Origin of the sequence: Mesorhizobium sp. B2-7-1, from assembly GCF_006440735.1 — a bacterium.
Lineage (GTDB): Bacteria > Pseudomonadota > Alphaproteobacteria > Rhizobiales > Rhizobiaceae > Mesorhizobium.
Window position 1 is genome coordinate 1 of the sequence record NZ_VFUA01000044.1, and the last position, 47,230, is coordinate 47,230.

Here is a 47,230-nt window from a genome sequence, read left to right on the forward strand (position 1 = left end):
GTCGACCTTGACCAGGTCCTCGACCGCGGCGCGGCTGACCGCCTTGGCGGTGCCGAAGGCGAGCAGCAGGGCGCGCTGTCGGCACTTGAGCTCGAGCACTATCCCGGCATGGCGGAGGCCGAGATCGGCCGCATTGCCGCGCAAGCCCTCGAGCGCTGGCCGCTGCAGGGGCTCACCGTCATCCATCGCCATGGCAAGATAGCGCCGGGCGAAAACATCGTGCTGGTGGTCGCGGCCTCGTCGCATCGCCAGGCGGCCTTCGAGGCGGCGAATTTCCTGATGGATTACCTGAAGTCGCGCGCGCCCTTCTGGAAGAAGGAGCATCTTGCCGACGGCTCCCAGGGCGGCTGGGTCGAGGCCAAGGAAGCCGACGATCACGCGGCGGACCGCTGGAAGAAGCAGGGCGAATAATGCATGTCGCCCAGAAGTGCGCAGCGGTTCTGGGGCAACGACATGCATCAGAAAAAACTCCCGTTCGGCCATCGAACGACCGCAATCCTTGCCAAGCCTGCCGGTTGGTTTGATTTGCTTGGCGGAGCAGGGTCATGCTGGACAGGATCGCGGAGTTCTTCATCTTCGGGCTGGTGCCGTTGGTTGTCGGCGTGCTTGCCGTGCCGGAAGTGACCAATGCCGGCGAGAAGACGATCGCGGGCGAGGTGATTTATCGCGAGCGCATCGCCCTGCCGCCCGATGCCGTTCTCATGGTCGAACTCGCCGACGTCTCGCTGGCCGATGCGCCAGCAACCGTGATCGCCAAGCGCAGGATAGCCCCCACCGACCAGGTGCCGATCAAATTCGAGATCGGCTTCGACCCCAAGGCGATCCAAAAGGGCCGGACCTACACGCTGCAGGCGCGCATCACGGTCGGCGAGCGGCTGATGTTCATCGCCGATACAGGCCACCAGGTCGATCCGCTGGCCGCCAAACCTCAAACGGTATTGGTAAGAATGGCGCGCTGACGTCGCGTCGGAGCGGGCTCAACACTGCCAGCAGACCGGCTGCGGTCCGTGTCCGGTCGGGCGGCTTGATGCAATGGCCACGCACTGCGAAACATATTGCTGTCGACAGGGAAAATATCGAAACTTGATTGACAAGATATCGATTTCTAATACTCTGAAATCGATATCTGAGCGAGGTTGGCGTGAAAACCACGATTTCCCAGGATATTCGCGATCCGGCTTTTCTCTCGGGCAAGCCGAAGCCTCTGGGGCGGGGCAAACGCGCCATCGTGACCGCCGTCGTGGTTGCGCTCGTGCTGGCCCTGGCGCTGCGCATCGTCGCCAGCGGGGCCATCAACTGGCCGATTACCTTCGGCTTCTTCTTCCATCCGGCGATTCTCGACGGCCTGGTCATGACGCTCGAGCTGACGGCGCTCTCGATGATCGTCGGCGTGCTGCTTGGCGTCGCATTGGCCGTGATGGCGATCTCGCGATATCCGGCGGTGTCCGCCGCGTCGGCGCTTTACGTCTGGATCTTCCGGGGCACGCCGCTGCTCGTGCAGCTGATTTTCTGGTTCAACATCGCGCTGGTGTTCCCGGTGGTCGGCATCGGTGCCTGGCAGGTCTCGATCAACAGCCTGGTGACGCCGTTCGCGGCGGCCTTGCTGGGATTGGGCCTCAACGAGGCCGCCTATATGGCCGAGATCGTGCGCGCCGGCATCAAGTCGGTCGACAGCGGGCAAGGCGAGGCGGCCGTCAGCGTTGGCCTCAACCGGCGCCAGGTCATGAACAGCGTGATCCTGCCGCAGGCGCTCAAGGTCATCATCCCGCCGACGGCCAATCAGACGATCGGCATGCTGAAGAACACCTCGCTGGTCTCGGTCATCGGCGCGCAGGAATTGCTGACCAAGACCGAGGACATCTACGCCCGCAACTTCCAGGTCATCGAGCTCCTGATCGTCGCCTCGCTCTGGTACCTGGTGCTGACCACGGTCGCCTCCGCCTTCCAGTTCTGGCTCGAGCGCCGGTTCGGGGACAGTCGCGCCGTCGAGGTCATTGCCGGTGTCCAGCCATGACCGTCCCCATGCCGATGCGCTCGAAACAGGCAAATGAAGCCGCGACGCAGCCCATGCTCGGCGCGCGCCACATCGGCAAGGCCTTCGGCGCGCATGTCGTGCTGAGGGACGTCTCGCTAGAAGTCGAGCGCGGAGAGGTCGTGTGCATTATCGGCCCGTCAGGCTCGGGCAAGAGCACGTTCCTGCGCTGCATCAACTTCCTCGAAGTGCCCGATGCCGGCGGGGTCTGGGTCGATGGCGAGCGTATCGGCTGCCAGGAGGTGGACGGCGTGCTGTGGGAGGTTCCCTCGGCCGTCCTTGCCCGTCAGCGCGCCGCCATGGGTATGGTTTTCCAGCGCTTCAATCTGTTTGGCCACCTGACGGCGGTGGACAACGTCGCGCTTGCCCTGCGGCTGGTCAAGCGCATGCCGCGGCCAAAGGCGCGCGAACGGGCGATGGCGGTGCTCGCCTCCGTCGGCATGGAGCGCTTCGCCGGCCATCGCCCGGCGCAGCTTTCCGGCGGCCAGCAGCAGCGCGTCGCCATCGCGCGGGCGGTGGCGATGGAACCCAAGGTGCTTTTGTTCGACGAGCCGACCTCGGCGCTCGATCCGGAGCTTGTCCACGAGGTGCTCTCGGTGATGGGCAATCTGGCCGGGCAGGGGATGACGATGGTCGTCGTCACCCACGAGATCGGCTTCGCGCGCGAGGTCAGCAACCGCACCGTCTTCATGGATGGCGGCGCGATCGTCGAGCAGGGGGCGTCGGCGCAGGTGCTGGGCCAGCCGTCGGAACCGCGCACCAGGGCATTTCTGTCGAAGATCAAATGAAGGAGCAGCCCCGCGTCGCGGGCTGAGCAGGCAATGAAAGCCAGGAAGATCGCCGTCGTCGGTGTCGGGGCAATGGGCAGCATGGCGCTTTGGCAATTGGCCAGGCGAGGGCACGAGGTCGTCGGCTTCGACCGCATGGGCGTGCCGCACGACACCAGCGCGCATGGCGCCGAGTCCCGCATCTTCCGGCTCGCCTATCGCGAGGGCAAGGAATACATCCCCCTGCTCAAGCGCTCGCTGGAGCTCTGGCGGGAATTGCAGTCGACCTCCGACCGCAAGTTCCATTTCCCGATCGGCTGCCTCTACATAGGCGAACGCGACGCGGACTGGCTCCTTGGCACCATCGAAGGCGCGCGCGAGCATGATGTCCGCCACGAGGTGCTTGACGAACAGGAGCTTCGCCGGCGCTTTCCCCAGCACAGGCTGGAGGGCGGCGAGTTCGCCCTTCTCGACACCGACGGCGCCCTGCTGCGGCCCGAGCTCGGGGTGAGGGCCGCGGTCAGGGCGGCGCAGGCGGCGGGTGCCACCCTGCACCAGGGCTGCGCCGTCGAGCGCGTCGAGCCGCAGACCGATGGCGTGGCGATCACCGTCGGCGGCAACACCGAGCATTTCGACGCCGCGGTCGTCACCTGCGGCGCCTGGGGAACGCGGGCGATCGAAGGACCGTCGCCGCAATTCATCGCCCGGCGCCTCGTCGGCACCTGGTTCGGCGTCGACGATGTCGCGGCCTATCTCCCGGAGCGCTTCCCGGTCTGTATCCGGCGCACGTCAGAAATCGATTACTCAGGCTTCCCCTCCATGGATGGCTGGACGATCAAGGTTATGCCGCCGGTCAACTTCCTCAGCAACATCGATCCCTCCCGCGTCGACCGGACAGTCTCCTACGACGACACCGCGATCATGCGCCGCGTGGCCCGGACCCTGCTCGAAGGGGTCGATCCGGAGCCGGTGCGCTCCGGCGTCTATCTCGATGGCTTCACCACCGACAATCATCCGATCATCGACCACCATCCCGCAAGCGAGCGGATCGTGATCGCGGCCGGCTTTTCGGGCCATGGCTACAAGATGGCGCCGGCGGTCGGCGTCGCGGTGGCCGATCTCATCGACAGCGGCGGCGACAATTACATCCGCCACCATTTCTCGGCCCACCGGCCGAGCCTCCAGGTGGCATGACAGGCAATTCAAAACCGGCCGCGAGGCCGGGCAACCGACCGCGTCAAGCGGCAAACAGAGGAGAACGGAAATGAGCATTCTTACCACGGCCGGACGGGCGATCGCCCTTGCCTCCGCGCTTCTTGGCGGCACCTATGCGGTGCTCGCCGCGGACCTGAAGATCGGTCCCAACAGCACGCCTCTTTCGGTCGATGCCTCGGCCGATCTCGCGGGCAAGGTTCCAGACGCCTTCAAGGGCGGCGCGCTGAAGATCGCGACGGATCCGAGCTCGCCGCCCTACACCTACTATCAGGCGGATGGTCAGACGCTCGTCGGCGCCGATATCGATCTCGGCAATGCGGTCGCCGCCAAGCTCGGCCTCAAGGCTGAGTGGTCGGCCGTAAAATTCCCCGGCATCATCGCCGCCATCGAGGCCAAGCGCTTCGACACCGCGCTCACCGGCATGGGCGACACGCCAGCCCGCGAGCAGAAGCTGGACTTCGTCGACTATTCCACCGACGGCAACGCCATCGTCGTCCTGAAGGGCAATCCGCTGGCGATCAAGACCATCGCAGACCTGTGCGGCAAGCATGTCGCCGTGCTGCAGGGCTCGGTCATGCAGGGCCTTGTCGAGAAGCAGGACGGCAAATGCGCCGACAAGAAGATCGACATCCAGGTCTTCCAGGATATCAACCAGGCGCTGCTCCAGGTCCGCACCAAGCGCGCCGACGCGACGATGTACCAGTATGGCGTCGCGGCCTATGTGATCCAGACCTCGCCAGACGCCGCCGGTCTCGAGGTGCTCGCCTTCGAGCAATACGGCACCGGCTACAACGCCATGCCTTTCCGCAAATCCGACAGCGCCTTGCGTGATGCCGTGCAGGCGGCGCTGACCGAGATGAAGGCGGACGGCAGCTACGAAAAGATCCTCACCGCATGGGGCATGCAGGCCAACGGCCTCGAAAAGATCACCGTCAATGACGGGCTGCGTTTCAACCAGCCGAGCAATTGAAGGCTCGCCGAATACCGCAAGGAGAAGTAAAATGGCAGTTCGAGTTCTATATTGTGGGGACACCCAGGCCGAAACGCTGATCACGGCGAAGGGCATGGACACGTTCATCCACAATTACTACCGGGATTCGGCGCGCGTGCTGCGGGAGGCGCTGAGCCCACGGCCCGGCATCGAACTCACCCATATGCCCGCCGACAAGATACGCGCCGAGTTTCCGATGACGCCGGAGCAGTTCGCGAAGTGGGACGTCATCATCCTCAGCGACGTCGGCTACAACAACTTCGCGCTGCTGCCGGGCAATCGCGAGCGCCTCGTGCCGATGGGGCCGGACCGCATCGGCAACTTCCGCAAATGGGTCGAGGGCGGCGGCGGCCTGATCATGGCCGGCGGCTACACCACTTTCTCCGGCATCGAAGGCAAGGGCATCTGGGGCGGCACGCCGATCGAGGCGGTGCTGCCCGTCACGATCATGCGCGGCATCGATGACCGCATCGAGGTTCCGGAGGGCGCCACCCTGGATGTGGCGGTGGCGGATCATCCGATCCTGAAAGGTGTCGCGTTCGACAAGGACAGCATCATCCTCGGCTACAATCAGGTGACCGCCAAATCCGACGCCAAGGTGCTGATGAAAGTGCGCGGCGACGTCTTCATGGCCGTGGCCGAAGTCGGCAAAGGACGTTCGATTGCTTACACGACCGACCCTGTATATCACTGGTGCGGCAATCTTCACGAATGGGAAGCTTATGGCCTGATGTGGGAGCGCATGGCCAAGTGGGCGGCACGTGAAATCTAGGATTTGACTTGTCCGCCGCATCGCGTTGCAGCCATGCCGGATTTTGTTCCGGATACTGCAGCAGCAATCGACGCGCCTTTGCTCCCGTGAAGGTTTCATGACTTACGGCCTCGGCCGGCCCTTTGCCGGGCCGGCCGAGGCTCAACACCACCGCCGTCGGGATCAGATTTGACCGCAACCATCTATGATGTAGCCCGTCACGCCGGGGTTTCGGCCGCCACGGTCTCGCGCGTCGTCAACGGCCTCAAGGTGCGCGAGGACCTCGCGGAGCGGGTGAAGGCGTCGGTGGCGCAACTGGGATACCGGCCGAGCCGTACCGCCCAGCGGATGCGCACCTCGGCATCGCATTTGTGGGCGCTGATCGTTCCCGATTTCGAGAACACCTTCTTCACGCGCCTGGCGCGCGGCCTCGAGCAGGTCTGCCGGCCGCGCGACACCTGCGTCTTCATCGGCAGCTCGGATGACGATCCGGAGAAGGAGGGGCACTATCTCGACGTGGCGCTGGCCGAGCGGGTGGGAGGTGTCGTGATCGCGCCGTCGTCGGACGCCACCGATCTGACGAAAGTCGCGGAGGCCGGAATTCCGGTGGTCATCGTGGACCGGGCTCTGCCGGGCAATGCCTACGATACGATATTGACCAACAATCTGTCGGGCGGCGCGCTCGCGGCCGGGCATCTCGAGACATTGGGCTTTCGCAAGGCCGTTTGCATTGCCGGCCCGCTGAACCCCACCAGCGACGCGCGCCTGCAAGGCTTTGTCGAGGCGGCGAAACAGAAGCAGGGTCTGGACATCGTCCGCATCGAGCATGCGAACAATCGCGTCGACGGCGGCTACCTCGCCATGCGGCGCATCCTGGAGGAGCGGACAGCGTTCGATAGCCTGTTCGTCACCAACAATTTGATGGCCGTCGGCTCGATCAAGGCGCTCGAGGACGCCGCCCCCGGACGCAAGGACGACATCGGCATCATCGGCTTCGATCTCAAGGAGATTCCGTTTCTCAGCGGCAGGCACATGGCCTCGATCGATCAGGACCCCCATGAGATAGGCCGCATCGCTGGCGAGCGGATTCTGGAGCAGCGGCAGGATGGATCGAGCCCCGGCTGCTGGATCGAGCTGCCGCCGACTTTGGCGACGTTCGATGCGAATCCGTCTCTGATTGTGCCCCGATATTCTTCCGCCACATAAGCGCTTCCCGTCACAATTGACGCCGCCATCTCGAACCCCTAGGCTCCCTCGAAAATGGGGATGGGGTTCCCCCGAAACCGCCCTTATGGGCTGATGACTCCTGCCAGGCGTGCTCTCGCGCGGCAGGATTTGTTTTTCCCGCTCGCATCAGGCCTGATTTCGTGAAGTGATTCCGGTGCGGAATCGCGTTTGGAAAGGCATTGAAGCGATGACCCTTGCGGCCTGCGCCCTGGTCCTGATCGGCGGTTTCCTCGGCGGCATTTCCCGCTTTTTCCTCTCCGGCGTGGTCGGCCGCGGCGTCGGCGAGACCTTTCCCTGGGGCACGCTGGCGGTCAACGTTTCAGGCGCCTTGGCCATCGGCGCCTTCGCCGGCGCCGCGCGATCGGTCGGCGGCGTCTTCGCCAGCGATCTCGTGCGCGACCTGATCGTCGTCGGCCTGTTCGGCGGTTACACCACCGTGTCGTCCTTTTGCCTGCAGACGCTCAACCTCGCGCTCGACGGCGAGGGCCGGCTCGCCGCCTTCAACGTCGTCGCTTCGTCGGTGCTGTGCGTGCTGTTCGTCGCGCTCGGTTTCTGGGCGATCGTCTGGATTTCTGGTTCAGCCACCGGCATGGCGGGCTGAGCGATGACGGACAGGCGGATGGCGATGCGGCTTTATCTGGCGGTCGGTGGCGGTGCCGCCATCGGCTCGCTGGCCCGCTTCCTGTCGGGCTATGTCATCGTCTCGTTGCTCGGCCTGAACGCGCTTTGGTCGACCGCTTTCGTCAATGTCGTCGGCTCGGGGGCCATCATGGCCTTTGCCACGCTGACCGGGCCGGACGGCCGCCTGATGGTCGGCCCGGCTGGCCGCAATTTCGTCATGGCCGGCTTCTGTGGCGGCCTCACCACGTTTTCGGCGATGAGCCTCGATACCTTCATCCTGCTGTTCGAGGGCGACTGGCCACTGGCCGCGACCTATCTCATCAGTGTGGTCGGGCTGTCGCTTGCCGCCGCGTGGCTGGGCTATCTTATGGCGTCCAGGCTCAACCGCTTGCCGGTCGACAGGTGACAAGGAGGAGAACATGGAACTTCCCGCGCAATGCGCGCTTCTCAGGATCTTCTTCGGCGAGGATGACAGGGCGGCTGATGGCAAGCCGCTGCATGAGGCGATCGTCATCAAGGCGCGCGAAACCGGCATGGCCGGCGCCACGGTGCTGAGAGGTCCGCTCGGCTTCGGCCGCTCCAGCGTGCTGCACACCGCCAAGATCCTGCGCCTGTCGCAGGATCTGCCGATCGTCGTCGAGATCGTCGACGCGCCGGAGAAGATCGATGCGCTGATCCCCGAGATCAAGGCGCTGACGAGTAAGAAGAGCTGCCTGATCACCAGGGAGAAGGTCGAGGTCATCCGCTACGGCGACGGGGACTGAATCCGCCCATCCCCATCAGCCGCCGCGAAGACGGCGGCCGATCGTCGCTTCGTCGAAGACACCGGCGGAGAACAGTCTCATGGCCTCTGCGGCCAGGTCCGATGCCTCGGAGCTTCCCCCGGTGATGCCGCGCTCTGCGCAGATCAGGTCATAGACACGCTTCAACACGACGAGATCGTCCGGATACGCAACGCCACTTTTAGAAACATGAGGTTTGATCATGCTTCCCTCCCTGGTTTCGGCGGAAGCGCGATGGTCGCTTACAGCCGGCGACGCCCTGGGCCGCTTTGTCGCCGGTGTCGGTGAACCTAGGGCGCGCGGCAGGCGCGACCACCCCAAAACGAAACGGCCCGCTTGGGCGGGCCGTTTCGGCGAAATTCAAAGTTCCGGTTCAGCCGACGATCTCGGTGTCCGAGAACCAGTATTTGATCTCCTGCGCGGCGGTTTCGGGCGCGTCCGAGCCATGCACCGAATTCTCGCCGATCGACAGCGCGTGCACCTTGCGGATGGTGCCCTCGGCGGCATTGGCCGGGTTGGTGGCGCCCATCACTTCGCGGTTCTTGGCAATGGCGTTCTCGCCTTCCAGAACCTGCACGATGGTCGGAGCCGACGACATGAACTCCACCAGTTCGCCGAAGAACGGCCGATCCTTGTGGACGGCGTAGAACCCTTCCGCCTCGCGGCGGCTCATCCATACGCGACGCGATGCGACGACGCGCAGGCCGGCATCTTCCAACATCTTAGTGATGGCGCCGGTGAGATTGCGCCGGGTCGCGTCCGGCTTGATCATGGAGAAGGTGCGTTCGATCGCCATAGGGTCGTCCTTGTTCTGGGAATGGAAATTGGAGTGGCGGGCTCTATACAAGCCGCCCGGCGGCTTGCCAAGGGGAGGCGGCTTCTGGTCAAGGCCGGCCCTTTGCGGGATAATTAGACGGCTGCGCGCGCTTCGGGCGCCTGCCCCCGAACACTCGCGGCTGCGGAGTCGAAGGCGATGAGTTGGCCTTATCTCAGGCGCGGCGACATTGTGGGTATCGTCTTCATGGCGCTGATGTGCGCCGTGATTGTCTTCTTTCTGCTGGTCCTGCCGCCGCGGGATCACAATTTCGGCTTCGGCCCGGAATGGCAATGTACGCGCATGGGCGAAGGCGACCCGATCTGCGTCAAGCTGGTCGACAAGGACGCGCTCAAGCAGAATTAAAGCGAGACCTCAATGGTCAGCCCGGCGCATCGCCGGCCTTCAGCCCCTCACGTTGCCGCACCGAGGCGTTGACCGGCAAAAGCAAGCTGCTGGATGCCTTGTCGGGGAAAAGCGACGTGCTCCACCTTGTCTTGCCGATAACAGCCGTGACGCCGAGCGAGCCCCACGGGCGCGCCAGTCCCGCCATCGCCGCCTTGATCCGCGCCGCGACGTCCGTTGGCAGCGTCCTGAATGCCAGCCGCCATTGCCGGGTAGACCCCAGATCTCAGCCTGCATCTCATAGCGCAACGTCCCGGCGTTCACGCCGCCGCGGCCACCTGTCTGCCGATCCCGCCATGCAGGTCGAGGCAGCGCTCGAACCAGCGGGCAATGCCGTCGCTGTCGTCAAGCAACTGGAAAGGCGAGGCGATGCGGCCCCATTGCAGTGCCCCGAACACGATGTAGTCGGCAAAAAGCGGCGCCTCGCCGCCGATGAAGGGCTGGTAGGTGAGCGTCGAACGCAGCGGCTCCAGCGCGGCGCGGAAGGCCGAGAGCCCGGCATCGCGGCTGGCCACGACGTCTTCCAGCCGCTTGCCGTAGCGCTGCTCGCGGTTTTCGCGGAAATAAGCCGCGTTCGGTTCATCCTGCATGGCATGCAGATCGGTCAGCGCCACCGTCGCGATATAGGGATGGATGGTCAGCTGCGACCAGCGCTCGATGAAGCGCGCCATCGCCTTGCCGCCTTCGCCGGAAAACAGCGACGGCCGTTCCGGATAGGCTTCGTCGAGATAGAGCGCTATGGCGAAGGAATCGGCCACCACGCGCCCGCCGTCGCGGATCACCGGCACAGTCTTCGACACGCCTCCTTCGACTTTCGGCACCTCCAGGAAGCGCGTCGGCACCTTGGTGGCGGCGAGCCCCTTATGCGCCAATGCCATTTTGGTCTTCCAGCAATGCGGGCTGAACGGGCGGGCGGTGTCGTGGCCGACGAGGTCGTAAAGCAGAATGGTCATTGGCGGGTCCGTTGCTGCGGGTTACGAAGGATCAGGATTCGGGGTTGAGCCGGGTGGGAATAATGAAGCAGCATTTCATGATGTTTGCGGCCTACAATCAATGGGCCAATGGCCGCCTCTACGATGCCGCCGCCGATCTTGGCGAGGAGGAGATCGGGCGCGACGTCGGCGCTGTCTTCGGCTCGATGCTCGGCACACTCAATCATCTGCTCGCTGTCGACCGCGTCTGGATGAAGCGCTTTACCGGCGAGGGGGACGCGCCTTCGAACACCGCCGCCATACTCTACCACGCCTTGCCGGCCCTGAAGCTGGCACGTGAGGCCGAGGACAGGAGGATCGTCGACTGGGTGGACGGGATGGGCGACAAGGCGATCGCCGGCCGTTTCTCCTACATGACCGTCGACATGCGCACGGTCTCGCAGCGCCTTTCGCCGGCGCTCAGCCACTTCTTCAACCACCAGACCCACCATCGCGGCCAGGCGCATATGGTGCTCACCGTGCTCGGCCGGCCCTCGGTGTCGCTCGACCTGGCGCTATTCCAGCGCTCGGAGGAAGGCCGCGCCTACGCCTGAAGGTGGAACCGCCACATTTGGGAGGCGTTCTCAACCGAGCGTCGCGCTTGGCCAAAGTCGTTAGCCAGCGGTTGCTTCCTACCCAGCCAGAAAGTGCCGAATTAGCGCCTTGCTTTGCTTTGGTAATTTCCTAAAATTGTAAATTTTGAAGTAAAATATCGTATATTTTTGGTTTATTGGTATAGAATTCAAAACTACCACCTGTTATTGTAAATTCCTATTTGAAACTTCAGTTGACATCGGCGCGTAGGTGTTTATGCGCAAAGCACATTACTAATGTTGATATTGGAATGATGCAGCGCAACAAATAGTGAGATCAAAGAGGAGAGTGCAATGTCAGGTATTTCTAGAAATATCGCTGTAGCTCTGTCTTGTGGTACGATTGTCGCTATTTTTGCCATGCCCGCGTACGCCGCTGGCGGTCTCGGTGTCGGCGTAGGCGCATCTGTTGGCGGATCCGGCGGTGTTAGTGCTGGCGTCGGCGCGTCTGTGGGCGGTTCCGGTGGTGTTAACGCCGGTGTCGGCGCGTCTGTTGGCGGATCGGGCGGTGTCAACGCCGGCGCTACCGCCTTGGTCGGCGGTTCGAATGGCGTCAACGCCGGTGTCGGCGCCAATGTCGGCAATGGCATCAGCGCCGGCGTGGGCGCCAATGTCGGCAATGGCGTCAATGTCGGCCTTGGCCTCGGCATTGGCGGCGACACGTCCGATCCGGGCAACCCCAGCAACCTCTCCAAACCCGGCAATCTCACCAAACTGGGCTTGCCTGGCGCCGTCGCCAGCATGTCGGGCAACCAGTTGGCGCGCATGAAGAAGCGCTGCGTCGACGTGCTGTCCAGCGAAGGCACCTATGATGGCGACCTCAGGGCTCTCTGCCTGATGATCGCGCGCCGCTGACGCATGATCAGAGCCGAAGATCCGGCAGGATCGTGCGCCAAGTCACGGTGCCATGCCGGTGCCGCGCAACGGCCAACCGGGAGTGTCGGACCGGCCGTGAGGCTCTGCGGCACTCTCCTACCGCGTCGCCTACCTCCGGCCGGCGGCGCGCTGACGAGAACCTCCGGCCAGTCGGGAAGCCTGCCACATCCGTGGTGGGCTTCCTGTTATACGGTGTTGGGGAACCGGTTGGCTTGACTGCTTGGCGTATCGTCGAAAGGCGAGAATTAACCAATTTCGCGGGAGGGGGCGTATATTAGCAGTTCGTTTGCCTTCCTCGCGGCATGATGGCCTGACGTAACGGGAGCAACGGCATGCGCATCGATTTGTCCCCGACAAGTTGGGGCAGGGTCGTGGTGGTCACAGCCGCCGGCACCGCCTTTTTCATTGCCGCCGCCTTCTTCGTTGATTCCTTCAATTTCCCCTCGCTGTCGCCACAGGCGCTGCTGTGGGCGCAACTCACGGATCTCTTCCTGCCGCTTATCCTTGGCGGCTCGTTCCTGTTCTTCCTGATGTGGAAGATGCGCCAGCTGGCGATCACGCAGAAGGAACTCAGCGTCATTGCCGCGACCGACAGCCTGACGGCGGTCTTCAACCGCGGCGCCTTCTCGATGCTGGTCGAGGCCTATCTCGAGCGGGCGCGCGGCCAGACGGTTGCCGATGCCGGCGCGCTGCTGATCGTCGATGCCGACCACTTCAAGTCGATCAACGACCGGCTGGGTCACGATTGCGGCGACCAGGCGCTCAGGTTGATCGCTGCGACGATCAAGGGGCAACTGCACGGCGCCGATATTGTCGGACGGATCGGCGGCGAGGAATTCGCGGTCTTCCTGCCCGGCGCCGACGCCGCGCGCTCCTTCTTGGTCGCCGAATCCATCAGGCGCCGCATCCGCGAGGCCGAGTTCGCACCCGGCGGGCGGCCTTGGCCGCTTTCCGTGAGCATCGGCGGTACCGCCTTCAGCGGCGCGACCACCTACCATGACATGTTCCAGGTCGCCGACCGCCATCTCTACAAGGCCAAGTCCAATGGCCGCGACCAGGTGAGCTTCGAGATCCCGCGCGGCGCGCCGCCGGGGGACGCCGCAGGCACGGTTCACTAGATCAGGATCACGTTTCAACGGTGCCTGCGGTTGAGCAGCGGCCTGTGCTGGCGGATCAACTGGCGTTCGACATCGAGATAGGGCCTGATCAGGCCGGCCGCCGTCGGGGTCGGCTCCGGCTGATGCACCACCGCCGTCAGCGCGCCGTGTTCGGTGAGCAGGTTCAGCCACTTCAACGCTTCCCATTTCGGCGTTGCGCCGCCGCGACCGGCAAGGCTGCGGTTGATATAGCCGGGATAGGAAAGCAGGCGCTTGCCGGCCGAGGCGCCGCAGGTGCCGATCCTGACCGGCTTGCCTCCGGCGGTGATCCAGACATAGACGGCTTCGCCGAGTTCGCACACTTTTGGGTCGGTTATCGTCACCCGGATCGACGATTTGTCCCGGCTGAGCCGCATTTCGGCTGCCGGCATGAAACGTTCGCGATCGAGAAACATCCGCCCTCCCTTGCCGCGGTCCGCAACTGGCATGAGCAACGCGGATGTTCCGTGCGCTGTTTCACGCAGCGGTCGAAAAAATTTCACCGGATTTCGTGGCAGGCCGGCGCGATGCGGGCCTTGGCCATCAACGGTCCGTTCATCCTTTGGCGGCTAGTGTCGGCAACTGGCCTCTGCCGATCCGCGAGCGACCGTGTTCGATCTTATCGACCTTATCGACTTCAAGGCGATGCTGATCATCGCCCTCATCTTCATTCCGCTGGAGCAGCTCTTGCCGCTGCATGCCGAGCAGTCGGCGACGCGCCGGCACTGGCTGAACGACGTTTTCTATCTGCTCTTCAACGGCATCGTCATCAAGCTGGGCATGTTGCTGGTGATCGGCTCGGCGATGTTCGTGATGCAGCGTTTCGTTCCCGAAGCGCTCACCGCCGCAGTGCAGTCGCAGCCATTATGGCTGCAGGCGATCGAGGCCCTGCTCGTCGCTGACATCGGCTTCTATCTTGCCCATCGCGCTTTCCACGCGGTGCCGTTCCTGTGGCGCTTTCACGCCATCCATCACTCGATCGAGGAGATGGACTGGCTGGCCGCTCATCGCATCCATCCGGTGGACCAGATCCTGACCAAGTCGGCTTCGCTCCTGCCGCTCTTCGTGCTGGGTTTTTCCGGCGAGGCGGTTCTCATCTACGTGCTGATCTTTCAATGGCAGTCGGTGTTCATCCACTCCAACACGCGCATCACGTTCGGGCCGTTGAAATGGCTGGTTGCCTCGCCGCAGTTTCATCACTGGCATCATGCCAATGAACGCCAGGCCTATGACAAGAATTTCGCAGCCCAGCTTCCCATCGTCGACCTGATCGGCGGCACCTTGTTCATGCCGCAACATATGCCGGAAAAATACGGTGTCGACGAGCCGGTGCCGCAGCTCTACCACCAGCAGCTCATCTATCCTTTCGTCGCCGTGGCCGAACCGGCCGCGCCGATCGTTGAGGCCGCGCCCGCCGCCAAGCCGGAATGACGGCACGGAAAAAGCCCGCCATTCGGTGGCGGGCTTTCCGGGACGGTAGTCTTTTAACGAGAAGTTCAGGCGGCGAAGCCGCCATAGCCGCGTGCCACGGGCTTGACCGAGACGATCGGCTGCTCCGAAGGCCAGAGCACGCCCGCCGTCACCGCGAAGGCGATCAGCGCGTCGCGCGCCGCCTCGGCCGGGATTTCTCCACTCCGCGCCGCCTCGCAGGCCTTCACCGCGGCGCCGTAGCTGAGGCGGCGGCGCGACGGCGCAAACTCGGTCAGGAAGTCATGCATGTCGAACAGCGAGGCGATCATGCGCTTGTGGCCGGCGCCGACGCTGAGGGCGACCGGGGTGAAGAATGTCCTGTCGTGCATTCGGACCTCGTCTATTGGCTGTGGAAGCGGCGGGGTCGCCGTCTCCGGAAGGAGAACGCCACACAACGCCGCTTGCGGCGAGCGGTTCCGCGCGTGCCGATTTTTCTCCGATCGGCGCGGGTGCCGGCCCGCCTTGGCTACCGCTCCGGACGCCTTGGAACGGCCTGTCCGGTCGCTCATGCCTCCCAGTCTGTTTGCAACAAGGGCGCGACAGTTGCTGTCATCGCCCGAGAATGGTTGAATGTGTTCCGGGCGGGTTAATTGATGGCTGAGGCTTCTGTTGCGGCTGAAAGGCCGTACATCAATGTCGAAAGACGGATAGCGGTGGCAGCCGTTGCTTATGCGGCTGCGGCAGCACTGTCGTCTTGGGATGCATTCGCTTTTCTGCTCGGCAGATACGCAGTCACCCAATTTCTAGCTCTTCCCGTGATGCTGGTCAGCGGGCTGGGGATAGCTTCGGCCATCGCGCGACCTTCCGCCCCGTTGAGTTATCTGCGGGAACTGCTTCGTGAACGCGCAATAGGTGCGGCGTGGATAGTCGCAATATTCTGCTTTGCCATTGCTGCGTTTTCGACATTTAAGTTTCAGATATCGGCATGGCTACCCTTCTTCGCGGACAGGTTCCTGGCCGATCTTGACGAATTGATACATTTTGGTCAGCCATGGCGGCAACTGCACGCCATCACGCCAGACTGGGTGGCGATTGTCATTGGGTTCGCGTACGGCCCGATCTGGTTCGTGCAATGGTTTGGCTTTCCGCTTTTTGCCGCCTTCCTGACCAACCACAAACTCCGCGTCAGGTACCTTGCAGCCTTCTCCGCCACATTGCTCCTACTCGGCACCGTCCTCAGGGCTGCAGCGGCATCAGCAGGCCCGATCTTCTATAACCGGGCGTTCGCCAGCGATCGCTTTGCTGATCTCATGGAAGCTCTGCCCTCTGTTCCATCGGGACAAGAGACACTCTCAACCGCGAACTATCTCTTTGCGTCCTATGCCAGCGATGAAGCGGTCTTTGGTGTAGGCATCTCTGCAATGCCGAGCATCCATGTCGCGATAGCTTTCTTAAACGCTCTTTTTCTTTCCGCTTGCAACAAGCGTTTGGGGATCATTGGCTGGATTTATGCCGGAATGATCCTTTTCGGCTCGGTGTATTTGGGCTGGCACTACGCTGTTGACGGTTATGTGGCCATTATTGGTGTGCTATTGATCTGGCGCTGGGCGCAAACCGTAGCGTAGACTTGGGTGTCTATCGACCGTCTCCGTTTGCAGCGTTCCAAGGGCCCTCAAAGCTCGCAGGCTAAGGTTGAACGCTTCAAACAATGCCTCTTGTCTTTTGGTGCCGTAAAGGTCGCGCTAAGCCGGCGGCTATTTCCACATGCCGCGCATGCGGGCGCCGAGATCGACCTTGACGCCCGGTCGCTGGCGCGGGTCGTCCTTCATCGCGGCACTCGCCCAGGATGACTGATCGAAGGCCGAAAGCATCGAGGCCGGGATGAAGCGGGTGCGCGAGGCATAGACGTGGCGGTCGCCGCGCGCGGCCTGGTTGTGCGGATAAAAGCGCTGCGGCACCACCAGATGCAAGCTGTCCTTGGCTCTGGTCATCGCCACGTAGAGCAGGCGCCGCTCCTCCTCGATATCCTCCTTGGTGCCGACGCCGAGATCGGCCGGGATGCAGCCGTCGACGGTGTTGAGCAGGAAGACGTTCTTCCACTCCTGGCCCTTGGCCGAATGGATGGTGGATAGGATCAGGTAATCCTCGTCGCGATGCGGCGGGCCCGCCTGGTCGCTGGTGGCGTCGGGCGGGTCGAGCGTCAGCTCGGTCAGGAAGCGTTCGCGCGAGGGATAGCCCGCCGCGATCTGCTCGAGCTGGATGAGATCGGCCCGGCGCGTGACCGCGTCCTCATGGATGCGTTCCAGATGTGGCTCGTACCAGAGCCTGATGCGTTCGAGATCGGCCGGCCATTTGGCGCCGGCGCGCAACCCGCTATAGATGTCGAGGAACACCGGCCAGTCCTGCGCGGCGCGCTGCGGCGGACGGAAGCGGGCAAGGCCCAGCGTCTCGTCCAGCGACGTCGCCATCGCGTCGACGATCTGCGAGGCGGCGGAAGGCCCGATGCCCGGCATCAATTGCAGCACGCGAAAACCGGCGACGCGGTCGCGCGGGTTCTCGGCGAAGCGCAGCATCGCCAGCACGTCCTTGACATGCGCGGCATCGAGGAACTTCAGTCCGCCGAACTTCACGAAAGGGATGTTGCGGCGCGTCAGTTCCACTTCCAGCGGCCCGCTGTGGCTCGATGTGCGGAACAGCACCGCCTGCGCCTTCAGCGCCGTGCCGGCCTCGCGCTCGGCGAGGATCGCCTGGCAGACGTAATTGGCCTGCTCGGCCTCGTCGCGCACGCTGACCAGTTGCGGCTTGTGCGAGGACCGGCGCTCGGTCCACAGGTTCTTGGTGAAGCGCTCGCTCGCCTCGCCGATCACCTTGTTGGCGGCGGCCAGGATCGTCTCGGTCGAGCGGTAGTTGCGCTCCAGCATGACGATCTCGGTGGGCTTTGCGAATTGTTTCGGGAAATCGAGGATGTTGCGCACTTCCGCCGCGCGGAAGGAATAGATCGACTGCGCGTCGTCGCCCACCACGGTCAAGCCCGCGCCGTCGGGCTTCAGCGCCAAAAGGATCGAGGCCTGCAGCCTGTTGGTGTCCTGGTATTCGTCGACCAGCACATGGTCGAAGCGGGAACCGAGGTGGGCGGCGATCTCCGGCTCGGCCGCCATCTGCGCCCAGTAGAGCAGGAGGTCGTCGTAATCGAGCACGTTCTGCGCTTGCTTGGCCTCGACATAAGCCGCGAACAGTTCCTTCAGCTGGTCCGCCCATGCCGCGCACCATGGAAAGGCCGAGCCCAGCACTTCACCCAGCGGCGCCTGCGCATTCACCGCCCGCGAATAGATCTGCAGGCAGGTGCCTTTGGTCGGGAAACGGCTTTCGGTCTTGGAAAATCCCAACTCGTGCCGGGCGAGGTTCATCAAGTCGGCCGAATCCTCGCGGTCATGGATGGTGAACGCGGTGTCGAGGCCGATCTGCTCGGCATAGTCGCGCAGCAGTCGCGCGCCGATGCCGTGAAATGTGCCGGCCCAGGCGAGCGCGTCGGCGATGATGGCGGCGTCGCGCCCCAGCACCTCGCCGGCGATGCGCTCGACGCGCTTGGCCATCTCGGCGGCGGCGCGGCGCGAGAAGGTCATCAACAGGATGCGGCGCGGATCGGCGCCCTTGACGATGAGGTGGGCGACGCGATGCGCCAGCGTGTTGGTCTTGCCGGAGCCGGCGCCGGCGATCACCAGAAGCGGTGCGGCCACCTTGCCGTCGCCATGCACCACCGCCAGCCGCTGCTCGTCGTTCAGGCGGGCAAGATAGGCGGGTGCTTCGAAGGACGAATCACGAGCGGCGATGTTCATCGCCCATCAAGCATCGTTTCCGCTTTGTTCGCAATACAACTCGCTCTTGGCACATGGCGAAAGCCGGAGAGAGCTGCTCTCCCCCACAAGGGGAGGTTGGCTGAACTACCGCTTCGGCTCCACTCCCATCGCCGCCGACTGGCGCAGCAACGCGCGCCTCTCGTCACCCGGCATGTCCAGCGGTGCGACATCGCCGGGTACCTCGTCGATCATCCTCACGGCGACGCGATAGGCAGTGTAAGCGAACAGACCTGTTAGTAGCAGGCGGATCATGGCCACTCCTCATTTCGGTTCGATTGGCCTTCAACCGAACACTGGCCGGTTGGTTCCCCACGCCACGCAACCAAACGGCCACCGCCTCGTTGCCCTTCGTGCAGAAGGAGCGAACCAGAGGAGGTCGTCATGAAGAAACTTCCGGTGCTGCTGGCTCTTGCGGCAGCGCTCGCGCTCGCCGCCTGCGACAACAGCACCCCGCCAACCAAGGCGCCGGGCGATGAGATCAACCAGAACCCGCAGGTCGACAAGAATCCGGTGCCGAAATCGAGCACCGGCGGCGATCAGCCGGGCTCGCCGCCGAAGCAATAACAGGGCCGGGGCAGGCCGGAGACATCGTCGGGCTGAAACGAAGAAGGCCGGCGCTGCTTGGGAGGAAGCTCGGTAGCGCCGGCCAAGCGGGAAAATCAGGCCCGCCGCACGATCCAACATAGCTGAGTCTCCGCTTTGCGTCATGGTGCGATCGCGGTAGCCGGCTACGGGCTGGGGATGGGCAAAAATCCTGAAATTCTGTGAGGACACGCCGTTGGCGGCTTGCTCACGCCAGTGCCGAGCGACCCGGCTGCCCGCCGGCGATCTCGATGTCCAGCTGGCGCTGCGTCAGCCCCGCCTCGGCCATGATCCACTGCTTGAACAGCTCCACCTTGCGGGCGCCGAGCGCCTTGATGGGGCTGACGAAATACCAGCCCGCGGTGTTGGGGTGGTGGACCGCGAACGGGGCCACCAGCCGTTCGGCGCGGATGTCGCTTGCCATGTAGGCGCGGTTGGCGACGGCAAAGCCCATCCCGGCATTGGCCGCTTCGTAGGACATCATGCAGGAATCGAAATAGACGCTCCTGGTTTCGCCAAGCACGAAGCTCGCACCGGCAAAGCCCAGCCACGACTGCCAGCTCTGCGTGCAGGTGTCGGAGTGCAGCAGCGTGAAGTAGCGCAGGTCCTCCGGCGTCACCTTCGACAGCGGCTTGTCGCCCAGCACGTCGTAAAACAGCCTGCGACTGCAGACCGGCGTCAGATCTTCCTTGAACAGCAGCTCCGAGGTGAGGCCGGGGAAATTGCCGTCGCCATAGCGGATCTCGAGATCGTATTCCGAGGTCGAGAATTCATGGGTGGCGTAGGAGGTCGACACCCGCATCTCGATGTCGGGATATTGATGCTGGAAGGCCGAAAGCCGCGGGAACAGCCAGCGTGCCGCGAAAGTCGGCAGCACGCAGATACGAAGCACATGCGCCTGCGACTGGCCGGTGGCCTCCATGCTGGCCGCAACGATCCGCTCCAGCGCCTCGCGCACGCGCGCCACATAGGTCTCGCCCTCCGGCGTCAGTGACACGGCATTGCCGCCGCGCTCGAAGATCTTGAAACGAAGCTGATCTTCCAGGCTTTTCACGCGCTGGCTGACGGCGGAAGCGGTGATAAATTGCTCTTCGCCGGCACGCGTGAAATTCCTGTGCCTCGCGGCGCTCTCCACGATTTTCAGCGAGTTGAGGTTGACCTGACTGAGCAGACGCACGGGGTTTCGACCTTAAGCTGGGCTTACGCTACCACCAGCATTCCTAAATTTACAGGGGTAGGCGTTTAAATGACTGTTAACCAAGTGTTGCCCCCATCTTGGAGAAAGTAGAATGAACGCCCATACAATTCCCGAACTGCGCTGTGCAATGAGCCGCGAGGCCATCATTGGTCATGAGACCTCCTGGAAAGTGTCGAGCTTCGGCGTCGCCCAGTATCGTCACGGTTACGACCCCGCTCTGCTTGCTGCCATCAAGGAGGCTGCTCTGAAACTGAAAGCCAGCCATGCCGTGCACAAGCATCTCGACCTCACCTTTATCACTGGCGCCGACCGCTATATCCCTGAGATCAAAGAGCTTTTGCACGACAAGCTGCGCCTGGAAAGGTTGTCCGACATGATGGGCACCAAGCTCGAGCCGTATCCGCTGTCGATCGTCGGCTCGACCGTCACCTTCATGAACCCCAAGGACGGCGCGGTCGAATGGCATTGCGATGGCGTTCCGGTGACCGAGCTCATTCCGCTGTCGATCAGCGATCCGCTCATCGGCGGTCATCTCGAGATCTATTGCGACGATTCTGAAACCGGACGCTCGATCCTGGAATCCGGCCACGACCTGCCGCGCAACAAGATCATGCGCATCGACCACAAGATGAACTACGCCACGCTCGGACAGTTCCTCGGCGTGCTCCACCGCAGCGCGCCGATCCAGCTCGGCGAGCGCGTCACGCTGGTGCTCAACCAGCGCTCGGCGACCAAGCCCTATGTCGACGACAACCGCATGTTCTACCTCGCCGCCGATAACGACCAAGACCGCGCCTGGGTGAGCGAGTTGGCCGAGGATGTCTGGACCAACCAGCTTCCCGCCTATCGCCGGCATGCCGAGGAGCATCCCGTGCCGCAGCCGGCGGAGGATGCGGTTTCCGGCGGGGCAAGGGAGTCGTGGTAATGAGTCACGATCCGGTCGAGCATCAGCCGCCTTCGCTGTCGCTGAGTCTCGATCCGGTCGTGCCGGAAAGCCAAAGCCGTTCCAGCGCCGCCCTCGGGGCGGCGCTGGCCTTCGCCCTGGGCGCCGTGGCGCTATGGGCGACCAACGCCCTTGTCGGCAAGACGCTGCTTGCGCTCTACCCGGTGTCGCAAGTGCAGTTCCTGCAATTCTGCGGCGCGGCCCTCGTGTTCGCGCTGATCCGACAGATGAGCACTTCTCCTTCCCCTCTTGTGGGGGAAGGTGGATCGGCGCGCAGCGCCGAGACGGATGGGGGGTGTTCCAGCGAAGCGGGACATCGGCGCTCCCTGGAACACCTCTCATCCGACCTTGCTTCGCGAGGCCACCGCCCGGGGGCGAGCCACGGGTCTCGCCCCGTCCTTCGGACCCCACAAGGGGAGAAGGGCAATGCCGCGCTCGCCTACGCCGTCGGCTTCCTGGGTCTCGTCGGCACAATGGTGCTGCAATATATCGGCTTCGCCTCAATGCCGGTTATCGAGGCGAACCTCGTGGCCTACACTTGGCCGCTGATGACCGCCGCGGCGGTTATCCTGCTTGGCCGTCCGCGCCGTCCGCTGCTGCTCGGGCTCGCCGCTGCGCTCGGCTTTGTCGGCGTCGCGCTGGTGATTTCCGGCGGCCGCGCGCAGAGCTGGTTCGAAGGCAACCTCGTCGGCTATCTCGCCGCTTTCGGCTCGGCGCTCTGCATGGCTTTCTATTCGCTCACTGTCGGCCGCCTTGCCGTGTCGCCCGAGCGTCTGCTCCTGCCCTCGGCGGTGATCGGCGTTGCGCTCACCTTCGCCTGGTGCCTGCATGACGGCGTCATACGCCCGACCGGCGCGCACCTTCTGCTCGGCCTCTATCTCGGCGCCGGCCCGATGGGGCTCGGCTACTATTTCTGGTCGCGCGCGGCAAAGCTCGACCACGGCGGCAGGATAGCGGTCGTCGCCTATCTGACGCCGATAGCTTCCACGTTTCTGCTGACGCTCTCGGGCGAAAGCCTGTCGATGACGGCGGTTGCCGGCGCCGTCCTCGTCATTGGCAGCTGCCTTGCGGTCGGCATCGAAGGTACGGAGACCAGGCACGATGTCCAAAATGGCCGTTGACGAGGACGAACGCCGCGCCAGGCAGGAGGCGCACTGGCTGGTCAGGGAGTTTGGCGCGGAGGCGCCGCTCTACGCGGCCATGAAGGCGGAAAAGGCCATCGAGCAGAAGGATTTCGGCCGCTGCGCGCGCTGGAAGCGCGTGCTGGAGATCCTGGCCGACGAGCCCCCCGCGGAGCTCAGGCGTGGTGTTGCCGGCAAATGAGCGATTTGCCATGGGACCGCCGAATCGCGCATGGTCGGCTATCCGGCGGTAGATTACCGCTGCTACGCCGGAACTTGGCCTGAACTTCGATTTTTCAGCAACTTATATCGCAAATCGAAGTGCTATAGCGCCTTTTACGCATCCAGGCGGGCCGCCTGTGCTATAAAACGTCAGCTATAGCTATTAGAATTCCTAACTTGCGCGTTTCCAGCCCGCGTAGAAACATCACCCGGTATTGAGTCTCGTAGCTTTACTGACTCTGGACGGTCCGTTGGGGGACAGGTCCAATTCGATACACCGACGAAAGTCTTAAAAAAGAGCTGGCGATTTGAGGGCCAGCAGAAGGTGAAAAAATTGTCCAACATCGACGACAAGACTGCAATCGAACTGACCGCCGACATTGTCTCGGCCTATGTCGGCAACAATCCGCTCCCCGCCTCTGGCCTGCCTGACCTGATCGCCAGCGTCAGCGCCTCGGTGCGCAAGCTCTCCAGCGGCAGTGTTGTCAAGGAGGCGGTGGCGCTGACGCCCGCCGTCAACCCGAAGCGCTCGGTTTTCCCCGACCACATCGTGTGCCTGGAGGACGGAAAGAAGTTCAAGTCGTTGAAGCGCCACCTTGCGACAGATCACGGCCTGACACCGGACGAATACCGCGCGAAATGGAGCCTGCCCGCCGACTATCCGATGGTGGCGCCCAGCTATTCGGCAACTCGCTCGGCGTTGGCCAAATCGTCCGGCCTCGGCCGTAAGCCGGCCGCCGGCGACGCAGGCAAGGGCAAGCGTAAGGCGAAAGCCTGAGGCATGCTGCCTGCAACGGATGACGTCGCGCCAATGCCATGGCGCGACTGTTGGGTCGCCCTCGGCGCTTTGCGCCGCGGGGTGGCCGTGCAGTCCTCGGTGGACGCGGCCGACGGCGTCAAGGCGCGGCGCATCCTGTTTTCGCTGGGCGAGCATGCCGGCGACATGCTTGCCGCGCTCGACGCGCTCGATCGGTTCGAGCGCGCCATCGTCGAATGCGACGGCCCGTCGGCTATCGAGGCGCATAGGCTGAACTGCCTGGTCATTCTGGACCGCCTTGCAGCAAACGGTCAGCCACGCGCGATCTGTTAGAACCATGGCGTTTCACGGAAACGGTGACACGCCTTATCTCTTTGTTTTTACGCAATTCCGAATGGAAGGTTACGGCGAAGGCGCCGAACTTAACCGCTCACACTTTTCCTGGAATCGCTCTAAAAGCATGTCTCCAGAAAGTGGGAACCGGTTTCGGGATAAAGACATGCGTAAAATCGAAAACCTAAAGCGCATGGAGCGAATCTGAAAGATCGCGACGCGCTTTAGCTGAGGACTTGAGGCGGCTTGACCGGCTGGACGCGCTTGGAATCCTGCTCGCCGGCAAGGCTCTCCGCCTCGACCGCCGTCATTTCAAGAAGGTAGACAAGCATTTGGTAGCGCGTGCGCGAGAGCATTTTTGCCAGCTTGCGCGTAATTTCCGCGACATATCTCAACGTTCGTAAATCGCTGGGCGCTCCATCCATCGCGAGCTCCTGACAGGCCAGCTATTTGGGCCAAGTTACGTGAATCAGATTATCGTTGGCGCCCACTCACGACTCACGGCGCATCCGCAGGTTTGCAGGTTTACGACAAAACTGGAATCGATTTTTGCCAAGCATCATGCTTGGCCTGAAAGATTTTGCCGTCCTTTTTTGGTGGTATCGTCACTTGTCACGCCAATAATGAACCGAAACCGAACTTGCGGTTGTCTTGCCGCGCCCGGTTGGTCTTCCGATAGGGAATGTTGATCGCAACAGGTGGGCGACGGGCGGTCAGAACCGTTCAGCCTTTATAGGCGGAACAGAAGGCCGGCGGGTTGTCCTTGCCGATCATGGCGCAGCCGCGCTTGATCTCGTCGATCATCATGCTGCAGGCATTCTGCCCGTTGCAGGGCGGATTGGTCGCCGGCGACACCTGGATGCACTGCGAGACATACTGATCCGACTTCGCTTTGCCGGCGGATTGCACGCATGGCCTCGCGTCGTTCCGGCTTGCCTGGGCAGGGGCAGGTTTCGCAGGCTCGGCCTTGGCCGTCGCGGGAGCGTTCTTCGCGGGCGGCGCGGCGCTGCCGCTTTGCGGCACGCAGGAGAGGTCGCCTTCGGGGCATTGCAATTGGTGCTGCAACTGCGCCAGCCGCGCCTTGGTCAACTCCGCCTTGCAGGTCTCGACGAGGGTCGAATACACCGAGCCGTCGGCATAGGGCTTGGTGCGGAAGGCGCATTCCTTGTCGCGGAACGGGATCCAGGCGCGCTGCGCGTCGCGCAGGCGCTTGACGTCGGCAGGGGCGAGACGTCCCGCCAACGCCTTGTAGACTGCGTTGAGCCCGGCGTCGGCCGAAGCGGCATTCGCGGTCGTGCAGGTAGCAAGGTCCGCCTGCGTCTTCGCTGCAGCGCAGTCGATGGCTGCCGCGCGGGCCGAAGGCATAGTGAGAAACAGGCCGGCAACGCCCGCGACAATCGCGATCACCAGTGAAGCCGAAAGGAGCGTGGTCTTGTCTGACATCTGATCTGTCCTCTGCATGAATCGAACCGTCGCTCGTGCCAGCATAGGTTGAGACGACAGCTGCGATCAACGCCAATCCAACGACGTGGCAAGTAAAGTGTGACCGGCACGGGTTGGCCGCGGGAGGGGCGCCCGGTCTCGGGACAATGCTCTGCAATCGCTGCGGAGGGGTGGAAGGGCAGGGTGCTGTCCTGCCGCCACTGGTCGTTCGTAGGCGACGCCTAAAACGCCTTCCCGGAATCGATCTGGATCAACAGGTGCTCCGACTCCCACGTCTCTGGCCGGCTCGCAATCTTGCCCGCTTGGGGAGAGGTCGGTTGGGCCTGCGGCCCGCTCGCGGGTTCAGTGGCGAGAGCAACCGCGGCGGGATCGCCTTCGAACAGGACCAACTGCGTCGCCAGTGCTGCTGTCGTGGCGACCTGGAAGAAGATGAAGGCAAGGGCGAGATAGCGGATCACGGGCCTCCAAACGCTTCGGTTGGCAACTGGTTCCAGTCCGCCGCGTTTTTTTGCTGAGCGGCCGGAGACAGCGCGCGGCGGGCCTCATCCAGGCCCTGGCTCTTGCGAACCGCCGATCTCCTGTGCAAAAGCCCGCTTATGCTTATCATCAACGACCTTACGCTGCGCATGGCGGGGCGGCTGCTTCTCGATCATGCCTCATTGACCCTGCCGGCTGGCACCAAGGCCGGCCTTGTCGGCCGCAACGGCACCGGCAAGACGACGCTGTTCAAGGCGATCACCGGCGATTTCCCTTCGGAGACCGGCTCGATCAGCCTGCCGAAGAGCACGCGCATCGGCCAAGTGGCGCAGGAAGCGCCAGGCACCGAGGAGCCGCTGATCGACATCGTGCTGAAAGCCGATGTCGAGCGCCAGGCTTTGCTCGAAGAGGAAAAGACAGCGACCGATCCGCACCGCATCGCCGAGATCCACACGCGGCTGGCCGATATCGACGCGCATTCGGCCGAATCCCGCGCCGCCACAATCCTTGCCGGCCTTGGCTTCGACGATGCCGCGCAGAAGCGGCCGGCCTCGTCTTTCTCCGGCGGCTGGCGCATGCGCGTGGCGCTTGCCGCTGTGCTTTTCTCCGAACCCGACCTTCTGCTGCTCGACGAACCGACCAACTATCTCGATCTCGAAGGCACGCTCTGGCTGGAGAATTATGTCTCCAAATATCCGCACACGGTGCTGCTCATCTCGCACGACCGCGACCTGCTCAACCGCGCCGTCAATTCGATCGTCCATCTCGACCAGAGGAAGCTGACCTTCTGGCGCGGCGGCTACGACCAGTTCGAACGCCAGCTGACAGAGCAGCGCGAATTGCAGGAGAAGGGCCGTGTCAAGCAAGAAGCCGCGCGCAAGCACATGGAATCGTTCGTCGAGCGCTTCCGCGCCAAGGCCTCGAAGGCGAGGCAAGCGCAGTCGCGCATCAAGGCGTTGGAGAAAATGAAGCCGATTGCGGCGATCGTGAACGACACGGTGCGGCCATTCTCGTTCCCCGAGCCGGTGAAGACGGTGGCCTCGCCGATCGTGGCGCTCAACGGCGTCAATGTCGGCTACACCGAGGGCAGCCCGATCCTGAAGAAGATGACGCTGCGCATCGATGCCGACGACCGCATCGCGCTGCTCGGCGCCAACGGCAACGGCAAGTCGACCTTCGCCAAATTGCTCGCTGGCCGGCTGAAGGCCGAGACCGGCTCGATGACGGTCGCGCCGGGCCTGAAGGTGGCGATCTTCGCGCAGCACCAGCTCGACGATCTGCGTCCCGACGAAAGCGCCTACGAGCATGTGCGCCGGCTGATGCCGGACGCGCCGGAAGCCAAGGTGCGCGCCCGCGTCGCCCAGTTCGGCCTCTCGACCGAGAAGATGAACACCGCGGCGAAGGACCTGTCCGGTGGCGAGAAGGCGCGTCTGTTGATGGGCCTGTCGGCCTTCGAGGGTCCGAACCTCTTCATCCTTGACGAGCCGACCAACCATCTCGACATCGACAGCCGTGAATCGCTGATCCATGCGCTCAACGATTTTCCCGGCGCGGTGATCCTGATCTCGCACGACCGGCACCTGCTCGAAGCCACCGCCGACCGGCTCTGGCTGGTCAAGGACGGCGCGGTCAATCCCTATGACGGCGACCTGGAGGATTACAAGACGCTGGTCACCGGCGTGTCGTCCAATCGCCGCGAGCAAAAGGAGGCGGACAAGGCGTCCAAGGCCGACCGCCGCCGCGAAGCCGCCCAGCGCCGCGCCGCGCTCGAGCCTTTGGCCAAGGAGATCCGCGCCACCGAGGCGCTGATGGACCGCATCCGCAAGCGTATCGACCTGATCGAGGACGAGCTCGCCAATCCGGCCGTCTACGAAAAGGACCCCTCGACCGCGACGCGACTGGCCAAGGAACGTTCGCAGCTGGCGCAGACGCTGGCGCAGAATGAGGACAAGTGGCTGACGATGTCGGCGGAATATGAGGAAGGGATCGCGGAGTAAACATCATGCTCTTCCCGGCGGGGGAGGGCACGCGGCCGCTTCAGTCGTTCAGCAGGTTTTCGCGCAGCGTCGTGCCCGGATACTCCGTTCGATAGCGTCCACGCCTTTGCAGTTCGGGAACGACGAGGTCGACGAATTCCTCGAAGCAGCCAGGCGTGTAGGTGGCGATCGCCATGAAGCCGTCGGCGCCGCCATCGTCCATGAACTCCTCCAGCCTGTCGGCAATGTCGACAGGCGTGCCGACCAGCACGGGCATTCCCATGCCCTGCGCGTAGATGATGGCGGCGTCGCGGATCGTTACCGGGGCGCCGTCGCGTGCGTAGAGGATCGAGTCGATATTGAAGATCGTCGACATGACCACCGAAGCGCCCTTCAGGTTGATCAGGATCTCCAGGACGATGCCGAAGACCATCGTCAGCGTCACGATGGATGTCGCGACCCCTGACTGCTTGAAGCGGTTCTTGGTGAACTCGGAGATCGTGTAGCCGTTCGGCATCTGCCGGCGCAGGACGCGCGTGAACGGGATCAGCATCATCACCGCCAGCCCATTCGGCGCCACGAACCAGAACAGGCCCGACAGGCCCCATTCGAAGGTCATGGCTGAGGTCATCATCACCGCCATCGACCAGGTCCAGACGGAGATTACCGAGCCGACGCCGAAGCCAAACCCGATCTTGCGGTCGGAGATGATGAAGTCGTGGGTGTTGCGCACCAGCAGCCGGCGAATGACGATCGCCGCCACGAGGGTGGCCAACCCGAGCCCCACGAGAAGCGAATAGCCCAGAGCCGGGGTAAGTCCCGGTGTCAATTGGAGAGTTGTCTTGTCCATGTCAAAATGTCCCGCTCGTTAGCTGGCTGCAAAACGTTCGTCCCCACTGGGCCAGCGTCGGGCGGAACTTAAACACCGGGTGTGCGGCCGCCGAGAAAGAATTTTATAAGTTGATAGATTTAGTAGATAAAGAGGCTCGCGCAGGGGAGCCTTGACCGTCTATCTGGCCCTACACCTCTCCCGCAAAACCCGCTAAACACCCCGCATGAACCAGCACGCCAAGCTCAGGATCGGCCATTCCGCTTGTCCGCATGACTGTCCTTCCACCTGCGCGCTCGAGGTCGAGCTGCTCGACGATAACCGCATCGGCCGCGTCCATGGCGCCAAGTCGAACAGCTACACGTCCGGTGTCGTCTGCGCCAAGGTCGCGCGCTACGCCGACCGCGTCCACCATCCCGACCGGCTGCTGAAGCCTCTGGTGCGCGCCGGCGCCAAGGGCGAGGGGAGCTGGAAGGAAGCGAGCTGGGAAGCGGCGCTCGACCTCGTGGCGGAAAAGTTCATCGCCGCCGAGGAAAAATACGGCTCGGAGACAGTCTGGCCCTATTTCTACGCCGGCACGATGGGGCTGGTGCAGCGCGACGGCATCGAGCGGCTGCGGCACGCCAAGAAATACTCCGGCTTCTTCGGCTCGATCTGCACCAATCTCGCCTGGACCGGCTGGATGATGGGGGCAGGCGCGCTGCGTGGCCCCGATCCGCGCGAGATGGCCAAGGCCGACTGCGTGGTGATCTGGGGCACCAATGCCGTGGTGACGCAGGTCAACGTCATGACCCATGCGACGAGGGCACGCAAGGAACGTGGCGCGAAGATCGTCGTCATCGACATCTACGACAACGCCACGATGAAACAGGCCGACCTTGGCCTTGTGCTGAAACCCGGCACCGACGGGGCGCTGGCCTGCGCGGTCATGCATGTGCTGTTCCGCGATGGGCTTGCCGACCGAGCCTATCTCGAGAAATACACCGACGACCCGCGCGGGTTGGAGGAGCATCTGCGCACCCGCACGCCCGAATGGGCGGCCGCCATCACGGGCTTGAGCATCGCCGAGATCGAGGCATTCGCGCAACTCATCGGCACCACGAAGAAGACCTACTTCCGTCTTGGCTACGGCTTCGCGCGCCAGCGCAACGGTTCGGTCAATATGCATGCCGCCTCCTGCATCGCCGCCGTCACTGGCGCCTGGCAGTATGAGGGCGGCGGCGCCTTCCATTCCAATTCCGGCATCTTCAAGCTGAACCAGGACGTGCTCGAAGGCACCGCGATGCGCGACCCGAAGGTGCGCTATCTCGACCATTCGCGCATCGGCCCGGTGCTGACCGGTGCCGAGGATGCGCTCTATGGCGGCCCGCCGGTGACGGCGATGCTGATCCAGAACACCAATCCGGCCAATGTCGCGCCGGAGCAGCGGCTGGTGAGAAAGGGTTTTCTGCGCGAGGACCTGTTCACCTGCGTGCACGAGCAGTTCATGACCGATACGGCCAAGCTCGCCGATGTCGTGCTGCCGGCGACGATGTTTTTGGAGCACGACGACATGTACAAGGGCGGCGGCAACCAGCACATCACGCTCGGCCCCAAGCTGATCGAGCCACCGGAAGGGCCGCGCACCAATCACTTCGTCAATGAGGAGCTCGGCAAGCGGCTCGGCGTCGGCGACCGGCCGGGCTTCGGCCTGACCGAGCGCGAGCATATCGACATCATCCTCGGCAAGCGCGGCCTTGGCAGCTTCGACAGTTTGAAGGAACAGAAGTGGGTCGACCTGCAGCCCGACTTCGACGACGCGCATTTCATCAACGGCTTCGGCCATGCCGACAAGAAATTCCACTTCCGGCCAAACTGGACAGGGCAGTCGGCGCCCAACCGGCCGCCGAAAAGCATGGGCCTGTTCGGCCCGGTCGAACGGCTGCCGGAATTCCCCGACCATGTCGAACTGATCGAGGTCGCGGATGAGGAGCATCCGTTCCGGCTGGCGACCTCGCCGGCGCGCAATTTCCTCAATTCCAGCTTTGCCGAGACGCCGGTGTCGAAGGCCAAGGAAGGCAGGCCGGATCTGCTCATCCACCGCGAAGATGCAGCAGTGCTCGGCATCGAGGATGGCGGCCGCGTCGAGGTCGGCAACCGGCGCGGCGATGTGGTGCTGCATGCCAGGTTCTTCGACGGCGTGAAGCGCGGCGTGGTGATCGCCGAAGGCATCTGGCCGAACAGCGCGCATGAACGCGGCGAGGGCATCAACGTGCTGACCGGCGCGGACGCCCCGGCGCCCTATGGCGGCGCCGCCGTCCACGACAACAAGGTGTGGCTCAAGGCGCTTTGACCCACTTCGCGTTTTGGTGGCTCACCAAGTGGGATCTCGGCCTTCGAGATCATCGTCTGGGGCGACCTGCGATTGGCGACCAAGACTTGCGTAGGGGGCCACGTAAGCCATCTTGAGCGCGTCGCCCACCAAACCGGATATGGCGCTGAGCGATGCGCCGATTGCAAGCCTCGGAAAGCGTCGCTGCGGCAGTTTAAGGCGTCGGACGATAATCGGGGCTGTGGTGAGGATGTCGGCCATGATGTCCTCCTGTACCGGCGACAATGACACCGCTTCCCACCCAGCTCCTTGGCTTGAACCTGAAGAGTCCTGAACGGCTCTGAAATTGCTTGAAGCGAAGACTCCCGAACGGTCCTGAAGTTCGCCTTCAAGGTCATCTTGGATTATCCTGCCGCGAGGGTGGTTCTTGGCCAATGGACTTGGAGTTTGGGAACTATCGTTTGAGGCGAGCCGAACGGCAGTTGCTGGGCCCGAAAGGGCCGGTGGAGCTTTCGGCGCGTTCTTTCGACATCCTCGCCATGTTGCTCGACAGGCCCGATGAGGTGATCGGCAAGGCCGAACTTTTCGATGCGGTATGGCCCGGCGTGGTGGTGGAGGACAATACGCTGCAGGTCCACATTTCGGCGCTGCGAAAATTGCTGTTCGCCGAGCTGATCGCAACCGTGCATGGTCGCGGTTATAAATATGCAGGCCCCAGGCCCTTCGCGGTTACGGCAGATGCTACGGCGTCGTCCAGGCCGTCCATCGCCATACTTCCCTTCGACAACATGAGCGGTGACTCGGAGCAAGACTATTTCAGCGACGGGATCACCGAAGACATCATCGCTGAGCTCGGTAAATATAAGGAGTTTCTGGTCATTGCGCGGAACTCCTCTTTCCAGTTTCGCGGCAAGGCGCACGACCCGGCGGAGGTGGCGGGCAAGCTTGGGGTCCAATACGTCGTCGAAGGCAGCGTGCGGAAGATCGGCAACAGGGTGCGGATCGCCGTACAGCTAACCGATGCGTCGTCGATGGCTCATCTCTGGGGCGAGCACTACGACCGGGAACTCTATGACATTTTCGCCATCCAGGACGAAATCACCCGCATGATTGCAGCGCGTCTGGCCCGGCAGGCCAGAACCGCGATCGCGTCGCGCGCCAGGGCCCGGCCGACCAACAACATGTCGGCCTATGAGTCTTACCTGCGAGCGCTGCAACTGGCAGCCGTCTATGACACGGTGCTCGAAGCGGAGCCATTTCTGCGCCAGGCGGTAAAGCTCGATCCGCAGTTCGCTGCCGCCCACGCCATGCTGAGCTTTGTGGAGTCCATCAAGTACTATTGGGACTACAACAATCCCGGTCATTTGCATTCCGGACTGGAGATCGCAAGAACAGCATTGGGCCTTGATCCCGACGAAGCCTATGGGCATCTCGCCACCGGCTTCGCTCACTTGTACCTACGCCAATTCAAGCAAGCTGAAGTGAGCCTTGACCGGGCCGTCGCGCTCAATCCGAACGATCCGTTCATTCTCAGCATCCGTGCTATTTTCCTCAATCACACGGACAGGCCGGAGCAAGGGCTTGCTGAAATAACCGAAGCCCAGCGCCGCGACCCATACGCCGTGGGATGGTACGGCGACTTCCGCGGCGTCCTGCTGACGACGGCTGGGCGATATCGCGAGGCGGCTACCTGCTACGCGAAAATGGCGACTGTGACACCGTGGTCGCTCATTCGTCTTATCATCTGCCATTCCGAACTCGGTGAAATCAGGCAAGCGCAGGACGTGCTGGCAAGGGTGAAGGCACATTACCGCGGACTAAGCCTCGACCAGATCATCGATACTGAAGTGGATTTCTATCAGGACGCCGCCGTATGCAGCCGCTATCGCGCGATCCTCGATCGTGTCGACAAGGCGCAATAGACCCGTTGCGGTTCATAACCTTGCTACTTCGCCGCCTGCGCGTCCAGCGTCTTCATCTGCTCCGCCGCCGCTTTGCGCGCCGACGCATCGGCACCGGACGCGCCCTTCTCCTTGGCGAAGGCAATGAGGGCGGTGCGCGTGTCCTCGTCGCATCCGTCCGAACCCACGCCGTCGACGCCGGCCTTCTTGGCCGCGGCCAGCACGGAGTCGCAGGCATCCGGCGCAAAGGCGAACTGGCCCATGATGGCGCCGAGCGCGAGAGGATCCTGCAGGCGCGGATCGTCGCGGATCGCCTGGATGGTGGCGCCGCCCACCATCTTGGATTTCCGGTCCTGGGCGATCTGCGTCAGATCGAAGATGAACTCGAATTCCGGCTTGTCGACGCCTTCGGGTTTCGACACCAGGATATCCAGCGCATAGCGGGTGATCTCCTCGGGCGTGACGACCGATCGGATGGCCCTTGCCTGATGGTAGTTGCGCACCAGCACCCAGCGCGAGGGGAGATCGCCATAGCGGGCGAGAATGCCGAGCTGCTTGATGGGGGCAAGCTTCTGCTTGTCGGTCTTGGCGGCCTGCGCCTGGGCGAAGACCTTGTCGCGGATGCGGTTGACGACTTCCGCGTCGAGCCCGCCCGGCGCCGGCGCGGCCTGCTGCGTCGCTGTCGCTTGCGAGGCCGGAGCATCGCCAAGCGGACCCTTCGCATCGACCCAGGCGGCCAGCGCCTTGCGTGCGTCCAGGCCGAAATAGCCCTTCGGCTCACCGGCATAGAAACCTTCGCTCTTCAGCGTCGTCTCGATGGCGACGCGGACCTCATCGGGCAGCGTCTTGCCGATGCCGACGAGGTTCTCTTCCGCGAGCCCTGCTGGCGCCTCGCGAAACGCGTCCATCACCGCTGCCGCGATCGCCGCGTTTCCAGCGCTTGCGGCCGGTCCGGAAAAGAGGCCGCTCAGTTCCATGCTGGCGTCGTTACCGCCGAATATGCCGCCGCCCATTCTGCCGATGCCATCATTGTAAAGGGCGATGCGATCGGTGATGCCTTCGCGCAGCGTCATCAGATGGTCGAAACTGTCGAAGGTGAAGGCGTTGGCGAGTTTGCTCTTTGCCTTCAGCGAGCCGAGCCGCGCCGCTTCGCGCCACGCATGCAGGCGCTCACGCGGGTTCTTGTCGATGCCGAGACCGTCGTCATAGGCATCGCCCAGCAGCACCATCGCCTCGACGCTGCCGAGATTGGCGGCGTTGATCAGCATCGCGGTCGCCTTCTGGTCGTCCTGCGGATAGACCACGCCTTTGCGCAGAAGCTTCGCCTGCAGCAGATATGCCTGCTGCTCCTTCTTGGCTTCGCCTTCGTCGATAAGCGCCTTCAATTGATCGTCGCTCAGGCCGTCGTCGCGCCGCGACGGCCGGTAGCTGGTCGAATCGAGATTGGCATATTGCGTCGAGGCGTAGAGCCAGAGCGCCTCGCGGTCGCCGCTATCGGCCAGCGGCTTCAGCATGGCGCGCGCGAAATCCTCGTTCTTGAACTGCTGATTATCCGACAGCTGCAGCCGGGCCAGCGCCAGCGCCGCGCCGGGCTCGCCGGCCTCGGCGCCATCGCTCAGGCGCTCGATCAGCTGATCCGGATTGTCGATCTGAAAGTCCTCATAGTTGGGAAGCAGCTTCGCCAGCTTGATGCCGGCGTCGAGATCCCACGGGGCGTTGAGCAGTTGGATCGCCTCGCGTGGCTGCTTGCCGACGAACTTGCCGTCCAAGAGCAGATCGGCCAGCATCGGCCTAGCGCTGGCGGCAGTCTTGGTGGCGGCGCGCAGCATGGCGATGGCGCGCTTGCCGTCCGCCGGGCCGCCTTCGCCCTTGGCCAGCATATCGGCCAGCATCGGCACGGCATACTGATCGCCGTCGGCGCGCGCCTCCAGCAATTGCCTGGCCTTGGCCGCGTCCTGCTGGGTGCCTCGGCCCAGTCGCAGCGCCTTGATATAGGCAAGCACGGATGACTCGGACCCGTCGGTCCCGGCCTTGGTATCCGCTTCCACGGCTTGGAAAGCCTTTTGCTGTTCCTCGCTGGTGAAACCGTCATTCTCCAGCACCGTCCGCGCAATCAGCAGCGGCATGGCGGCGCGGAACTGGCTGTCCCATTCGCCGGGCGACTGGCCCTGGGTCGGCGCGTCGATGACGCGTTGCGCGGTCTCGACCACCTTGTGCGGGTCGCGGCGCAGCAGCGGCCCTTCGACATACTGACGGAGCAGCGTCTCAAGCGCCGTGAGATGGCCGGCAGCGCCTGCCTTCTGCAGGGCATCGAGCGCCACGTCCCGGGTGACCGGCGGTGGACCGGCATCGGCGCCGTCGTGCCGATGCACCGAATAGACCTCGTAGAGGAGGTAGTTCGCTTCCGGGCTGCCGCCGTCGCCGAGCAGCTTGATCTGCGGCAGGAGAAAGGTAAGTCCCGCCTGGTTGAGCGCGACCTGGACCCGCAGCCATTCAAGCGCCAGCCGCTTTTCCTGCGGCGCTCCGAGCATCGCCGCCTGGCATTTGTCGGCCAGGACCTTGAGCTTGCTGAGGTCGAAGTCCTGCGGGAAGAGCTCGCCATACTGGACAGGCGGCGCCTTGGCTCCAGGATCGAGCGGCACGGAAGCGCCGCGGTCGCAGACGCTGATCGCTTCGGCAAGCGCGGCCTTCTTCGCCGCATCGTCCGCAGCCTTTTTGGCCGCATCGTCGGACTTTTCGGAAGATGCCTGGGTCGCGAAAGCCCCGCCGGCAAGCGGCGTCAGGGCGAGGCAGGAAAGAACCAGGGCATGCACTGGCCGCAGCATGGGCGTCCCCCCTCGGACACGGTTCGGGCGAAGCCGGACACACAGGCGCTAAATTAGCACATCGAGCGAGTGATGATGAGTGTGGCGCTTCACATTCGCGGGCGGTCCGCCGCCGGCCTTTGGCATCTGGCCCAAGTGGCTCCGGTCGCGCCCGCCAGCTCGGGCGTCTATAGAGGCACCGGTTTCGGATCAGTGGGAGGGTGTCGTGGCAAAAATCTCGCTTCTGGGCATTCCGCATGACGAGAATTCGTCCTATCTGCGGGGGCCTGCCGAGGCGCCGGCGTTGATCCGGCGCGAGCTCGCCAGCGACGCCTACACCTCATGGTCGGAAACAGGCTTCGACCTGACGGATCGCTTCGTCGATCACGGCGACATCGATTTCACGCAAGGTGGCGACCCGTGGCAGCGGATCGAGGCCGAGGTGGGCCGCGCGCTCGACGCCGGCCATCCGCTGATCTCGCTCGGCGGCGACCATGCGATCTCCTGGCCGGTGCTGCGCGCGGTGCGCCGCCGCCACCGGAGCCTCACGATCGTCCACATCGATGCGCACCCGGACATTTATCATTCCTATGACGACAATCCGCGCTCGCACACCTCGCCCTTTGCCCGCATCATGGAGGAGAAGCTGGCCGACCGGCTGATACAGATCGGCCTGCGCACCGTCAACGATCACCATCGCGACCAGTTCAAGCGCTTCGGTGTCGAGGTGGTGGAGATGCGGCATTTCAGGGAAGGCCTGCAGCTCGACCTCCGGACGCCCGTCTATATCTCGATGGACATCGACGCTCTCGATCCGGCCTTCGCCCCCGGCATCTCCCACCGCGAACCGGGCGGCTTCAGCACCCGGCAGGTCATCGGCCTGATCCAGGCAATAGACCAGCCTATCGTCGCGGCCGACGTGGTCGAATACAATCCGCGCCAGGACCTCTCCAACGTGACGGCCCTGGTCGCCGCCAAGTTGGTCAAGGAGATCGCCGGCATGATGCTGAAGACCAACGCCGCCGCCTGAATCAACGCTTGAATCACTTTGCCAGGGCGGCGTGCTAGAGGATTGTTCCGACTCAAGCTTTCGACAAGGACCGCTATGCCGCAGCCGCTCAGGATAGCCATCGCCGGCGCGCTCGGCCGCATGGGCCGGCAGATGGCGCAGACGATCGCGGCGGACCCAAGGCTGGAACTGGTCGCCCGCTTCCATCGACCGGGCAGCACGGGCGAAGGGCTGGTCGACCGTGACGAGGCGCTGGCGCTTGCCGATGTGGTGATCGATTTCACCACGCCCGTGGCTTCCGCCGAATTGTCCCAGGCCTGCGCCGCGCGCGGCGGTCCGGCGCTGGTGATCGGCTCGACAGGTTTCGACCGCACTGAACTGGAGGCGATTGCCGAGGCGGCAAAGAAGATAGCCATCGTGCGCTCCGGAAGCTATTCGCTGGGGCTCAACATGCTGACCGGGCTGGTCGAGCGGGCGGCGAGGGCGCTTGGAGCCGACGATTGCGACATCGAAGTCTTCGAGGCGCATCACCGCATGAAGATCGACGCGCCCTCGGGCACGGCGCTGATGCTGGGCGAAGCGGCCGCGCGAGGACGCGGCGTCGAGCTGGACGATGTGGCGAAGCGCGCCCGCGACGGCCTCGTCGGGGCGCGCCCAACCGGCGAGATCGGCTTTGCCGTGGTCCGCGGTGGGAGCATCGTCGGCGAGCATAGCGTCAGCTTCCTCACCAAGGGCGAGACGCTTACGCTCTCCCATGCCGCCGGCGACCGCTCGATGTTCGCGCGTGGCGCCATCGCGGCTGCACTCTGGATCGCCGGCCGACCGCCTGGCGAATACGAGATGCGCGATGTGCTGGGCTTCACTGCCTCGTGACCGGGAACGGCGCCGGATTCCATTCCACCGCCGCCAAAACGGCTGAAAGCCAGCTGAAAGCTTGGCCATGCCATGACGGTTTTGTGGCGTTCGCCATATCTGCGGCTGGGAGTGGCCGCGAGGAGGAAGTGCGGCGCTCTGCGTCGCCCCAGTGGAGGAAGTTACGTGACTGGTTTCATCTCTATACGCGCCTTGCGTTCAATGGCGCTGACGCTTGCCATGGTTGGCGCTGGCGTATCGGCGGCCTCGGCTGCAGACAAGATCACCATCATCGTCGGCGGCATGGAAAAGCAGATCTATCTGCCCGCTGTCCTCACCGAGAAGCTCGGCTACTTCAAGGATGAAGGGCTGGACGTAGAGTTGGTGAACTCCCGTGCGGGCGTCGAGGCCGAGAACGAATTGCTGGCCGGCGCCGTGCAGGGTGTCGTCGGCTTCTACGATCACACCGTCGACCTGCAGTCGAAGGGCAAATACATCCAGTCGATCGTGCAGTTCAGCCAGGCGCCCGGCGAGGTCGAGCTGGTCTCGGCCAAGCATCCGGAGATCAAGTCGCCCGCCGACTTCAAGGGCGCCACGCTCGGCGTCACCGGCCTCGGCTCGTCGACCGATTTCCTGACGCAGTATCTCGCGGTCCGCAACGGGCTGAAGCCGGGCGACTACACGCTGCTTCCGGTCGGCGCCGGCAACACCTTCATCGCCGCCGTCAAGCAGGACCAGATCCAGGCCGGCATGACCACCGAGCCGACCATCGCCAAGCTGCTCCAGACCGGCGAGGCCAAGGTGTTGGTCGACATGCGCACGCCGGAAAAGACCAAGGCAGCACTTGGCGGGGACTATCCGGCGGCCTCCTTCTATGTGCAGTCGAGCTGGATCGAGGGCCACAAGGACGAGGCGCAGAAGCTCGCCAACGCCTTTGTCAAGACGATGAAGTTCATCGCCAGCCATTCGGCCGAAGAGATCGCCGACAAGATGCCGAAAGACTATTACGCCGGAAACAAGGACCTCTATGTGCAGGGCCTGGCCGGCGGCAAGGCGCAGTTCACGCCGGACGGCCGCATGCCGGCCGATGGTCCCGAGACGGTGCTCAAGGTTCTGTCGACCTTCTCCAAGAGCCTGCAGGGCAAGCAGATCGACCTGTCGAAGACCTACACGACCGAGTTCGTCGACGCGGCGAAGTAAGCGCGCCGGCAGGCGAGGGCGGGCCGTTCGGTCCGCCTCGGAGCAATTCCAGGAAAAGTGTGAAACGGTTTTCCGTCCGGAATTGCGTCAAGCAAAGAGATAGAGCGGTTTGGCGTGAAACGGCGACCCGCTCTTGAAAAACAGGAACTTGCGCCGGCCGGCTGAATCAATTCGCCAGCGGCGCCTTTCGGGATGCCGAGCCGCGTCAGGCCCGTGAGCTTGAGCCGCCGGCATGCTTGCGCCACCACAACAGGAGTGTGCCATGCAATCGCAGACCATGGCGGCGGAGAAATTGTCTCCCGCCGCGCCGCCGGCCGACGCCGCGATCGCCATCGAAGATGTGACGCTGCGGTTCGTCACACCGGACGGTCACATGATGACGGCGATCCGCGACTTCACCATGACGGTGGCGCGCGGCGAATTCGCTTGTGTCGTGGGGCCGACCGGCTGCGGCAAGTCGACGACGCTCAATCTCGTCACCGGCCTGCTTAGGCCCACCACCGGCAATGTCCGCGTCATGGGCAATCCGGTCACCGACATCAGCCGCGATATCGGTTTCGTCTTCCAGGCCGACGCGCTGTTTCCCTGGCGCAGCGTCATCGACAATGTCGCCGCCGGTCCGCTCTTCCGTGGCACACCCAAGAAGGAGGCCTATGACAAGGCGCGCGACTGGATCGGCCGCGTCGGCCTTTCGCGTTTCGAAAAGCATTACCCGCACCAGCTGTCGGGCGGCATGCGCAAGCGTGTCGCGCTTGCCCAGACCTTCATCAATCAGCCCAAGATCCTGCTGATGGACGAGCCCTTCAGCGCGCTCGACATGCAGACGCGCACCGCGATGCAGGACGAACTGCTCGGCTTGTGGTCCGGGCTGAAATCCTCCGTCGTCTTCGTCACGCACGACCTCGAGGAAGCGGTGGCGCTGGCCGACAAGGTCTATGTGCTCACCGCTGGTCCGGGCACGGTGAAGAGCGTCTACCGCATCGACCTGCCGCGCCCACGCGTCATGGCCGACATCCGCTACGATCCGAAATTCATCGAGATCGCCAAGGTGATCTGGAACGATCTGCGCGAGGAAGTGCAGCTCGGCCAGAGCCGCGGCCTCCAGGCAAGCCATTGAGGGGAGACCTATCATGACCGCAATCTCTCCGACCGACCAGGCCGCCGCTCGCGCCACCTCAATCGTCGCCGCCGAAGCGCAGGCAAGGGCGCGGCTGCGCAAGCGCCATGCCCTGGTCATCGGGCTGCGTCTCGCGATCCTCGTCATCTTCCTTGGCCTTTGGGAGCTCTGTGCCGATTACAACATCATCGACCCGTTCTTCTTCTCCAGCCCGTCCGGCATCTGGGAGCAGATCTGGTCCTGGGTCACCGAGGGCACCTCGCAGGGACCGCTCTGGCTGCAGATCTATGTGACGCTGGAGGAAACCTTCCTCGGCTTTGTCATCGGCGCTGTTGGCGGTATCGTTGCGGGCATCATCCTCGGCCGCAACAAGCTGCTGGCGGATGTCTTTTCGATCTACATCAAGATCGCTAATTCCGTGCCGCGCGTGGTGCTCGGCTCGGTGTTCATCATCGCGCTCGGACTGGGCATGGCGTCCAAGGTGGCGCTGGCCGTGGTGATGGTGTTCTTCGTCGTCTTCGCCAACGCCTTCCAGGGCGTGCGCGAGGCCGACAGGGCGATGATCGCCAACGCGCAGATCCTCGGCGCCTCGCCGTTCCAGATCACCACCGCGGTCATCATCCCCTCGGCGATGAGCTGGATCCTCGCCAGCCTGCATGTCAGCTTCGGCTTCGCGCTGGTCGGCGCCGTGGTCGGCGAGTTCCTCGGCGCCAAGCAGGGCATGGGTCTGCTGATCTCGACCGCGCAAGGCGCCTTCAATGCCAACGGCGTCTTCGCCGCCATGATCATCCTGGCGGTGATGGCGCTGGTGGTGGAGTTCCTGATCACCCGCTTCGAGAATTACGTGGTGAAGTGGCGCCCGGCGCCGTTCAACGAGCAGGGGGCCTGAGTGGGCGCCGCACATCATATTGGTGTGCGGCTTCGCCAAGGTGTATGACAAAGTCATGCGCCGGTGCTATCTTAAGGGGCATCAAGGAGACGAGTCATGCGAAACTCTCAGCCCCTGACGATTACGCTACCGCTCGAAATGGCGCGGATGGTGAAAGACAAGGTTGCCTCGGGCGAATACGCCACCGAGAGCGAGGTCATCCGTGATGGCTTGCGCACACTTGCGGCGCGTGATGCGGCGGTTGAACGCTGGTTGCGCGAGGAGGTCGTGCCGACGATGGAGGATGCACGCGCCAATCCTGAGAAGCTGTTGACGGCCGAGCAGGTGCGCCGCAATCTCTCCGGGCACATCAACGCGATCACCGCCAAACCGCGCTCCGGTGCATGAAATACCAAGTCAGTTCCACGCTGCCGCCGAGCGAGACATTGCCGAACTGCTGGGCGAACTCGCGCCGAAGGCTGGCGTGGAAACCGACTTGCGCTTCGTCGGGCGCATTGTCGATTATTGCCTCGACTTTGAGACTTTTCCGGAACGCGGCACGCGCCATGATGAAATCGCTCCGAGTTTGCGCACGGTAGGATGGCGCCGACGCGCGACGATCGCGTTTGAAGTCGCCGGTGACAAAGCGATCATCTTGCGAATTCTCTATGCCGGCCGGACGCTCGAATTGCCGGACGAAGAGTAAAGGGCCGCCACTGGACCCGATCACGCCAGCGGCAACCGCACCTCGACCTTGAGCCCGCCCGCGGCGGCGTCGCTGAGCGTGACGCTGCCGCCGGCGTTCTCGACCACCTCGCGCACGATGGCGAGACCAAGGCCGCTGCCTTCCTCGGCCGAGCCGGCGAGGCGGTAGAAGCGCTCGAAGACGTGCTCCCGCTCTTCCGGCGGGATTCCCGGACCGGCATCGCTGACCGTGAGCTCGGCCTCGCCACCCGACGTTGCCAGTCTCACCGTGACGCTGCCGCCCGGTTTGGAATAGCGCAGCGCGTTGTCGACCAGGTTGACGATCATCTCGCGCAGCATCGTGCCGTCGCCGACCACCGTCACCGGTCCGTTCTCCTCGAGGCCGAGGTCGATGTCGCGGTTGATCGCCGCCGGCGCTTGCGCTTCCAGCACGTGGCGGGCGGCTTCGGTGAGATCGATCAAGTCGGCGCGCGGCCGCCGGCTGCCGGGTTCCGCCCTCGACAGGGTAAGCAGCTGTTCGGCCAGCCGCGCCAATTTGCCGGAACTCGTCTGCAAGGCGACCAGCGCCTCTTGGCGCCGGTCGGCAGCGGTTTCGCGCAAGGCATAGCTGGCCTGCGTCGACAACAGCGCCAGCGGCGTGCGCAACTGATGCGCGGCGTTGGCGATGAAACGCCGCTGCGCCGCCATCTGTGCCCGCACGCGCTCCATATAGGCGTTGAGCGCCTCGATCAGCGGCAGGATCTCGCTCTGCGCGCCTGAGACCGCGACCGGCTCGAGGTCGCTGCGGCTGCGCGAGCGCACCGCGTCGCGCAGCCGGATGAGCGGCGCCAGCCCGCGGCGCAAGCCAAGCAGCACGAACACGCCGGCAATAGCCACCAAGGCAAGCTGCTGGCCGAAGGCGCCGAGCCACAGCCGCTTCGCCATTGCACCATGGCCGGCAAGCGTGACGCCGACCGTGACCTTGATCGGCGAATCCGGGCCGGCGCCGATCACGACATGGCTGAGCGTCGCCAGGCGCAGCGGGTGATCGCGATAGGCAGCCTCGATGCTGCCGTGCTCCGGCGCCACGGGCAGGTCGGGATAGCCGGTCAGCAGCCGTCCGCCGGCAGTCTCGACGCGATAATAGACGCTGTCCCGGTCGCCGGTGTCGAACATCTCGATCGCCGCCGGCGGCACGGTCGCGTCGAGCGCGCCGTCGGCCATCGCCACCTGCTCGGCGATGGCGCGCGCCGAGCCAACCAGCATGCGGTCGGTGACGAGGTCCGCCGTCGCCAGCGCGTTGCGCTGGCTGGTCCACAGATTGATGGCGGCGAGCCCGGCAAGCGGCAGCACCACCCAGGCCAGCAATTGCAGGCGAAGGCTGCCGATCCTCATCATGGCGCCGGATCGTCGTGGCGCAACAGGTAGCCGAGGCCGCGCAAGGTGGCGATCTGGACGCGCGATCCCTCTAGCTTCTTGCGCAGCCGGTGCACGTAGATCTCGATGGCGCTGGGGTCGGCGTCGGTTTCGAAGTCGTAGATCGCGGTCGACAGCGCTGCCTTGCTAACCGTGCGGCCGGCCTTGACGACGAGCTGTTCCAGTACCGCGTGCTCGCGCGGCGTCAGCGACAGCGTCGCGCCGGCAAGCGAGAACAGGCGTGTGTTGGTGTCGAAGACGAGGTCGCCGCAGGCAATGACCGGCGCGGTGCGGTCGTTGGCGCGGCGCAGCTGCACGCGGATGCGCGCTTCCAGCTCCTCGATCTGGAAGGGTTTCGCCAGATAGTCGTCGGCGCCTTCGTTGAGGCCCTTGACCCGGCCGTCGAGGCTGGCATTGGCGGTGAGCACGATCACCGGCACCCGGTTGCCGCGCGCCCGCAGCCTTTTCAGCACCTCCATGCCGCCCATGCGGGGCAGGGCAAGGTCGAGGATGATCAAGGCGTGATCGCCGGCGGCCAAGGCATGCTCGACATCCTCGCCGTCATGCACGACGTCGACGACATAGCTCGCCTGGCGCAGCGTCTTGCTCAGCCAATCGGCCAGTTCGCGATTGTCCTCGACAAGCAGCAGCCGCATCGTTTGTCGCTGTTTCCTCCCAACGTCGCCGACCTTCGCCAAAGGGCGGCAGGCGGCGTCCAAATTGGTTCCCGAGGCAACCGATAGTATCGATCCGGGCGCAAGGCAAACGCGGTTTCCCGGTGGCCGCCATCCCGGTCGTCGCACCTGCCGAGCCACTTGCTCGGCGCGCAAGGTGATAAAACCGAACCGTTCGGTTCAATTAATGTTGACGGTTCGTGTAACCAGGGTGAACACCGGCAGCCCATATCAGGGTGCCATATCGCGCGACGATCATCGTAACCACTTGATATTAAACGATAAGAATGTGGCCACAGCGTCATTCACATGATTTCAAGATCGAACCGAACGGTTCGGTTCACAACTTTTCGTGATTGGAAATGGCAACAGGACCGACCCATTTCGGGGTGGTCCGAGCGACGCGAATTTCCATTACGGCACGCCACTAGACGGACACGACTTTTGAAATCTGGAGTACCTAAAATGAACAAGATTGCTTTTGCCGCCGCTGCTCTCCTCATTGCCACGGGCAGCGCTTTCGCCGGCAGCGACCATTACAACCCCAACGATGCCAGCCAGTCGGCCGTGACGGCCCCTGCGGGCAACGTCGATCGCACCGTCACCGGCTCGATCAGCAAGTTCGAACAGCGCTTCATCAAGAGTGCGTCCAACTCGAACCAGCAGGAATCCGGCCAGGGCCTCTGGGGCAACCACTAAGCTGGTTCCAGTCCTGACCAAAATCTGACCATCAACTTTGAATTTGGAGTAACTCAAATGACCAAGATCGCTCTTACCGCCGCCGCCCTGCTTGTCGCCACTGGCGCCGCTTTCGCTGGGTCCGACCACTACAACCCCAACGAAGCCAATCGCTCGGCCGCCTCGGTCGACACCTCGGTCACCGCTTCGATCAAGAAGTCGGACGCGAATGTCCAGAAGCCGGCGGCTCAGGCTCCTGCCCGGGATCTGTTCGGCAACCGCTGAACGGCCTGGTCTCCCAAGACTTCAAGCGGCGGGCTTGTCCCGCCGCTCTGTTTTTCTACAGCCGGCTACCGGCAACATGAATCAGTTCACAAGTATTTGTATCACAAGCATTTGTAATCGTTTGCCTTTCTCCGGGCGAAGTCGAAGCCGACGCTGCTGTGGCTGCTGAAAATAGCGACGCGCCGGGAATAAATCCCGGCCGCCACGGGTCTTGTCGGCAGCGGGGCCATTCCTCCCAAGGCCGCCGCCCCGACGAAACCGAACGAACAAGGAAAACTGACATGACCAGGATCGCTCTCACCACTGCAGCAATGCTTCTCGCGATGGGCTCCGCCTTCGCCGGCAGCGACCACTATGACCCCAACGATACCAACCGGCCGACTGTCGGCGTCGATAGCAGCCGCACTGCTTCGATCCGCAAGCATGAGGTTGCCAAGCAGGGCGATGTCGACACCTCGATGACGACCGGCTCGGCCGGCTCCAAGGCTTGGCCGGAGCCGGGCCAGGGCATCTGGGGCAACTGATTTTTTACGCCTCGGAATCTCAAAGGCGGCGGGCTTGCTCCGCCGCCTTTTGTTTTACGCCGCGAACAGCGCCAATCCCCGTGCGGAGGAGATCGGCGGTTTCACTCTAGGCCAAATCCTTTGGCCGAACGCAGTGCGTCAACCGCGCGCCGCGAAAGTCGAGGTCCACCCAATCTTCGTCCAGCGTGAACCGCGCGAGCGCCGCCGTCGGGAACTTCGCTTCGATTTCCTTGAACACGCTCTCGTCCGATCCGGCGCCAGCCAGCCGCAGCGCAAAATGCTGCAGGCCGGGATTGTGGCCGATCACCAGCAGGCTCGTCGCCTTGGCCTGCCGCACGCGCGCCAGGATGGCGCCGGCGGCCGCCTCGTAGAGCTCCTCGGCAAATTGCGCCGGCACATGCCTGGGAAGTTCGGCCGCGACCATCTGCCAGGTCTCGCGTGTGCGCAGCGCCGGCGAGACCAAGGCGAGGTCGGGCAGCCAGTCGCGCCGGGCAAGCTCCCGCCCCATCAGCGGCGCCGTCTTCAAGCCGCGCGGAGCCAGCGGTCGGTCGAAATCGGCGAGAGAAGAATCGTCCCAGCTCGACTTGGCGTGGCGCAGGATGAGCAGCTGTCTCACGGGCATTGACGCCTCTACGGCGTGATCCGCGCCAGCTGTTCGAGGTCGGTCTCCTCGCGCAGCGGGTCGGGCGCCATCACCAGGGAGGTGGCGTTCTCGGCGTCGTCGGCGAAGTGGGCAAGCACGGTGTGGCCCTTTTCCATGCGCGCCTTGCCTTCGGCGACGAGGCCCAGCGCCAGCGGGTAAAGCCGGTGCTCCACCTTCAGCACCCGCGCTGCTAAAGTGTCCTCATTGTCGCCGACCATCACCGGCACGGCGGCCTGCGCGATGATCGGGCCGTCGTCCATCTCGGGCGTGACGAAATGCACCGAGCAGCCATGGATGCGCACGCCCGCGCGGATCGCGCGCGCATGGGTGTCCAGGCCCTTGAACGCCGGCAGCAGGGCAGGGTGGATGTTGACCATGCGCCCCTGCCATTTCTCGACAAGGCCGCGGCCGAGGATCCGCATATAGCCGGCCAGCGCCACGATGTCGGCGCCGAAGCCGGTGAGCGCGGCATCGATCGCGGCGTCATAGGCATCTTTGCTCGGATGGTCGGCGCGCTGGACGACCTTGGTGGCGATGCCGCGCGACTGGGCGATGCCGAGGCCGGCGGCATTCGCGCGGTCGGAAATGACGCCGACGATTTCGGCGGGATAGCTCGGATCGGCGGCTGCGGCGATCAGCGCCGTCATGTTGGAGCCGCGTCCCGAGATCAGGACGACCGTGCGTTTCCTGCTCATAGGCCGATCGAGCCCCTGTAGATGACGCCGGCATCGCGCCGTGGCACGATGCGGCCGATCGGCGTCACCGTCTCGCCGGCTTCCTGCAGCACCGCCGCCACCTGCGCCGCCTGGCCGGAGGCGACGGCGAGGATCATGCCGATGCCGCAATTGAAGGTGCGCATCATTTCTTCCGGCGCGACGCCGCCGGTCTTGGCGAGCCACGAGAACACCGGCGGCACGTCGATCGCCTCGAGGTCGAGCTCGGCGGAAAAATCCTTCGGCAGCACGCGCGGGATGTTTTCCGGGAAACCGCCGCCGGTGATGTGGGCCAGCGCCTTGATGCCATGCGTGTTGCGGATGGCCTTCAGGATCGACTTCACATAGATGCGCGTCGGCTCCAGCAGCGCCTCGGCGAGGCTGAGCTCCTCGTTGAACGGCGCCGGATCGCTCCAGCCAAGCCCGCTGGCTGCCACGATGCGGCGTACCAGTGAGAAGCCGTTGGAGTGCAGGCCGGACGAGGCAAGGCCAAGCAGCACATCGCCCTCGACGATGTCGTCGGTCGGCAGCAACTGGCCACGTTCGGCCGCGCCCACGGCAAAGCCGGCAAGGTCGTAGTCCTTGTCGTGATACATGCCGGGCATCTCGGCTGTCTCGCCGCCGATCAGCGCGCAGCCGGCCTGCCGGCACCCTTGCGCGATGCCGCCGACGATCGAAGCGCCCTGATCCGGATCAAGCTTGCCGGTGGCGAAATAGTCGAGAAAGAACAGCGGCTCGGCGCCCTGCACGACGATGTCGTTGACGCACATGGCGACGAGGTCGATGCCGATCGTGTCGTGTTTCCCCGCGTCGATGGCGATCTTGAGCTTGGTGCCGACGCCGTCATTGGCCGCAACCAGCACCGGATCGGTGAAGCCGGCTGCCTTGAGGTCGAACAGCCCGCCGAAGCCGCCGATCTCGCCATCGGCGCCCGGCCGGCGCGTGGCGCGCACCAGCGGCTTGATCTTCTCGACCATCAGATTGCCGGCATCGATATCGACGCCCGCCTCGGCATAGGTGAGCCCGTTCTTGCGCTTGGCCGGATCGCCCTTGCTCATCTTCGGCTCGTCCCTGTTTCCATTGCGGGCTCTTCGCATGAATGGTTTCGGGGAGCAAGGATGACGCGCGGGTGAGGGAGTTTGTTCCCGAGGAAAGTGGGCGAAGCGTCGAAACTGCCAATCTCCCCCCTTGCGGGGGAGATGTCCGGCAGGACAGAGAGGGG

General features: G+C 63.8%; 55 protein-coding genes, 1 pseudogene and 1 riboswitch. Of the genes and pseudogenes, 36 read left to right on the forward strand and 20 right to left on the reverse strand.

Going from position 1 to position 47,230, the window contains the following annotated elements; translation table 11 throughout:
• The 11 genes from FJ471_RS17540 to FJ471_RS17590 all read left to right on the forward strand — a co-directional run.
• The coding region (locus tag FJ471_RS17540) for a molybdenum cofactor biosynthesis protein MoaE (protein ID WP_140805175.1) at positions 1-411 on the forward strand (411 nt) is incomplete at its 5' end.
• A 134-nt stretch (positions 412-545) separates the two neighbouring features.
• Positions 546-959, forward strand: coding sequence for a YbaY family lipoprotein (locus FJ471_RS17545; RefSeq protein ID WP_140805177.1), 414 nt, complete (start codon positions 546-548; stop codon positions 957-959).
• A gap of 182 nt (positions 960-1,141) precedes the next feature.
• Positions 1,142-2,014, forward strand: a complete 873-nt coding sequence (locus tag FJ471_RS17550; protein WP_210242035.1) for an amino acid ABC transporter permease — start codon at positions 1,142-1,144, stop codon at positions 2,012-2,014.
• Positions 2,011-2,820 carry an amino acid ABC transporter ATP-binding protein gene (locus FJ471_RS17555; protein WP_224668871.1) on the forward strand — a complete coding sequence of 270 codons (810 nt, stop codon included), beginning with the start codon at positions 2,011-2,013 and terminating at the stop codon, positions 2,818-2,820. Before FJ471_RS17550 ends, FJ471_RS17555 begins: the two co-directional genes overlap by 4 nt.
• Positions 2,821-2,853: 33 nt before the next feature.
• The gene (gene solA / locus FJ471_RS17560) at positions 2,854-3,993 is read left to right on the forward strand and encodes an N-methyl-L-tryptophan oxidase (protein WP_140805179.1); all 1,140 of its coding nucleotides are present in this window, start codon (positions 2,854-2,856) and stop codon (positions 3,991-3,993) included.
• A gap of 70 nt (positions 3,994-4,063) precedes the next feature.
• Positions 4,064-4,984, forward strand: coding sequence for an ABC transporter substrate-binding protein (locus tag FJ471_RS17565; RefSeq protein WP_181179506.1), 921 nt, complete (start codon positions 4,064-4,066; stop codon positions 4,982-4,984).
• 31 nt (positions 4,985-5,015) lie between these two features.
• Positions 5,016-5,777, forward strand: a complete 762-nt coding sequence (locus tag FJ471_RS17570) for a glutamine amidotransferase (protein WP_140900638.1) — start codon at positions 5,016-5,018, stop codon at positions 5,775-5,777.
• Positions 5,778-5,945: 168 nt separating this feature from the next.
• Positions 5,946-6,962: a LacI family DNA-binding transcriptional regulator gene (locus FJ471_RS17575; RefSeq protein WP_140805185.1), complete on the forward strand. Its 1,017-nt coding sequence runs from the start codon at positions 5,946-5,948 to the stop codon at positions 6,960-6,962.
• Between the two features lie 47 nt (positions 6,963-7,009).
• A riboswitch (Fluoride riboswitch) is annotated at positions 7,010-7,072 on the forward strand.
• Between the two features lie 98 nt (positions 7,073-7,170).
• A complete protein-coding gene (gene crcB, locus FJ471_RS17580) occupies positions 7,171-7,584 on the forward strand; it encodes a fluoride efflux transporter CrcB (protein ID WP_140805187.1) in 414 nt (137 codons plus the stop codon).
• Positions 7,585-7,587: 3 nt separating this feature from the next.
• Positions 7,588-8,010 carry a fluoride efflux transporter CrcB gene (gene crcB, locus FJ471_RS17585; protein ID WP_140805189.1) on the forward strand — a complete coding sequence of 141 codons (423 nt, stop codon included), beginning with the start codon at positions 7,588-7,590 and terminating at the stop codon, positions 8,008-8,010.
• A 13-nt stretch (positions 8,011-8,023) separates the two neighbouring features.
• On the forward strand, positions 8,024-8,368 hold the full coding sequence (locus FJ471_RS17590) for a DUF190 domain-containing protein (RefSeq protein WP_140805191.1): 345 nt from the start codon (positions 8,024-8,026) through the stop codon (positions 8,366-8,368).
• Positions 8,369-8,383: 15 nt separating this feature from the next.
• Here the strand turns inward: FJ471_RS17590 and FJ471_RS17595 are convergent, their stop codons facing one another.
• Positions 8,384-8,590 (reverse strand): hypothetical protein, encoded by a 207-nt coding sequence (locus FJ471_RS17595; RefSeq protein ID WP_140805193.1) that lies wholly within the window; start codon positions 8,588-8,590, stop codon positions 8,384-8,386.
• A 169-nt stretch (positions 8,591-8,759) separates the two neighbouring features.
• The gene (gene ndk, locus FJ471_RS17600; protein ID WP_041010781.1) at positions 8,760-9,182 is read right to left on the reverse strand and encodes a nucleoside-diphosphate kinase; all 423 of its coding nucleotides are present in this window, start codon (positions 9,180-9,182) and stop codon (positions 8,760-8,762) included.
• 177 nt (positions 9,183-9,359) lie between these two features.
• On the opposite strand from ndk, the gene FJ471_RS17605 reads away from it, so the two are divergent.
• Positions 9,360-9,566, forward strand: a complete 207-nt coding sequence (locus FJ471_RS17605; protein WP_140805195.1) for a hypothetical protein — start codon at positions 9,360-9,362, stop codon at positions 9,564-9,566.
• Between the two features lie 16 nt (positions 9,567-9,582).
• Here FJ471_RS17605 and FJ471_RS17610 read toward each other — a convergent pair whose 3' ends face one another.
• The gene (locus tag FJ471_RS17610) at positions 9,583-9,753 is read right to left on the reverse strand and encodes a DUF1905 domain-containing protein (RefSeq protein ID WP_246684752.1); all 171 of its coding nucleotides are present in this window, start codon (positions 9,751-9,753) and stop codon (positions 9,583-9,585) included.
• Between the two features lie 112 nt (positions 9,754-9,865).
• Positions 9,866-10,558: a glutathione S-transferase family protein gene (locus tag FJ471_RS17615; RefSeq protein WP_140805197.1), complete on the reverse strand. Its 693-nt coding sequence runs from the start codon at positions 10,556-10,558 to the stop codon at positions 9,866-9,868.
• A 62-nt stretch (positions 10,559-10,620) separates the two neighbouring features.
• On the opposite strand from FJ471_RS17615, the gene FJ471_RS17620 reads away from it, so the two are divergent.
• From FJ471_RS17620 to FJ471_RS17630, 3 genes are all read left to right on the forward strand, one after another.
• Positions 10,621-11,130 carry a DinB family protein gene (locus tag FJ471_RS17620; protein ID WP_140805199.1) on the forward strand — a complete coding sequence of 170 codons (510 nt, stop codon included), beginning with the start codon at positions 10,621-10,623 and terminating at the stop codon, positions 11,128-11,130.
• Positions 11,131-11,529: 399 nt separating this feature from the next.
• Positions 11,530-12,024, forward strand: a complete 495-nt coding sequence (locus FJ471_RS17625; RefSeq protein ID WP_246684753.1) for a hypothetical protein — start codon at positions 11,530-11,532, stop codon at positions 12,022-12,024.
• Between the two features lie 353 nt (positions 12,025-12,377).
• Positions 12,378-13,163, forward strand: a complete 786-nt coding sequence (locus tag FJ471_RS17630) for a GGDEF domain-containing protein (protein ID WP_140805203.1) — start codon at positions 12,378-12,380, stop codon at positions 13,161-13,163.
• Positions 13,164-13,177: 14 nt separating this feature from the next.
• On the opposite strand, the gene FJ471_RS17635 is transcribed toward FJ471_RS17630, so the two are convergent.
• Entirely contained in the window at positions 13,178-13,597 is a 420-nt protein-coding gene (locus tag FJ471_RS17635) for a hypothetical protein (RefSeq protein WP_140805205.1), read from the reverse strand.
• A 193-nt stretch (positions 13,598-13,790) separates the two neighbouring features.
• On the opposite strand from FJ471_RS17635, the gene FJ471_RS17640 reads away from it, so the two are divergent.
• A complete protein-coding gene (locus tag FJ471_RS17640) occupies positions 13,791-14,612 on the forward strand; it encodes a sterol desaturase family protein (protein WP_246684754.1) in 822 nt (273 codons plus the stop codon).
• 65 nt (positions 14,613-14,677) lie between these two features.
• Here the strand turns inward: FJ471_RS17640 and FJ471_RS17645 are convergent, their stop codons facing one another.
• Positions 14,678-14,980: a DUF982 domain-containing protein gene (locus FJ471_RS17645; RefSeq protein ID WP_140805207.1), complete on the reverse strand. Its 303-nt coding sequence runs from the start codon at positions 14,978-14,980 to the stop codon at positions 14,678-14,680.
• Positions 14,981-15,244: 264 nt separating this feature from the next.
• Between FJ471_RS17645 and FJ471_RS17650 the strand changes: the two genes are divergently transcribed.
• On the forward strand, positions 15,245-16,216 hold the full coding sequence (locus tag FJ471_RS17650) for a phosphatase PAP2 family protein (protein WP_140805209.1): 972 nt from the start codon (positions 15,245-15,247) through the stop codon (positions 16,214-16,216).
• A 129-nt stretch (positions 16,217-16,345) separates the two neighbouring features.
• Here FJ471_RS17650 and FJ471_RS17655 read toward each other — a convergent pair whose 3' ends face one another.
• Together FJ471_RS17655 and FJ471_RS34830 are read right to left on the reverse strand one after the other, a co-directional pair.
• Complete coding sequence (locus FJ471_RS17655) at positions 16,346-18,427, reverse strand: ATP-dependent helicase (RefSeq protein ID WP_140805211.1); 2,082 nt, start codon at positions 18,425-18,427, stop codon at positions 16,346-16,348.
• 105 nt (positions 18,428-18,532) lie between these two features.
• Positions 18,533-18,700: a hypothetical protein gene (locus FJ471_RS34830; RefSeq protein ID WP_181179508.1), complete on the reverse strand. Its 168-nt coding sequence runs from the start codon at positions 18,698-18,700 to the stop codon at positions 18,533-18,535.
• 129 nt (positions 18,701-18,829) lie between these two features.
• Here FJ471_RS34830 and FJ471_RS17660 point away from each other — a divergent pair, with 129 nt between their 5' ends.
• Positions 18,830-19,012 (forward strand): hypothetical protein, encoded by a 183-nt coding sequence (locus FJ471_RS17660; RefSeq protein ID WP_140805213.1) that lies wholly within the window; start codon positions 18,830-18,832, stop codon positions 19,010-19,012.
• A gap of 226 nt (positions 19,013-19,238) precedes the next feature.
• On the opposite strand, the gene FJ471_RS17665 is transcribed toward FJ471_RS17660, so the two are convergent.
• A complete protein-coding gene (locus FJ471_RS17665) occupies positions 19,239-20,207 on the reverse strand; it encodes a LysR substrate-binding domain-containing protein (RefSeq protein ID WP_140805215.1) in 969 nt (322 codons plus the stop codon).
• Between the two features lie 112 nt (positions 20,208-20,319).
• On the opposite strand from FJ471_RS17665, the gene FJ471_RS34835 reads away from it, so the two are divergent.
• The 5 genes from FJ471_RS34835 (at position 20,320) to FJ471_RS17700 (ending at position 23,604) form a co-directional block, all read left to right on the forward strand.
• Positions 20,320-21,153 (forward strand): hypothetical protein, encoded by an 834-nt coding sequence (locus tag FJ471_RS34835; RefSeq protein ID WP_181179511.1) that lies wholly within the window; start codon positions 20,320-20,322, stop codon positions 21,151-21,153.
• Positions 21,153-22,292, forward strand: coding sequence for a DMT family transporter (locus FJ471_RS35340; protein WP_246684755.1), 1,140 nt, complete (start codon positions 21,153-21,155; stop codon positions 22,290-22,292). The genes FJ471_RS34835 and FJ471_RS35340 overlap by 1 nt, the downstream gene beginning before the upstream one ends.
• On the forward strand, positions 22,282-22,494 hold the full coding sequence (locus tag FJ471_RS17690) for a hypothetical protein (RefSeq protein WP_140805217.1): 213 nt from the start codon (positions 22,282-22,284) through the stop codon (positions 22,492-22,494). Before FJ471_RS35340 ends, FJ471_RS17690 begins: the two co-directional genes overlap by 11 nt.
• A gap of 354 nt (positions 22,495-22,848) precedes the next feature.
• Positions 22,849-23,292 (forward strand): MucR family transcriptional regulator, encoded by a 444-nt coding sequence (locus tag FJ471_RS17695; RefSeq protein ID WP_140805219.1) that lies wholly within the window; start codon positions 22,849-22,851, stop codon positions 23,290-23,292.
• Positions 23,293-23,295: 3 nt separating this feature from the next.
• Positions 23,296-23,604, forward strand: coding sequence for a hypothetical protein (locus FJ471_RS17700; protein ID WP_140805221.1), 309 nt, complete (start codon positions 23,296-23,298; stop codon positions 23,602-23,604).
• Between the two features lie 224 nt (positions 23,605-23,828).
• Here FJ471_RS17700 and FJ471_RS17705 read toward each other — a convergent pair whose 3' ends face one another.
• The 3 genes from FJ471_RS17705 to FJ471_RS17715 all read right to left on the reverse strand — a co-directional run bounded on the left by FJ471_RS17705 (position 23,829) and on the right by FJ471_RS17715 (position 25,505).
• A complete protein-coding gene (locus FJ471_RS17705) occupies positions 23,829-24,029 on the reverse strand; it encodes a hypothetical protein (RefSeq protein WP_140805223.1) in 201 nt (66 codons plus the stop codon).
• Between the two features lie 298 nt (positions 24,030-24,327).
• Complete coding sequence (locus tag FJ471_RS17710) at positions 24,328-25,047, reverse strand: lysozyme inhibitor LprI family protein (RefSeq protein WP_181179514.1); 720 nt, start codon at positions 25,045-25,047, stop codon at positions 24,328-24,330.
• Positions 25,048-25,268: 221 nt separating this feature from the next.
• Positions 25,269-25,505, reverse strand: a complete 237-nt coding sequence (locus tag FJ471_RS17715; RefSeq protein WP_140805227.1) for a hypothetical protein — start codon at positions 25,503-25,505, stop codon at positions 25,269-25,271.
• A gap of 138 nt (positions 25,506-25,643) precedes the next feature.
• Between FJ471_RS17715 and FJ471_RS17720 the strand changes: the two genes are divergently transcribed.
• The gene (locus FJ471_RS17720; RefSeq protein ID WP_140805229.1) at positions 25,644-27,521 is read left to right on the forward strand and encodes an ABC-F family ATP-binding cassette domain-containing protein; all 1,878 of its coding nucleotides are present in this window, start codon (positions 25,644-25,646) and stop codon (positions 27,519-27,521) included.
• Between the two features lie 40 nt (positions 27,522-27,561).
• Here FJ471_RS17720 and FJ471_RS34840 read toward each other — a convergent pair.
• Positions 27,562-27,855 (reverse strand): annotated as a pseudogene (locus tag FJ471_RS34840) (nitrilotriacetate monooxygenase); the annotation flags it as partial.
• A gap of 700 nt (positions 27,856-28,555) precedes the next feature.
• On the opposite strand from FJ471_RS34840, the gene FJ471_RS17730 reads away from it, so the two are divergent.
• Positions 28,556-30,661: a molybdopterin oxidoreductase family protein gene (locus FJ471_RS17730; RefSeq protein ID WP_140805233.1), complete on the forward strand. Its 2,106-nt coding sequence runs from the start codon at positions 28,556-28,558 to the stop codon at positions 30,659-30,661.
• Between the two features lie 21 nt (positions 30,662-30,682).
• On the opposite strand, the gene FJ471_RS17735 is transcribed toward FJ471_RS17730, so the two are convergent.
• On the reverse strand, positions 30,683-30,901 hold the full coding sequence (locus FJ471_RS17735; RefSeq protein WP_140805235.1) for a hypothetical protein: 219 nt from the start codon (positions 30,899-30,901) through the stop codon (positions 30,683-30,685).
• Positions 30,902-31,074: 173 nt separating this feature from the next.
• On the opposite strand from FJ471_RS17735, the gene FJ471_RS17740 reads away from it, so the two are divergent.
• Positions 31,075-32,562: a winged helix-turn-helix domain-containing protein gene (locus tag FJ471_RS17740; protein ID WP_140805237.1), complete on the forward strand. Its 1,488-nt coding sequence runs from the start codon at positions 31,075-31,077 to the stop codon at positions 32,560-32,562.
• Between the two features lie 23 nt (positions 32,563-32,585).
• On the opposite strand, the gene FJ471_RS17745 is transcribed toward FJ471_RS17740, so the two are convergent.
• Positions 32,586-35,366, reverse strand: a complete 2,781-nt coding sequence (locus FJ471_RS17745; RefSeq protein WP_140805239.1) for a sel1 repeat family protein — start codon at positions 35,364-35,366, stop codon at positions 32,586-32,588.
• A gap of 205 nt (positions 35,367-35,571) precedes the next feature.
• On the opposite strand from FJ471_RS17745, the gene speB reads away from it, so the two are divergent.
• The 7 genes from speB to FJ471_RS17780 all read left to right on the forward strand — a co-directional run bounded on the left by speB (position 35,572) and on the right by FJ471_RS17780 (position 41,097).
• Positions 35,572-36,375 carry an agmatinase gene (speB, locus tag FJ471_RS17750; protein ID WP_140805241.1) on the forward strand — a complete coding sequence of 268 codons (804 nt, stop codon included), beginning with the start codon at positions 35,572-35,574 and terminating at the stop codon, positions 36,373-36,375.
• 75 nt (positions 36,376-36,450) lie between these two features.
• Positions 36,451-37,227: a 4-hydroxy-tetrahydrodipicolinate reductase gene (gene dapB, locus FJ471_RS17755; RefSeq protein WP_140805243.1), complete on the forward strand. Its 777-nt coding sequence runs from the start codon at positions 36,451-36,453 to the stop codon at positions 37,225-37,227.
• 201 nt (positions 37,228-37,428) lie between these two features.
• Positions 37,429-38,406, forward strand: a complete 978-nt coding sequence (locus FJ471_RS17760) for an ABC transporter substrate-binding protein (protein WP_224668927.1) — start codon at positions 37,429-37,431, stop codon at positions 38,404-38,406.
• A 262-nt stretch (positions 38,407-38,668) separates the two neighbouring features.
• Entirely contained in the window at positions 38,669-39,523 is an 855-nt protein-coding gene (locus tag FJ471_RS17765) for an ABC transporter ATP-binding protein (RefSeq protein WP_140805247.1), read from the forward strand.
• A gap of 13 nt (positions 39,524-39,536) precedes the next feature.
• The gene (locus FJ471_RS17770; RefSeq protein ID WP_140805249.1) at positions 39,537-40,412 is read left to right on the forward strand and encodes an ABC transporter permease; all 876 of its coding nucleotides are present in this window, start codon (positions 39,537-39,539) and stop codon (positions 40,410-40,412) included.
• A gap of 96 nt (positions 40,413-40,508) precedes the next feature.
• Complete coding sequence (locus FJ471_RS17775; RefSeq protein ID WP_140805251.1) at positions 40,509-40,799, forward strand: type II toxin-antitoxin system ParD family antitoxin; 291 nt, start codon at positions 40,509-40,511, stop codon at positions 40,797-40,799.
• Complete coding sequence (locus FJ471_RS17780; RefSeq protein ID WP_246684756.1) at positions 40,792-41,097, forward strand: type II toxin-antitoxin system RelE/ParE family toxin; 306 nt, start codon at positions 40,792-40,794, stop codon at positions 41,095-41,097. The genes FJ471_RS17775 and FJ471_RS17780 overlap by 8 nt, the downstream gene beginning before the upstream one ends.
• A gap of 20 nt (positions 41,098-41,117) precedes the next feature.
• On the opposite strand, the gene FJ471_RS17785 is transcribed toward FJ471_RS17780, so the two are convergent.
• A complete protein-coding gene (locus tag FJ471_RS17785; protein WP_140805278.1) occupies positions 41,118-42,470 on the reverse strand; it encodes a sensor histidine kinase in 1,353 nt (450 codons plus the stop codon).
• Positions 42,470-43,147, reverse strand: coding sequence for a response regulator (locus FJ471_RS17790; protein WP_140805253.1), 678 nt, complete (start codon positions 43,145-43,147; stop codon positions 42,470-42,472). The genes FJ471_RS17785 and FJ471_RS17790 overlap by 1 nt, the downstream gene beginning before the upstream one ends.
• Before the next feature lie 483 nt (positions 43,148-43,630).
• Between FJ471_RS17790 and FJ471_RS17795 the strand changes: the two genes are divergently transcribed.
• The 3 genes from FJ471_RS17795 to FJ471_RS17805 all read left to right on the forward strand — a co-directional run bounded on the left by FJ471_RS17795 (position 43,631) and on the right by FJ471_RS17805 (position 44,652).
• On the forward strand, positions 43,631-43,864 hold the full coding sequence (locus tag FJ471_RS17795) for a DUF680 domain-containing protein (protein ID WP_140805255.1): 234 nt from the start codon (positions 43,631-43,633) through the stop codon (positions 43,862-43,864).
• Positions 43,865-43,921: 57 nt separating this feature from the next.
• Positions 43,922-44,128, forward strand: coding sequence for a DUF680 domain-containing protein (locus FJ471_RS17800; RefSeq protein ID WP_140805257.1), 207 nt, complete (start codon positions 43,922-43,924; stop codon positions 44,126-44,128).
• Between the two features lie 281 nt (positions 44,129-44,409).
• The gene (locus tag FJ471_RS17805) at positions 44,410-44,652 is read left to right on the forward strand and encodes a DUF680 domain-containing protein (protein WP_140805259.1); all 243 of its coding nucleotides are present in this window, start codon (positions 44,410-44,412) and stop codon (positions 44,650-44,652) included.
• A gap of 106 nt (positions 44,653-44,758) precedes the next feature.
• Here the strand turns inward: FJ471_RS17805 and FJ471_RS17810 are convergent, their stop codons facing one another.
• From FJ471_RS17810 to purM, 3 genes are read right to left on the reverse strand one after another with little or no spacing between them, the layout of a single operon-like run.
• Positions 44,759-45,274: a histidine phosphatase family protein gene (locus tag FJ471_RS17810; RefSeq protein WP_140805261.1), complete on the reverse strand. Its 516-nt coding sequence runs from the start codon at positions 45,272-45,274 to the stop codon at positions 44,759-44,761.
• Positions 45,275-45,282: 8 nt separating this feature from the next.
• A complete protein-coding gene (gene purN, locus FJ471_RS17815) occupies positions 45,283-45,990 on the reverse strand; it encodes a phosphoribosylglycinamide formyltransferase (protein WP_140805263.1) in 708 nt (235 codons plus the stop codon).
• The gene (gene purM, locus FJ471_RS17820; RefSeq protein WP_140805265.1) at positions 45,987-47,066 is read right to left on the reverse strand and encodes a phosphoribosylformylglycinamidine cyclo-ligase; all 1,080 of its coding nucleotides are present in this window, start codon (positions 47,064-47,066) and stop codon (positions 45,987-45,989) included. The genes purN and purM overlap by 4 nt, the downstream gene beginning before the upstream one ends.
• Positions 47,067-47,230: the final 164 nt, after the last annotated feature.

Bases quoted from the DNA above. Each gene is read 5' to 3' on its own strand.
- FJ471_RS17570 (WP_140900638.1), top strand. From the start codon at position 5,016: ATGGCAGTTCGAGTTCTATATTGTGGGGACACCCAGGCCGAAACGCTG.
- FJ471_RS17690 (WP_140805217.1), top strand. From the start codon at position 22,282: ATGGCCGTTGACGAGGACGAACGCCGCGCCAGGCAGGAGGCGCACTGG.
- FJ471_RS17795 (WP_140805255.1), top strand. From the start codon at position 43,631: ATGAACAAGATTGCTTTTGCCGCCGCTGCTCTCCTCATTGCCACGGGC.
- FJ471_RS17810 (WP_140805261.1), bottom strand. From the start codon at position 45,274: ATGCCCGTGAGACAGCTGCTCATCCTGCGCCACGCCAAGTCGAGCTGG.
- FJ471_RS17620 (WP_140805199.1), top strand. From the start codon at position 10,621: ATGAAGCAGCATTTCATGATGTTTGCGGCCTACAATCAATGGGCCAAT.
- FJ471_RS17730 (WP_140805233.1), top strand. From the start codon at position 28,556: ATGAACCAGCACGCCAAGCTCAGGATCGGCCATTCCGCTTGTCCGCAT.
- dapB (WP_140805243.1), top strand. From the start codon at position 36,451: ATGCCGCAGCCGCTCAGGATAGCCATCGCCGGCGCGCTCGGCCGCATG.
- FJ471_RS17615 (WP_140805197.1), bottom strand. From the start codon at position 10,558: ATGACCATTCTGCTTTACGACCTCGTCGGCCACGACACCGCCCGCCCG.
- FJ471_RS17770 (WP_140805249.1), top strand. From the start codon at position 39,537: ATGACCGCAATCTCTCCGACCGACCAGGCCGCCGCTCGCGCCACCTCA.
- FJ471_RS17625 (WP_246684753.1), top strand. From the start codon at position 11,530: ATGCCCGCGTACGCCGCTGGCGGTCTCGGTGTCGGCGTAGGCGCATCT.
- FJ471_RS17610 (WP_246684752.1), bottom strand. From the start codon at position 9,753: ATGGCGGGACTGGCGCGCCCGTGGGGCTCGCTCGGCGTCACGGCTGTT.
- FJ471_RS17760 (WP_224668927.1), top strand. From the start codon at position 37,429: ATGGCGCTGACGCTTGCCATGGTTGGCGCTGGCGTATCGGCGGCCTCG.
- purM (WP_140805265.1), bottom strand. From the start codon at position 47,066: ATGAGCAAGGGCGATCCGGCCAAGCGCAAGAACGGGCTCACCTATGCC.
- FJ471_RS17710 (WP_181179514.1), bottom strand. From the start codon at position 25,047: ATGTCAGACAAGACCACGCTCCTTTCGGCTTCACTGGTGATCGCGATT.
- solA (WP_140805179.1), top strand. From the start codon at position 2,854: ATGAAAGCCAGGAAGATCGCCGTCGTCGGTGTCGGGGCAATGGGCAGC.
- FJ471_RS17605 (WP_140805195.1), top strand. From the start codon at position 9,360: ATGAGTTGGCCTTATCTCAGGCGCGGCGACATTGTGGGTATCGTCTTC.
- FJ471_RS17645 (WP_140805207.1), bottom strand. From the start codon at position 14,980: ATGCACGACAGGACATTCTTCACCCCGGTCGCCCTCAGCGTCGGCGCC.
- FJ471_RS17660 (WP_140805213.1), top strand. From the start codon at position 18,830: ATGAAGAAACTTCCGGTGCTGCTGGCTCTTGCGGCAGCGCTCGCGCTC.
- FJ471_RS17765 (WP_140805247.1), top strand. From the start codon at position 38,669: ATGCAATCGCAGACCATGGCGGCGGAGAAATTGTCTCCCGCCGCGCCG.
- FJ471_RS17700 (WP_140805221.1), top strand. From the start codon at position 23,296: ATGCTGCCTGCAACGGATGACGTCGCGCCAATGCCATGGCGCGACTGT.
- FJ471_RS17775 (WP_140805251.1), top strand. From the start codon at position 40,509: ATGCGAAACTCTCAGCCCCTGACGATTACGCTACCGCTCGAAATGGCG.
- FJ471_RS17745 (WP_140805239.1), bottom strand. From the start codon at position 35,366: ATGCTGCGGCCAGTGCATGCCCTGGTTCTTTCCTGCCTCGCCCTGACG.
- FJ471_RS17595 (WP_140805193.1), bottom strand. From the start codon at position 8,590: ATGATCAAACCTCATGTTTCTAAAAGTGGCGTTGCGTATCCGGACGAT.
- FJ471_RS17720 (WP_140805229.1), top strand. From the start codon at position 25,644: ATGCTTATCATCAACGACCTTACGCTGCGCATGGCGGGGCGGCTGCTT.
- FJ471_RS17545 (WP_140805177.1), top strand. From the start codon at position 546: ATGCTGGACAGGATCGCGGAGTTCTTCATCTTCGGGCTGGTGCCGTTG.
- FJ471_RS17740 (WP_140805237.1), top strand. From the start codon at position 31,075: ATGGACTTGGAGTTTGGGAACTATCGTTTGAGGCGAGCCGAACGGCAG.
- FJ471_RS17785 (WP_140805278.1), bottom strand. From the start codon at position 42,470: ATGAGGATCGGCAGCCTTCGCCTGCAATTGCTGGCCTGGGTGGTGCTG.
- crcB (WP_140805187.1), top strand. From the start codon at position 7,171: ATGACCCTTGCGGCCTGCGCCCTGGTCCTGATCGGCGGTTTCCTCGGC.
- FJ471_RS17705 (WP_140805223.1), bottom strand. From the start codon at position 24,029: ATGGATGGAGCGCCCAGCGATTTACGAACGTTGAGATATGTCGCGGAA.
- FJ471_RS17565 (WP_181179506.1), top strand. From the start codon at position 4,064: ATGAGCATTCTTACCACGGCCGGACGGGCGATCGCCCTTGCCTCCGCG.
- FJ471_RS17805 (WP_140805259.1), top strand. From the start codon at position 44,410: ATGACCAGGATCGCTCTCACCACTGCAGCAATGCTTCTCGCGATGGGC.
- FJ471_RS17655 (WP_140805211.1), bottom strand. From the start codon at position 18,427: ATGAACATCGCCGCTCGTGATTCGTCCTTCGAAGCACCCGCCTATCTT.
- FJ471_RS34830 (WP_181179508.1), bottom strand. From the start codon at position 18,700: ATGATCCGCCTGCTACTAACAGGTCTGTTCGCTTACACTGCCTATCGC.
- FJ471_RS17590 (WP_140805191.1), top strand. From the start codon at position 8,024: ATGGAACTTCCCGCGCAATGCGCGCTTCTCAGGATCTTCTTCGGCGAG.
- FJ471_RS17790 (WP_140805253.1), bottom strand. From the start codon at position 43,147: ATGCGGCTGCTGCTTGTCGAGGACAATCGCGAACTGGCCGATTGGCTG.
- FJ471_RS17800 (WP_140805257.1), top strand. From the start codon at position 43,922: ATGACCAAGATCGCTCTTACCGCCGCCGCCCTGCTTGTCGCCACTGGC.
- purN (WP_140805263.1), bottom strand. From the start codon at position 45,990: ATGAGCAGGAAACGCACGGTCGTCCTGATCTCGGGACGCGGCTCCAAC.
- ndk (WP_041010781.1), bottom strand. From the start codon at position 9,182: ATGGCGATCGAACGCACCTTCTCCATGATCAAGCCGGACGCGACCCGG.
- FJ471_RS35340 (WP_246684755.1), top strand. From the start codon at position 21,153: ATGAGTCACGATCCGGTCGAGCATCAGCCGCCTTCGCTGTCGCTGAGT.
- FJ471_RS17555 (WP_224668871.1), top strand. From the start codon at position 2,011: ATGACCGTCCCCATGCCGATGCGCTCGAAACAGGCAAATGAAGCCGCG.
- FJ471_RS17735 (WP_140805235.1), bottom strand. From the start codon at position 30,901: ATGGCCGACATCCTCACCACAGCCCCGATTATCGTCCGACGCCTTAAA.
- FJ471_RS17650 (WP_140805209.1), top strand. From the start codon at position 15,245: ATGGCTGAGGCTTCTGTTGCGGCTGAAAGGCCGTACATCAATGTCGAA.
- FJ471_RS17635 (WP_140805205.1), bottom strand. From the start codon at position 13,597: ATGTTTCTCGATCGCGAACGTTTCATGCCGGCAGCCGAAATGCGGCTC.
- FJ471_RS34835 (WP_181179511.1), top strand. From the start codon at position 20,320: ATGAACGCCCATACAATTCCCGAACTGCGCTGTGCAATGAGCCGCGAG.
- crcB (WP_140805189.1), top strand. From the start codon at position 7,588: ATGACGGACAGGCGGATGGCGATGCGGCTTTATCTGGCGGTCGGTGGC.
- FJ471_RS17630 (WP_140805203.1), top strand. From the start codon at position 12,378: ATGCGCATCGATTTGTCCCCGACAAGTTGGGGCAGGGTCGTGGTGGTC.